This window comes from Streptosporangium sp. NPDC002607, from assembly GCF_053592655.1.
Genome location: NZ_JBSFWD010000069.1, coordinates 1 through 40,685, shown reverse-complemented (window position 1 = coordinate 40,685; position 40,685 = coordinate 1). Strand labels below are relative to the sequence as shown.

32 protein-coding genes are annotated in these 40,685 nt (G+C 67.5%); 14 read left to right on the top strand and 18 right to left on the bottom strand.

The window, feature by feature from the left end:
* Positions 1-113 precede the first annotated feature (113 nt).
* Positions 114-2,009, bottom strand: coding sequence for an ABC transporter ATP-binding protein (locus ACWD3H_RS42350; RefSeq protein WP_451959030.1), 1,896 nt, complete (start codon positions 2,007-2,009; stop codon positions 114-116).
* Positions 2,006-3,718, bottom strand: a complete 1,713-nt coding sequence (locus tag ACWD3H_RS42345; RefSeq protein WP_451959029.1) for an ABC transporter ATP-binding protein — start codon at positions 3,716-3,718, stop codon at positions 2,006-2,008. Before ACWD3H_RS42345 ends, ACWD3H_RS42350 begins: the two co-directional genes overlap by 4 nt.
* Before the next feature lie 593 nt (positions 3,719-4,311).
* On the opposite strand from ACWD3H_RS42345, the gene ACWD3H_RS42340 reads away from it, so the two are divergent.
* The 6 genes from ACWD3H_RS42340 (at position 4,312) to ACWD3H_RS42315 (ending at position 9,767) form a co-directional block, all read left to right on the top strand.
* On the top strand, positions 4,312-4,881 hold the full coding sequence (locus ACWD3H_RS42340; protein WP_451959028.1) for a DUF5987 family protein: 570 nt from the start codon (positions 4,312-4,314) through the stop codon (positions 4,879-4,881).
* Positions 4,878-6,533 carry an FAD-dependent oxidoreductase gene (locus tag ACWD3H_RS42335; protein ID WP_451959027.1) on the top strand — a complete coding sequence of 552 codons (1,656 nt, stop codon included), beginning with the start codon at positions 4,878-4,880 and terminating at the stop codon, positions 6,531-6,533. The genes ACWD3H_RS42340 and ACWD3H_RS42335 overlap by 4 nt, the downstream gene beginning before the upstream one ends.
* A 2-nt stretch (positions 6,534-6,535) precedes the next feature.
* Positions 6,536-6,730 carry a hypothetical protein gene (locus ACWD3H_RS42330; RefSeq protein WP_355559308.1) on the top strand — a complete coding sequence of 65 codons (195 nt, stop codon included), beginning with the start codon at positions 6,536-6,538 and terminating at the stop codon, positions 6,728-6,730.
* A 106-nt stretch (positions 6,731-6,836) separates the two neighbouring features.
* Positions 6,837-7,649, top strand: a complete 813-nt coding sequence (locus ACWD3H_RS42325; RefSeq protein ID WP_451959026.1) for a TIGR03084 family metal-binding protein — start codon at positions 6,837-6,839, stop codon at positions 7,647-7,649.
* Positions 7,650-8,020: 371 nt separating this feature from the next.
* Complete coding sequence (locus ACWD3H_RS42320; RefSeq protein WP_355559313.1) at positions 8,021-8,395, top strand: SgcJ/EcaC family oxidoreductase; 375 nt, start codon at positions 8,021-8,023, stop codon at positions 8,393-8,395.
* An 85-nt stretch (positions 8,396-8,480) separates the two neighbouring features.
* Positions 8,481-9,767, top strand: coding sequence for an acyl-CoA dehydrogenase family protein (locus tag ACWD3H_RS42315; protein WP_451959025.1), 1,287 nt, complete (start codon positions 8,481-8,483; stop codon positions 9,765-9,767).
* Between the two features lie 557 nt (positions 9,768-10,324).
* Here ACWD3H_RS42315 and ACWD3H_RS42310 read toward each other — a convergent pair.
* Positions 10,325-11,089, bottom strand: a complete 765-nt coding sequence (locus tag ACWD3H_RS42310) for a 4'-phosphopantetheinyl transferase family protein (RefSeq protein ID WP_355559321.1) — start codon at positions 11,087-11,089, stop codon at positions 10,325-10,327.
* A 1,115-nt stretch (positions 11,090-12,204) separates the two neighbouring features.
* Between ACWD3H_RS42310 and ACWD3H_RS42305 the strand changes: the two genes are divergently transcribed.
* On the top strand, positions 12,205-12,981 hold the full coding sequence (locus ACWD3H_RS42305) for a helix-turn-helix domain-containing protein (protein ID WP_451959024.1): 777 nt from the start codon (positions 12,205-12,207) through the stop codon (positions 12,979-12,981).
* Between the two features lie 41 nt (positions 12,982-13,022).
* On the opposite strand, the gene ACWD3H_RS42300 is transcribed toward ACWD3H_RS42305, so the two are convergent.
* From ACWD3H_RS42300 to ACWD3H_RS42265, 8 genes are all read right to left on the bottom strand, one after another.
* A complete protein-coding gene (locus ACWD3H_RS42300; protein ID WP_451959023.1) occupies positions 13,023-14,387 on the bottom strand; it encodes a cytochrome P450 in 1,365 nt (454 codons plus the stop codon).
* 214 nt (positions 14,388-14,601) lie between these two features.
* On the bottom strand, positions 14,602-15,030 hold the full coding sequence (locus ACWD3H_RS42295; protein WP_451959022.1) for an acyl-CoA thioesterase: 429 nt from the start codon (positions 15,028-15,030) through the stop codon (positions 14,602-14,604).
* A 3-nt stretch (positions 15,031-15,033) separates the two neighbouring features.
* On the bottom strand, positions 15,034-20,820 hold the full coding sequence (locus tag ACWD3H_RS42290; RefSeq protein WP_451959021.1) for a type I polyketide synthase: 5,787 nt from the start codon (positions 20,818-20,820) through the stop codon (positions 15,034-15,036).
* Positions 20,817-21,788: an enediyne biosynthesis protein gene (locus tag ACWD3H_RS42285; RefSeq protein WP_451959020.1), complete on the bottom strand. Its 972-nt coding sequence runs from the start codon at positions 21,786-21,788 to the stop codon at positions 20,817-20,819. The genes ACWD3H_RS42290 and ACWD3H_RS42285 overlap by 4 nt, the downstream gene beginning before the upstream one ends.
* 1 nt (position 21,789) lies before the next feature.
* Positions 21,790-23,763: a CRTAC1 family protein gene (locus ACWD3H_RS42280; RefSeq protein WP_451959019.1), complete on the bottom strand. Its 1,974-nt coding sequence runs from the start codon at positions 23,761-23,763 to the stop codon at positions 21,790-21,792.
* Positions 23,760-24,719: a DUF1702 family protein gene (locus ACWD3H_RS42275; protein ID WP_451959018.1), complete on the bottom strand. Its 960-nt coding sequence runs from the start codon at positions 24,717-24,719 to the stop codon at positions 23,760-23,762. The genes ACWD3H_RS42280 and ACWD3H_RS42275 overlap by 4 nt, the downstream gene beginning before the upstream one ends.
* Positions 24,720-24,856: 137 nt before the next feature.
* Entirely contained in the window at positions 24,857-25,852 is a 996-nt protein-coding gene (locus tag ACWD3H_RS42270; protein ID WP_451959031.1) for a DUF1702 family protein, read from the bottom strand.
* 139 nt (positions 25,853-25,991) lie between these two features.
* Complete coding sequence (locus ACWD3H_RS42265; protein ID WP_355559345.1) at positions 25,992-26,135, bottom strand: hypothetical protein; 144 nt, start codon at positions 26,133-26,135, stop codon at positions 25,992-25,994.
* A 416-nt stretch (positions 26,136-26,551) separates the two neighbouring features.
* On the opposite strand from ACWD3H_RS42265, the gene ACWD3H_RS42260 reads away from it, so the two are divergent.
* Positions 26,552-27,118, top strand: a complete 567-nt coding sequence (locus ACWD3H_RS42260) for a hypothetical protein (protein WP_355559348.1) — start codon at positions 26,552-26,554, stop codon at positions 27,116-27,118.
* Positions 27,119-27,165: 47 nt separating this feature from the next.
* Positions 27,166-27,588: a hypothetical protein gene (locus ACWD3H_RS42255; RefSeq protein ID WP_451959017.1), complete on the top strand. Its 423-nt coding sequence runs from the start codon at positions 27,166-27,168 to the stop codon at positions 27,586-27,588.
* Between the two features lie 209 nt (positions 27,589-27,797).
* On the opposite strand, the gene ACWD3H_RS42250 is transcribed toward ACWD3H_RS42255, so the two are convergent.
* Positions 27,798-28,508, bottom strand: coding sequence for an alpha/beta fold hydrolase (locus ACWD3H_RS42250; protein ID WP_451959016.1), 711 nt, complete (start codon positions 28,506-28,508; stop codon positions 27,798-27,800).
* 488 nt (positions 28,509-28,996) lie between these two features.
* Between ACWD3H_RS42250 and ACWD3H_RS42245 the strand changes: the two genes are divergently transcribed.
* Complete coding sequence (locus ACWD3H_RS42245) at positions 28,997-29,782, top strand: MFS transporter (protein ID WP_451959015.1); 786 nt, start codon at positions 28,997-28,999, stop codon at positions 29,780-29,782.
* Here the strand turns inward: ACWD3H_RS42245 and ACWD3H_RS42240 are convergent.
* From ACWD3H_RS42240 to ACWD3H_RS42215, 6 genes are all read right to left on the bottom strand, one after another.
* On the bottom strand, positions 29,769-30,731 hold the full coding sequence (locus ACWD3H_RS42240; RefSeq protein ID WP_451959014.1) for an endonuclease/exonuclease/phosphatase family protein: 963 nt from the start codon (positions 30,729-30,731) through the stop codon (positions 29,769-29,771). The genes ACWD3H_RS42245 and ACWD3H_RS42240 overlap by 14 nt on opposite strands.
* 841 nt (positions 30,732-31,572) lie before the next feature.
* Positions 31,573-32,313 carry a FadR/GntR family transcriptional regulator gene (locus tag ACWD3H_RS42235; protein WP_451959013.1) on the bottom strand — a complete coding sequence of 247 codons (741 nt, stop codon included), beginning with the start codon at positions 32,311-32,313 and terminating at the stop codon, positions 31,573-31,575.
* Positions 32,314-32,733: 420 nt separating this feature from the next.
* Positions 32,734-33,537: an amidohydrolase family protein gene (locus tag ACWD3H_RS42230; RefSeq protein WP_451959012.1), complete on the bottom strand. Its 804-nt coding sequence runs from the start codon at positions 33,535-33,537 to the stop codon at positions 32,734-32,736.
* A gap of 10 nt (positions 33,538-33,547) precedes the next feature.
* Positions 33,548-34,297 carry an SDR family NAD(P)-dependent oxidoreductase gene (locus ACWD3H_RS42225; RefSeq protein ID WP_355559369.1) on the bottom strand — a complete coding sequence of 250 codons (750 nt, stop codon included), beginning with the start codon at positions 34,295-34,297 and terminating at the stop codon, positions 33,548-33,550.
* Positions 34,297-35,424 (bottom strand): acyl-CoA dehydrogenase family protein, encoded by a 1,128-nt coding sequence (locus ACWD3H_RS42220; RefSeq protein WP_451959011.1) that lies wholly within the window; start codon positions 35,422-35,424, stop codon positions 34,297-34,299. Before ACWD3H_RS42220 ends, ACWD3H_RS42225 begins: the two co-directional genes overlap by 1 nt.
* Positions 35,425-35,483: 59 nt before the next feature.
* Positions 35,484-36,641 carry an acyl-CoA dehydrogenase family protein gene (locus tag ACWD3H_RS42215; RefSeq protein WP_451959010.1) on the bottom strand — a complete coding sequence of 386 codons (1,158 nt, stop codon included), beginning with the start codon at positions 36,639-36,641 and terminating at the stop codon, positions 35,484-35,486.
* A 131-nt stretch (positions 36,642-36,772) separates the two neighbouring features.
* Here ACWD3H_RS42215 and ACWD3H_RS42210 point away from each other — a divergent pair, with 131 nt between their 5' ends.
* The 4 genes from ACWD3H_RS42210 to ACWD3H_RS42195 all read left to right on the top strand — a co-directional run bounded on the left by ACWD3H_RS42210 (position 36,773) and on the right by ACWD3H_RS42195 (position 40,460).
* Positions 36,773-37,969 carry a thiolase family protein gene (locus ACWD3H_RS42210; protein WP_451959009.1) on the top strand — a complete coding sequence of 399 codons (1,197 nt, stop codon included), beginning with the start codon at positions 36,773-36,775 and terminating at the stop codon, positions 37,967-37,969.
* A 38-nt stretch (positions 37,970-38,007) separates the two neighbouring features.
* Entirely contained in the window at positions 38,008-38,766 is a 759-nt protein-coding gene (locus ACWD3H_RS42205; RefSeq protein ID WP_355559381.1) for an SDR family NAD(P)-dependent oxidoreductase, read from the top strand.
* A gap of 153 nt (positions 38,767-38,919) precedes the next feature.
* The gene (locus ACWD3H_RS42200; protein WP_451959008.1) at positions 38,920-39,708 is read left to right on the top strand and encodes a crotonase/enoyl-CoA hydratase family protein; all 789 of its coding nucleotides are present in this window, start codon (positions 38,920-38,922) and stop codon (positions 39,706-39,708) included.
* Positions 39,709-39,890: 182 nt separating this feature from the next.
* A complete protein-coding gene (locus ACWD3H_RS42195; protein WP_355559390.1) occupies positions 39,891-40,460 on the top strand; it encodes a nuclear transport factor 2 family protein in 570 nt (189 codons plus the stop codon).
* Positions 40,461-40,685: the final 225 nt, after the last annotated feature.

Below are 40,685 nucleotides of genomic sequence, written 5' to 3'. Positions count from 1 at the left end.
GGTACGCCGACGGCATCGGCGTGGTCACGAAGCGGATCGGCCCCCGTGATCCCGGCGGTTTCGAGAGCAGGCCGGTGTCACCCGCCGCGCTCGTCCCGGCGCGGGCGGACGGGTCAGCCGGGAAGGTCCCGGTGGTCGGAGATGCTGTCGAGCCAGGCGCGGTGCAGGCCGGCGTAGCGGCCCGCCCGCCCGGCGAGCTCGCCCGGTGGGCCGTCCTCGACGATCCTGCCGCCGTCCATCACCAGCACCCGGTCGGCGATCTCGACGGTCGACAGGCGGTGCGCGATGATCAGGGCGGTCCGGTCCGCCAGGATCGTCTGCATCGCCCGCTGCACCAGCCGCTCGCCGGCGACGTCCAGACTGGACGTCGCCTCGTCGAGGATCAGCACCGCGGGGTCGGCCAGAAACGCTCTGGCGAACGCCACCAGCTGCCGCTGCCCGGCCGACAGCCGGCCACCCTGCTTGCCGACCTGGGTGTCGTACCCCTCGGGAAGCGCCGAGACGAACGCGTCGGCGCCGATCGACCGGGCCGCGGCCACCACGTCGGTCATGCTCGCGCCCGGCCGGCCGAACCTGATGTTGTCCGCCACCGAACCGCTGAACAGGAAGTTCTCCTGTGTCACCAGGACGATCGCGGCGTGCCGTGACTCCTCGCCGAGGTCGCGCAGGTCGATCCCGTCCAGCAGCACCCGCCCCGCCACCGGGTCGTAGAACCTGGCGACCAGTTTCGCCAGCGTGGTCTTGCCCGCCCCGGTGGTGCCGACCAGGGCCACGGTCTGCCCGGCGGGGACCACCAGGTCCAGCCGGGGCAGTACCGGGGTGCCGTCCAGGTAGGAGAACTCCACGTGCTGGAACTCGACCCGGCCGCGTGGGCGCTCCAGGATCACCGGGTCGCCGGGCTCGGCCACCGAGGGGCGCTCCTGCAGCACGCCGGAGAGCTTCTCCAGCGCCGCCCCCGCCGACTGGAACGTGTTATAGAACTGCGAAATCTCCTGCATGGGCTCGTAGAACTGGCGCAGGTAGAGCAGGAACGCGGCCAGCACGCCCACCGTGACCCCGCCCTGGATCGCCAGCATGCCGCCGTAGAGCAGGACCGCCGCGACCGTCACGTTCCCGATCAGCTTGACGCCCGGAGAGAAGACCGCGATCAGCTGTGAGCCCCGCAGGTTGGCGGCCCGGTAGTCGGCGTTCAGCTGGGCGAAGATCGTCTGGTTGCGAGGCTCCCTGCGGAACGCCTGGACCGCGCGCATGCCGGCCATCGACTCCACGAAATGGACGATCACCAGGGCCACGGCCTCCCGGGTCCTGCGGTAGACGATGCTCGACTGCCGCCGGAACCAATTGGTGAACAGTGCCAGGACCGGCAGCGGCAGCAGCGCGACCACGCCGAGGTGGACGTCCAGGACGAGCAGCAGGACCGCCGTGCCGACCAGCGTCAGCACGGCGGTGACGAGATCGTCGAAGCCCGACTGGAGCATCTCGGAGATGGCGTCGATGTCGGAGGTGAGGCGGGAGACGACCCGGCCCGAGGTGTAGTCGTCGTGAAACGACAGCGACAGCCTCTGGAAGTGGCGGAAGACCCGTCGCCGCAGCTCCAGCAGGATGCTCTGGCCGATGCGTCCGGCCATCCTGAGGAACACCTGCCGGGTCACCAGCTGGATGACCGCCGCGGCCAGGATCGCCGAGACGACGGTCACCAGCGTCCCCGGCCCCGCGCCCGCGACCATCGGCGGGATGCCCGCGTCGATGCCCACCTTGACCAGGTAGGGGATGGCGAGCGAGGCGACGTTGCAGGTCACGATGATCGCGACAAGCAGGACGATCTTCCTGCGGTACGGGCGCAGCAGCTCACCCAGCAGCCGCCTGGACCTGCTGCGCAGCAGGAACGACACCTGTTCCGACAACTCGTCCTGGTTCTCGGCGGCGACCCCGCGCCACTCCCGGGAGCCGTTCCCGGTCTCTGCCGGGATCTTCGCGGAGGTCTCCGCCGGGGGAGTCGTGCCGCTCACAGCCGTGCCTCCTCCGCGTCGGGGTCGGCGGACAGCAGCGCGCGGTATTCGGGCACGCTCGCCATGAGCTCGTGGTGCCGGCCGACGTGCGCGATCGTGCCGTCCAGCAGCAGGGCCACCCGGTCGGCGAGCAGCACCGTGGAGGCCCGGTGGGCGACGACTATGCCGGTCGCCTCGCGCAGTACGTGCCGCAGCGCCTGCTCGACCAAGGCCTCGGTCTCGACGTCCAGGGCCGACAGGGTGTCGTCCAGCACGAGGATCCTGGGACGGCTGAGAACCGCCCTGGCCAGTGCGAGCCGCTGGCGCTGGCCGCCGGACAGGGACATGCCCTGCTCGCCGATCCTGGTCTCCAGGCCCCACGGCAGCTCGTACGCGAATCCGGCCTGGGCGATCCGCAGCGCGGCCGCGATCTCCTCCTCGGTCGCGTCGTGCCGCCCCAGCGTGAGGTTCTCCCTGACGCTCATCGAGAACAGCGTCGGCTCCTCGAAGGCGGTGGCGACCAGCGAGCGCAGCTCGGGCAGCGGCAGGTCGCGGACGTCGACGCCGTCGATCGTGATCCGGCCCGTGCTCACGTCGTACAGTCGCGGTACCAGGGAGGTCAGGGTGGTCTTGCCCGACCCCGTCGCGCCCACGACCGCCAGAGTCTCCCCCGGTCGCACCTCCAGCCAGACATCGTGAAGCACCGGCCCGGCGGCGCCGGGGAAGCGGAACCCCGTGCCCTCGAAACGCAGGTGTCCGCGGGGCCGCTCGATCACGCGGGTGCCCCCGACGATCTCCGGTTCGGTGTCGAGCACCTCCATCACCCGGTCCGCCGCGGTCATCGCCTCCTGGCCCGTGGTCAGAATGAAGCCGAGCGCCGAGATGGGCCAGACCAGTTGCAGCATCAGGGTGGCGAAGGCCACCAGCGTGCCCAGCGTCAGGGTGCCGGAGCCGACCGCCAGGGCGCCGAGCAGCAGCACGAGCGCGAGGGTGATGTTCGGGATCACCTCAAGAAAGGTGAAGAACCTCGCGGACAGGCGGACCTTCTCCATCGAGGTCCCGTAGATCTTCACCGCTCCCTCCTCGAAGATCCCCGAGACATGCCGGCCGCGGCCGAACGCCTTGATCGTCCGGATGCCGGCCGCCGACTCCTCGACGACGGTGGCGAGGTCGCCCTGCTCGTCCTGGACCCGGCGGGAGATGAGGATGTACCTGCGCTCGAAGTGCAGCGAGGTGAGCACGATCGGCACCGCAGAGACGACGACCAGCAGCCCGAGCGGCCAGTACATACGGAGCAGCAGCCCGGTCACCGTCACGATCTGGACGGTGACCAGGACGAGGAAGAGCAGGCCGAAGCCGAGAAAACGCCGGATGGCCGACAGGTCGGTCGTCGCCCGGGACAGCAGCTGGCCCGACTGCCAGGAGGCGTGAAAACCCATCGGCAGCCGCTGCAGGTGGCTGTAGAAATCGTCGCGGATGCTGGTCTCCAGGCCCAGGACCGCGTCGGCCAGCAGCCACCGCCGCAGGAAGACGAGCAGCGCCTCGGTCATGCCCAGCCCCAGGGCGAGCAGTGCGAGGGGGAGCAGTGCCTCGCTGTCACCCCGGGCGACGGGGCCGTCGATGATCTCTCTGCCGATCAGCGGGATGGTGATGCCGATCCCGACCGCGGCGAAGGCCGGCACCCAGACGACGACCAGGCGGGTGGCGTAGGGGCGCAGATAGGACTTCAACCGCCACAGGGAGCGGGCCCCGCGGAGGCGGGGGAGGGGTGGGGACTGTCGGGTTCGGGACTCTGTTTCCGTGTCCGGGATTTCTGTGTCCGAAGTATCAGGAGGCATCAACAGGCGGCACGCTCCTCACGGTGCTCACGCCAGGTGATCGCCGCTCGAGGGCATGGCGAACCGGAGGCCCATCCCCGCTCAACCGTTCTCCCGCACCACCGTTCCAGGTGGACGCCCCGTCGGATCACCCTCACCCGCACGGCGCGGGCGACCATTCAGTTTCCGTGCCCGAGTACGGCGTCAGCAACTGATCTGACGGTCTTCATGATGTAACCCCCAGGTCAGACATCCCATGGCCGTTTGTGTCAAGCGGCTATGGGATGTGATGGCTTCATCACGGTGTCCGGCTCGCGCTCGGCGCGGTGAGACCAGGCGGTTGCCTCGTTTAGATCTCAGCATGACGCGACAACGATTCTCACCCCTTTTGATCTGACCGATGAGCGGTGGGTGCCGATCGAACCGCATATCAGAAGATGCGGTGTGCCCGGTCCGCTCTGGACGATGAGGTGGACCAGAGCCGTTTCAGACGCACGAGGATATGCATGCTGTTGCCCACCCTGGACGAAGAGCAGGCCCGGACGATGACGCTTGAGGCGTTCGCCGATACGATCCTCCCCGGCGAGAAGAGGTCGCCCGACGACCGGGCCGTGGCCGGTGCCACCACCGGCGGTGGTGCCGTGGCGGCCGGAGCCATCAGGCTGCTGGAGTGGGACGCGACCGGGATCACCGCCGGGTTGGATGACTTCGCCCGGGCGATGAACGACCACGCGCGTGCCTACGCGGTCGAGCGAGGTCTGGTCGTCGACGATGAGGTCCCGCCGTTCGTCGCGTTGGACTTCGGCCACCGCACCGCGCTGGTGCAGATCCTGACCGCCCCGGAGCACCCGGAGAAGGAACTCTGGATCAGCCTCGCGTTGTTCAGCTACATGGCTTTCGACTCGGCCGCGCACATGAGCACCTCCGACGCGATCGCCGCGGGGCATCCGGGGCTGATGACACTGGGCCTTGAAAAGCCTGACGCAGACGGTCTGTGGCGGTTCCCCGAGTACTCCTACGGCAGGAAACTGGCCGATCCGCACCCGGACACGACCCCTTCAGGGAGCCCCGCATGACCAGTACGGAACGCACCGACGTCCTGGTGATCGGCAGCGGTTTCGGCGGCGCGATCACGGCCTACCACCTGGCCGCCGGCGGCGCGAAGGTGGTGGTGCTGGAGCGTGGCCCATGGCTGACCGGTAAGGACTTCGACCACGATTTCAAACTCGGCTCGTCCTACACGCGAGCGTTCGATTTCGTGGTGGGGGACGGGATGAGCGTCCTCGGCGGTAACTGCGTGGGTGGCGGCAGCGTCGTCTACTTCGCCGCGATGCCCCGGGCCCCCCGCTTCGTCTTCGAGCGCCACGGCGGCATCGGCCGGCGCATGTGGCCGCAGACCATCAGTCGCGACCTCCTTGACCCCTGGTACGACCGGGTGGCCGAGGCGATCCCCATCGCCAAACCGGACTGGAACGACGTCACCTATGCCGGAGGGCTGTGGGCGGCCGCATGCGACCATGCGGGCCGCACGGCCAATCCCGTCCCGGCCGCCGTCGACATGAGCAAGTGCGTGAACTGCAACTGGATGATGGCCGGCTGCCGTTTCGACGCCAAGCGGTCCCTGTTGCTCAACTATCTGCCCGCGGCCCTGGCCCACGGGGCCGAGATCCGCCCCCTGCACGAGGTCCAGTTCATCGCGCGGACCGACGGAGGCGACTATCGGGTTCACTACAGTGTCATCGACGACGACGACTACCGGGTGGAGACCGGGAACGGAACGATCGACGCGAAGATCGTCGTCCTCGCGGCCGGCGCCGGTGCCACTCCCGTGATCCTCCAGCGCAGCGAGGTCACGCTCGGCAAGATGCCGCATGCCGTTGGCCGCTATTTCTCCGGCAACGGCGAGCGCCTCAACACCGCCGTACTGAACGAGGACCGCGTCCGCGAGGTGCTCGGCCTGAGTCGTGGCGACGGTCTGGCCTACGAGGGCAACCAGATCGGCAAAGGGCCGGTCGTGGCGAACTGGGACCATCTGGATGGTTCTTTGCCCGAATACTCGCGTTTCTCCCTGGAGCAGCTTTACTTCCCGCCGGGCCTGGGCACCATCCTGGCCCAGGTGCCCGACGCGGTCGGCCCGAGCTGGTTCGGCGTGGAGAAGAAGGAACTTCTCAAACGCTGGCGCTCGTGGCTGATCATCTTTCAGATGACCGAGGACGACAACGAGGGCGTGTTCGGCCCGCCCCCCGCGCGAGGCAACGCTGATCGGCTCTCGCAGCAGATGCTCGGTATCGGCCGGCTCAAGTACGACCCGACCCCCAACACGCTGCGTGGTTGGGCCGCTGCGGACGCCGAGGTGAAGGACATCCTGGAACGCGACGGACTGGCCACGGTGACACCGTGGACCAACGATGTGGTCGGCGCCTACACCGTGCACCCACTGGCCTCCTGCCGTATCGGCGACGACCCGCACACCTCCGCCCTGGACGACCGGCATGAGCTACGGGGGCATCCCGGCATCTTCGTCACCGACGGCTCGGCGGTACCGGGGGCGCTGACGGTCAATCCGGCGATGACCATCGCCGCGCTCGCCGAACGCGCGGTTCCCGGCATCGTCGAGGCCGCGCGTTCGCGCGGCGTGGACGTCAGGTACGGTGCGCCGGCGCCGGACGGTGCCAGCGCCGGCAGGCGTGGCGTGGCGCCGCTGCTGCCGCCCCTGTCGCGTGCGTGACGATGGGCGAGACACCCACCCGGATGATGCCGGGCTGGTCGTCGGGCTGGAAGAGTGGAAGCCATGGCGTGGCGATCGCCGGATGGGCGCGGGCGAGCCGGTCGCGGGAGGCGGTGGCGCGTCACTCCGCGAGCCTGGCAGCGGTACGCGAGATGGACGGCTGGGCGCCGGAACAGGCCACTCCCGTGCTCCCCTGATAAGGCGGAAAGGCACGTCCGAAGAAGACAGGGCATCTCCGTCCGAGAATGCTTGGTCCACCGGGAGCGATGAAGAGCTTCGATCCTTGGACGAGAGGACAGGCACATGACCGAGCTGGAAGAAGTACTCAGGGACCTGACTCTGGACGGAGGCGAAATCGACGATCTGGTGGCTGGTCTCGAACCGCATCTGTGGAGCCTGCCCACCCCCGCGCCGGGATGGACGATCGCGAACCAGATCGCCCACCTGGCTTTCATCTTCAGGCTGGCGGGTACGGCGGCCTCCGACCCGGATGCCTTCAAGGTCATGACCGCCAAGGCGGCAGAGGACTTCGATGGCGCCGTGAACGCCGCGCTCGCCGACTACGCTGCCGACTCCCCGGAGGTCCTGCTCGGACGGTGGCGTGCGGAGCGCGAGGCGGTGGTCAAGGCGCTGGCCGCTGTCCCGGCGGGTCAGGTGGTGCCCTGGCTGGTCAATCCGCTGCCGCCGATCGTCCTCGCCTGTGCTGGGATCATGGAGCAGTTCGCCCACGGACAGGACATCGCCGACGCGCTCGGGGTGAGGCCGGAACGGACCGATCGAATCAAGCACCTGGTCGTGTTCGCTGTGTTGACCAAGGATTTCGGATACCTGGCGCGTGGCCTGCCCCCATCGGACGTCCAGTTCAGATTCGAGCTCACCGCACCCTCCGGTGAGCTGTGGGAGTACGGTCCGGCGGACGCGGAGCAGAGGATCACCGGTCCCGCCGTCGATTTCTGCCTGCTCGTGACCAGGCGCCGGCACCGCGACGACCTCGAGCTCGTCGCCGTCGGCGCCGAGGCCGATCACTGGCTGGACATCGCCCAGGCGTACCGCGGGCCGGCCGGGGCCGGACGTGTCCCGGGGCAGTTCGCACCCCGCCCTGCGGCGAGTCACTGAGCGTGGCGTTCCAGAAACCCAGGCCGCTGTCCGGCTCCTGGTCGCGCCTGGGGCGTACGACTCGCGCCGTATCTGACCTGTGCCTCATCCCCGGCCGTGCCGAAGAAAGCAAACCCGGACGAATCCTCGATGCGCCAGGGCCCTGCCCCCTCTGTGCCGGGCCCGGTCGGGGGCCGGGGTGGGAGCGCAATCGGGGAGATGCGTCGCGAAGCTTCGAGAATGAAGATGTCAAGGTGAGAGTCGGCGATTCAGCCGGTGCCGGGACGCCCGTGGCCGACTCCCGGTGATCTCATGTTCTTCCACCCGACAAGAAGGGATGCAGCATGCCCTCCAGTAACTCCTCATCGCCCCTTTCCCCTGACGAGGCTGCCGTGCGTGCGGTCCCGCAGCGCATCATGGCCGCGTGGGCACAGAACGACGCCGACGCCTTCGCCGAGGTCTTCGCCGAGGACGGAACCATGATCCTGCCCGGCGATGTCTTCGTGAAGGGCCGCGAGGGGATCCGCTCGTTCATGGCGGCCGGCTACTCCGGCCCGTACCGGGGAACCCGGGTGTACGGCGAGCCGATCTCGGCCACGTTCCTCGGTGACAGCGCCGGTGTGCTGATCACACAGGGCGGTGTGCTGGCCCCAGGCGAGACGGAGGTCGCGCCCGAGCGTGCGGTCCGGGCCATGTGGGTGCTGTCCAAGCAGGACGGGGAATGGCTCATCGCCGCTTATCAGAACACTCCCATCGGCGTTTCTTGAAGGGTGTTTGAGGGGTTGTCGCAGGGTCCGGTTCTCGAAGGACTCTCGCAAACACCGGATCGCCTTCCTCAACGGCGAGATCAGAATGGATTTCCCGCTGGAGGTGGCACCAAACAATGAGATGTCAAGGTTGGGCTGTGAGAATCGGAAACGGCCGCCGGCTCGACCGCTGTTTTCCAGAAAGGATCTGATGGATACCTCCGCGGCACCGTCAAGGGAAGAACTCGTCTCCCGCGCGTCGAATTTAGTGCCCCTTCTTCAGAAGAACGCTCTCTGGGGGGAGGAGAACAGGCGTCTGCCCGAAGACTCGATTGAGGCGCTGACCGACGCCGGTATTCTGAGGATGAGGGTGCCCGCCCGTCACGGTGGCTACGAGTCCGATATGGGCACCGTGGTCGAGGTGATCTCCGAGCTCGGGCGGGGTGACGGCTCGACGGCGTGGACGGTCGCCGTCTGGGCGATCAACAGCTGGATAGCCGGCCTGTTCCCGGACGAGGTGCAAGAGGAGGTCTTCGCCACCTCCGACGTCCGGGTGAGCGGGATCCTGAGCCCGACCGCCATCGCCGTCCCCACCGAGGGTGGTGTCGTCCTCAACGGGAAGTGGTCGTTCAACACGGGATCCCTGCATAGCCACTGGAACGCGAACGCGGCGCTCCTGGCCCTTCCAGAAGGTGGATACGAGCCGATCGTGACAGCTATCCCGCTGTCCGACCTGGAGGTCGTCGACGACTGGCACACGGCGGGCCTTCGTGGCTCGGGCAGTGTCACCACCGTCGCGAAGGACGTGTTCATTCCCCAGCGGCGTGTCCTGCCGATGGCACCGGCGCTCCAGGGACAACACTCCTCGAAGCTGAACGCGACTTCCCCGATCTACCAGGCGCCGTTCACACCGAACGCCTCCGCGATGGCCGGTGCGGTTGCACTCGGTCTGGCCAAGGCCGCCAAAGACGCCTTCTTCGAGCGTCTGCCAGGGCGGAAGATCACCTACACCGGCTACGAGAACCAGAGCGAGGCACCGCTCACTCATCTTCAGGTCGCGGAAGCGATGATGAAGATCGATGAAGCGGAGTTCCACGCTTATCGCACGGTGAACATGCTGGACACCAGAAGCTCCACCGGGGAGCTGTGGACGATGGAGGAGCGCGCTCGGGTCCGTCTCGACCTAGGAGCCGTGTGCCTGCGCGCGAAGGAGGCGGTGGACATCCTCAATACGGCGAGCGGCGGATCGTCGATTTACAACACCGTGCCGATCCAGCGGATCGAACGCGATATCCAGGCCATCAACCTCCACGCCATCATGCACCCGAACACCAATTTCGAGCTGTACGGGCGAGTTCTCTGCGGTTTGGAACCCAACACCCACTACATCTAGTGCGGTGACCGCCCACGTTCACCGAGGGCCGACGACGAGGGCCTCAGAGACGGCCTCGACTCGGATCACCTGGGAAGCCGGTGAGGATTCCTGGACAGAGCGCACTAGCGGGGCGCCTGTTCGCCGTGGGCCGGGTTCCGATGGAGGCACCGGAACCCGGCTCTGCCGGAAACGTGAGCTGAGGGGCGAGCAGGTGACCGTTGGGATGAAGCCGGCGCGTTGATCCACGTGGGGTGACCGAACGCCTCGCCCTTCGGACACCGATGAGAGGCGGTGGCCGGCGCCTGGCCGTCGGAGGAGGAAGGCTTACCATGCGGACTGAGCTCGGTCAGGTGGTGAGGTCGCCGAGCGACTCGGGCAACGCCTCCAGGTCGAGTGTGGTCGATCCGCCGGCAGGCATTTGTCGCCCCGCGCGTCGGCGATCTTCTGGCCGTTCCTGGACCCCGTCAAGATCTCTCTCCTCAGCGTTGCTCACGTGCCCGGGGCTTGGCCCTGTCGCGCCTGGTGAGAGGGCGCGGGATGAGGCCAGGGGCCGGCACTGGAGACCGACTTGTAGATCACTGGGGCGGCCCCGGCCGCGCGCCGGTGGGGCAGGCGGTGATCTCTGTGATGGTGACCGTCTCGGTAGAGATGATCGCGACGGCGGCGTGATAGCCGGGAACGGGCTTGAGCAGGTGGAGCCGGACATTGCCGGGTGGGGTGTCCCTCAAGGGCCAGCTGACCAGAGCGGGGTTGGTGTGGGGGTAGCTGATATGGACCTGACCAGGAGGAATGCTCAGACCATGGCCGGTTGCCTTGAGCGCGGCCTCCTTGCAGACCCATAAGCGGATGAAGGCGGCGTTCTGGGCGTGGGCGGGAAGGTCCGCCAGGGCCGCCCGCTCGGCAGAGGACAGGGCGCGGCGGGACAGTTCCTCCGGGGGAGTGGTGGGAATGGCCTCCACATCGACCCCGACAGGACCGGCGGTGCTCAGAGCGACGGCGACGCGGTTGCCGGCGTGGGAGACCGATACGTGGAGACCGGTATGGGTGACCTGGGGTTTACCGTGGGGTTTGTTACATCGAGGGCATGAGCGGATGACAGGCACGGCAGCCGGGCTGACACCCAGGTAGGTGGCAGCGGCGGTGCGCAACAACCAGCCGCCGGTGATGAAACGGTGCCTGTCCCCTTCGCGGCGGTAGCGTGCGGCTCGATCCTGTTCGGTGGGGCTCAGGACGCGGGCAATGGTGTCAATGGGGTGGTCGCGTGGGTCGGCCCACCAGACGTGACATTCGGCAGCCTGGAGGAGCGCCGCGTCCGGGGACCGCTGGAAGGGGGCGGTCATGACGAGCCTTCCTGAACAGGGCGGTCAAGGACGGGAGACCGGGTGGGATGTGGCGAACGGTCGAGCTGATCGCGCCGACCGCCGCTCCCGCGACGATCGAGACCTAGCCGACCGCGCAATGTAAGAACATCCCCTTTTTGGGGGATTCGATGTCCATCTGGCGGATGATGACTAATAGGCAAGCGTGCGGTGACCATGTCGTCAGATGCGATGTGGCTCCGTCCCCCAGTGGACGTGTTCGGGTGAAGCGGAAACGCCTTCCAGGACCGCCGACGATGGCATCGGTGAACGCCTTTTGGTCCACGCCTTGTGGCATAATATCAGGTGTTTTGGCTGGGACATCAACTTGACCCGAGGGGAACTCTCGTGACAAAAACCGACCTGATGACTTTCAGGCCCCTTGGCCAGGGTAAACTCTCCGCTCGCCTGATTCGTTATCGCATATTGCGATTTTCCGTATGAACTGGCGGCCCGGTTTGCCTCAGGCATCCAGGTGTCACTCGGTTGCGAGGTTTATGTGGCACCGGAGGGCGCCCCTAGTGAGAATCTCAACTGCCACGACCGAACCGGTCTCCTGCCATACTTGCCGGCTTCGAGGCGGTGCGGAGATCCGCGATGGATGTACGTTCGCCAACAACAGATACCGTTTCTTTGCCGACCTGTCAGCATTGCCCTTCGCGTTGCCCGGCCCCGCTGTCGACTGCGGGTGGCAGTGTTTCACCGGGGGCCGTCCAACGTACCCGGACTGAGTATTTGAATTCATAGCCGTCAGCACCTGAAAACATCATCAGCGATACCGTTCGGAGAGTGGAAGACTCGAGGCGATTCATCGAGCATCCAGATGAAGCCTCAGTGTCAAGGCGTCGCATTGCGATCCGTACAGCGATCAGCCGACAGCCCGGACGAGTGAGAACTATTCTTCGGGCAGGCGAGGGTTAATCCCCATCGACAGACTTGGCCGCCGGGTGCGAGATGGACCACCAACACCTGATGCCTGTCTGGGAGTAGGTCGGACCTTTGGGGGCCGGTTCTCCGAGAAGCCTCTGTTCTTCTTTTCCCCTGCAAGCCACGGCTGCGGTATCGATTCCTAAAACTATCTTAGCTCGGCAGGAATAATGGAAAAAGAGATCGAGCAGGCCGTTCTGCGGGTCGTCCGGAGCATGTACGAGAACTTCAGTGAACAACTCACCATCGACGACCTGGCCAGAACGGCGATGTTCAGCAAGTTCCACTTCTCCCGTGTCTTCCAACGGGTCACCGGGCTTTCCCCTGGGCGATTTCTGTCCGCGGTACGCCTTCAGGAAGCCAAGCGGCTCCTCTCCTCGACCTCGCTGACCGTCACGGACATCAGCCACCGCGTCGGATACTCCAGTGTGGGCACCTTCAGTTCACGGTTCACCAGCAGTGTCGGGATCCCGCCGACCGGCTACCGTCAGGGCGATGGCATCGTACCCGTGCCTTTCTGGGGTGACGGTTCAGACCTGTCTGCCCTTGGGGCGACGACCGTCTGCGGCACCGTCTTATCTCCCCTGGAGGACCAACCCGTCTTCATCGGGTTGTTCCCTGGCCGGATCCTCGAAGGACAGCCGATAAGTCACGTGGTGCTGCGCAGGCCCGGCCCCTACACGCTGTCGAACGTCCCCGCGGGTAACTGGCACCTGATGGGGCAGTCCATCATCGCCGACAGGGCGGACGCCGTTGACCACCCGCCGGGCGGGGACGAGGCGCTCTACATCGGGTACGGCGGCCCCATCATCGTCTCCTCCGACAACGACACGCGATTCGTCGATCTCCGGCTGAGGCCCATGCATCCCTTCGACCCCCCGGTACTTCTCACGTTGCGGGACGTGCCCCTGATGGCCGCCACCTGCTCACCTGCGAAATTCGGATAAGCCGCTATTCGAACGCACAGGCGGCTCAACCACCGTCCGGTTCACAGTTCGTGCACGGTCATCGGCAGTCCACCGCGCACCCGCAGGGACAGCATGGCCTCCGGGACCACGTCATACCCGGGCACGCCGACCAGGTGAAGATCGCGGGTGACCATGGCGATCACGAATGTGGCCTCCACTAGGCCGAGGTGGTTGCCGATGCAGAACCGGGGACCGGCGCCGAACGGGATATAGGCGTATCGCGGCCGGTTCCCCTGGCGGTCGGGATCGAACCGGTCGGGATCGAACCGTCCGGGGTCATTCCAGAAGTCCGGATGCCGGTGCAGCGTGTACGGGCTGATCATGACATCGGCGCCGGCGGGTACGTGATAGCCGCCGATCTCGTCGTCCTGCCGGGCCAGTCGAGGCAGGGCCCACACCGGTGGATAAAGGCGCATGACCTCATGCACGACCATCGTGGTGTACTTCAGTCGGTGAAGATCATCGGCGTCCGGCGGCCGGTTCCCGAGCACTTCCACGGCCTCCTCCCGCAATCGGGCCCGCACCTCCGGGTGCCGGTCAAGGAGGTGGAAGGCCCACGACAACGTGCTCGCCGTCGTCTCATGTCCGGCGAGCAGCAGTGTCACCAGCTCATCGCGCATGCGCTGCCGGCCGACGCGCGCGTCGGCCTCCTGGCGGGTTGAGGCGATCAGACGGGATATGACGTCGTCTCCATCGGCGGAACACGCCAAGCGGTCGGCCACCAGATGGTCGACGACCCGGTACAACTCCTTGCGGGCCCTGCGGAAACGCCACTGCTTGGGGAGCGGCGCCCACGTCGGCACCATGCTCAGCGACACCATGTCGAACATGGCCTGGTCCTGGACGGCCTCAAAGGAGTGCCCGATCGAGTCGAAGGTGTCCAGCTCGGCGTCAAGCAGGGTCCGGCCGAGCACCCCGAGGGTGAGCCCGGTCATCTCCTGGACCACGTCAATCGACTTCCCGCCCGAGTATGCGCGCAACCGGTTCACCAGCTTCGCGGCCTCATCCGCGACGACCTCGGCCTGCTGGGCGATCCGCCGGCTCTGGAACATCGGCTGGATGATCTTTCGTTGCTTGCGCCACAGTTCGCCCTCGCTGGTCAGCAGACCGTCGCCGATGGCCCGCCGTGCTTCGGTGAGGCCGATTCCCTTGCGGTAGTTGGCGCTGTTGTCGGCCAGTACGTGCTTGGCGTGCTCGGGGTGATTGAAGAGGTAGAGGGTTTTGGGGCCGATGACCAGCCGGACCGCGTCGCCGTACTTCGACGCGGCCGACGTGAGCAACGCGAGCCGATCTGTCACCAGCTTCCTGAACAGGCCCGCCGCCGCCGTGCGCGGGGGCCCCGGCGGCACCAGATGCCCTGCCTGCGACAGGCTGGATTCCGTCATTCTTCCGCCTCTTTCCACGTGAAAGCCAGTCGGTGAAATGTGTGCCGGTCTATGGAGGATGCCTTTCCGATGAAGATCGTGTGATCTAGGTGCGTCGTGACCCACCTCCGAAACGGGTGACGGTGCCATCGAGCGGCGGCGCACCGGTGATCGTGCCAGGGCCAACCGACTGGACGTTCACAGTGATCTCCTGACTCACCGTCTGGATCCGCGTCTACGAGGCGTACGGCTTGAGCGCCCTGACCAGCGATTCGGGAACCCTGGCCGGAACCGTGCGGGTGTTGGGCCCGCGCATGCAGGCCACCCGCTGCCGGCCACGGGCGACGAGTGTCTCCGCTCCGCCGGCGTCGAGCAGGACATAGTCGAAGCTGAACTCGACCTGGGTCTGCGCGAGATCGACCAGACGCATCCTGATCGACAACTCGTCGAAGGCTGTGATCTCGGTGAAGAACTCACAGTCGACCTTCAGCGTGAAAAGCTTGAGGTCGTCTCGCAAATCGGTGAGCACCTCAGGTGCCCGTTCCTTCAGGAACATCTCCCGGCAGCGTCCCTGCCAGCGAAGATAATTGACGTAGTAGACGTTGCCGACGATGTTGGTCTCTTCGAAACCCACCGTGTGGGTGTATTCGAAGTACTTGCTCATGACCTATGACCGTCCTTCGGTGAGAACTGCGAGCACGACCGGATCCGGGACGTTCCACACCGCCGTGGCGAGCGTCGCGACCCACACACCGTCCGAGGAGAAGACCACCCACGGACCTTGCCCGGCCGGGGCCGGGGCCAGGGGAACGTTCGGTGCCAAGCCTGCGCTCCGCAGCGACTCGACGGCGGACAACACACGTGCCGCCGCGGTGTCGAACCTCTCCCCCGTCCGAGCAACGACCTGTTGAACGAGTGGCGCGCGCGAGCCGAGCAACTCGTTCCACTCGGCCGCCGGCCGCTCGGTCGCCTGAGCGATGGCTCCGCCCACCGTGGACACCGCCGCGAGACCCATCGTCAGCCCCGCGCCATGAGCCGCCACGACCATCCGGTCACCGTCGATCTTCAAGCGCCCGTCCGGCCCGTGCCGCGGCTCCTCCCGGTGACCGAGTGCCCGTCCCACCGCTACCACCGCCCGGACCAGATGCTCCTCGCCGCCTTCCACGCCGTCCCGGTGGTGCGGCTCCACGGCAACCGCCACCTGGACACCGATCAGATCCTGGAGCGTCCGCTCCAGGTAGGGCCCGAGCAGTGGAATCCGCCAGGGGCCGCAGCCGTCTTTCTTCCGCACCGCCTGCAGGCGCAGGCCCTCCCACCGCTCCACGACCTGACCGAAGACGTTACGCACGGCGATGTCGTAGAGGTAGGTGTCGCCGTCGCGCTCTCGCTCGGCGGCGCTGTAGCGTAACTCGCCCGCTGCGGCCAACGCGGCACCACCGGAGTGGATCCGCTCGATCCCGGTGGGCAGCAACGTGGCGTCGGGCACACATATCTGATTGCCGTGCATGAGGGCGTCCCGCATGCCGGGGTCGCCGAGCAGCAGGTCGGCGGGGAGGAATCTGGCGAACCAGTCCGCCTCCTTCAGCACCGCCACGTCAGCGTCGACATGGCGGGCCGAGGCCCGGTGATAGCGGCGCAGCCGCTGGAAGCGCCGCCCCTGAAACAGCACGTCCCCGTACATCTCATCGGCCGGATCCAGGGGAACCGGCGGAAGCCCTTCACCGACCTGGACGGGGGGGCCATCCGGAACATCCTCGTCGGTGAACTTCAGCCGGGCCCGGAAGTGCTCCACCTCGAAGCCGGTCTCCGCACTACGGATGGCCGCCTCCACGGTGTCGTCGTCGGTGACGACGGCGGCGATCCGGATCGTGCCGCTGCCGTCGGGCGGTACGGTGATCGGCCGCATGAACTCGGCGTCCTCGATCACCGGTACGCTACCTCGGCCGATGGCCGCCGACGCCACCTGCGCCATGGCCTCCATGCCGAACACGGCGGGGAAGAGCAGGTTGCCGTCGAGGAGATGGTCGGCGAGGTACAGGTCGGTTCCGGCGTTCATCTCGACCTCGCTGACGAACTCGACCCCGTGGTAACGGATCAGCGGCTTGCCGACGAACCGCAGCAGTGGCAGCTCCGGCAGGTCGTAGCGGACGGTGTCGATGCCCTCGGTGCGCCCGCTGATCACGACGATGGCGGGCACGTCGGGGTCGGAGACCAACCGCCGCATGATCTGCACGCCCTGCTCCGGAGAGATCGGCGTGATGCCCCTGTGGGCCAGGCTGTCCACGACCGACAGCCGTTCTCCCATGCCGATATCGGACCAGACCGACCACTCCATGCAGATGGTGCGGCATCGCGGGTGCCGCTCGGCCACCTCGCGGGTGAGGTCGGCCAGCCATTCGTTGGCGGTGGCGTAGTGAGCCTCGCCCTGCAGTCCGGCCCGGCCGATGATGCTGCCGAAGGACACCAGCATACGCAGCCCGCCGGGTTCGACGGCGGCCAGCACGTTGCGCAGGCCGTCGACCTTGGTGGCGAACGTACGCCGGAACGCGGCCATGTCGAGGCCGGCCAGTCCCGCGGGCTCGTTGCGGCCGGCTCCGTGGAGCACCGCTGTGACGGGCCCCAGGACCGTCCTTGCCTTGGCGACGGCGCGCCGTACCTGGTCGATGTCGGTAACGTCGGCCCGGGTGTAGTGCACGGTCACCCCGGCATCCGCCATCCGCCGCAGGTTGTCGGCCAGTTCCTGGTCGTCGGCCGGGTCGGAACGGCCCAGCACGGCCAGCTTCGCGCCGCTGTCGACGGCGACGGCCAACGCGCACTCGGCGGTGATGCCCTTGCCGCCGCCGGTGACCAGCAAGACGTCGGTCCCGTCCAAGGGCTGCCGGGTGACGGCGGCGCGTACCGGCAGCGCTCTCATCGTCGGTACCCGCCGTACGCCGTCCGCGTCGTAGTACGCCTCGGAGTGGTCCGCGGTCGCCGCGACCTCGGCCACCGCCCAGCCGACCGCCTCCGGTTCCGGAGGTACGTGCACGATGGTGGTACGGAGGTGCGGGGCCTCCAACCGGAGCGTCTTGGCCAGGCCGGCCGCGCCTCGACCGTGTTGGGCCAGGACGAACCGGCTGCCCGCCGGAGCGTCGACGGCCGCCTTCGCACCCCGGAGCGCCTGCTCCAGATGTTCCACCGTGCAGTCCTGAGGCAGGCAGACCAGCACACCGGCACCGACCTTCTCCCGTTCGAGGGCCTGGCGCAGTGGTTCGGCGAGAGGGGTCTCCTCCGCCGCGTACACCTGCCACCGCCCGTTCTCCTCGGGCGTGGCCCGCGCGGGAAGCGGCAACTCGTCGAGGTCTACGGCGAACGGCCTGACCCAGGGGGCGGATCCCGCCGCCGGTGACACAGCCGCGGCGCCGGCGGAGTCCGGGGCGGTCCCGGCAACCGCGTCGAGCGCCTCGGCCAGCTCGCGCAGGCTCGCGCCGGCCAGGTTCATCGGCGCCTGGGCCGCAGGAACGCCCAGTCGCTGGGCGGCATGGTCGATGATGTGCATCACCGTGACCGAGCTCAAGTGCAGCTCGTCCAGCAGCCTGCTGTCCTCGTGCACCATGTCGAGCGGTAGCTCGGCACGCTCGGCCGCCAGACGGCGCAGCAGATCGATGCTCGACTCTGCGGTTCGCTCCTCCGGTCGTACCGGGATGTCCTCGGGTGCTTTCTCCGCAACCCGTCGTACGGCTCCGCGGATCGCGACCTCCGGAGCCTGTTCGGCGGGGCTGGCGAAGAACGTGAACTCGGCCCCGACCTCCAGCGGCCGGACCAGTCGACCGTGAAAGAGCTCCTCGTGGAGGACGGGGGCACCGACGACGTAAGCGGCGCCCACCACCCGGAGCAGGCTGGTCAGTGACTCGTCGTCGGTGTCCAGTGCCACCGCGGGCACGTCCGTCACATCGGCGGCCAACCCGCTGAGCACCCGACCAGGGCCGACCTCGATGAGCAGATCGACCTCCTTGGCCGCGCGCTCCACCGCTTGCGCGAACAGCACGGAGTCGGTGATCTGCCGGCGCAGCAGGGCCCGGAGGTCGGTGCCCGACGTCAGCACCTCACCGGTGACCGTGGATACGACCCGCCTGAGGAGAGGACCGAAGTCCTCTTCGGCGAGCCGCGCGCCGAAGGCCTCGGCCGCCGGCGCCACAAGCGGGGAGTGAAAGGCGTGGGACACCGGCAGGCGGGTCCACCGGACGCCCGCCTCCGCGGCTCTGCGCTCGACGGCCTCGACCGCGTCGAGCGGACCGGCGACAACGGTCTGAGCCGGCCCGTTGTACCCTGCGATCACCACGGGCAGGCCGCCCACCAGCTCGATCACCACGTCAGGTGTCGCACGAACGCCGGCCATGGCGCCGGTCTCGCTGTGTTCGGTCATGGTCTGGCCGCGCAGGAACGCCAGGCGCAGCAGGGTCTCCTCGCCGATCGCGCCGGCCCACCGCAGGGCCGAAAGCTCGCCCAGGCTGTGCCCCACCGCGATGTCGGCCTCCACCCCGAGGGTGGACAGCGTGCGCAGGCCGGCCAAGGAGCCGGTCACGATGCGCGGCTGCGCGACCGCGGTGGCCACCATATCGCCGGTCGCGGGCAACGCGGCCCTGACATAGATCTCCTCGGCTTCGGCGAAGCGTCGGCGCAGCGCGCCGCCGCCGGTGCCATGGCCCGACCCCTGACCGGGGAAGAGGTAGCCGACACGGCCGGTCCCGGCCACGTGGCCGAGGAACGCCCGGCCGCTCGCGGCGAGCAGCCGTGGCTCGCCCGCGTCGTGCGCGTCCAGCACTTTCCTTAGCTGCCGTTCCGCGTCGTCGGGTGAGGAGACGACCACCGCGGCCCGGTGCGGCGAGTCCCGCAGCTCTCGCTGGAGCGTCACCGCCAAGTCGGCGAGCTGGGCGTAGGACACTCTCGGCACGAAGTCGGCCAGCTCCGCGAGCCGGTCACGCAGCGCCTGCGGCGAAGCCGCGTCGACGAGAAGCAACTCGGCGTCCTGGAGTGATGAGGCCAGCGCCCTGGTGCGGGGGGAAAGCGCGCCGCGCCGCCGCAGGGCCGCGTTCTCCAGCACGATGTGGGTGTTGATACCGCCGAATCCCATGGCCGTGACGCCCGCGCGCACCGGGGCGCCGGCGGGCCAGGCCTCGGCCCTGCGCAGGACACGCAGCGACACCGGTTCCTCGGCCAGCACCGGATGGGGGTCGACACAGCCGATGGTGGGCGGCAGAACCTGCTCGTGCACCGCCATCGCGGCCTTGATCAGGCCGGCCACCCCTGCCGCGGCCTTGGTGTGTCCGATCATCGCCTTGACCGAGCTGATCGCCGCGGGTCTGGTGGGGGGACCGGCCGCGGCTCTGGCGCTCGCCAGTGCTTTGAGCTCGGTCGCGTCGCCAAGCGCCGTGCCGGTGCCGTGGCCCTCGAACAGCTCCACGGTCTCGATGGCGAAGCCCGCCCGGTCATAGGCGCGGCGCAGCGCCAGCTGGTAGCCGGCGGCCTCGGGCCGGGTCATGCCTCCCTTGCCGTCGGAGGAGATGCCCCAGCCGACGACGGTGGCGTAGATCCGCCGTCCGGCGTCGCGGGCGTCCGCCTCGCGCATCAGTACGACGATGCCGCAGCCCTCGCCGGGCCAGAAGCCGTTGGAGTCGCGATCGTAGAGCCGGAACTCGTTCTTGGCCAGGGCGCCGGTCTTGGCGAATCCAATGATCTCGAACGGGTCGATGGACAGGTCGACTCCACCGGCGATCGCGACATCGACCTCACCGTCCGCCAGTGCCCTCGCCGCCGTCGTCACCGAGAGCAGCGATGAGGAACACGCTCCGTCGACCGTGTAGCCGCCGCCGTTGAGATCGAAGTGGTTGCAGATACGGCCGGCGATCGTGTTGGACAGGCCACCGGCGAGGGTGTCCTCGTCGATGGGTGGGAACGGGCTCTTGTAGACGGTCTCGAGGTTGTCGAGAAACCCGGTCAGCCGATCGTCGCCCCAGCCCTCCTCCCTGAGCGCGGCGCCGACCGTGCGGCGCACGTACGGCCAGCGCAGGCGCAGGGTGTTGGCCCGGGTGAACTCGCCGGTGAGGGTGTTGCCCACGATCACCGCGGTGCGCTCGCGGGGAAGGCCCTCGGCCCGGGGAAAGCCCGCGTCGGACAATGCCTGCCCCGCCATATCGAGGGCGAGCCAGTGCGTGAGGTCGGTTGAGCGATAGGTGCTTCCAGCGACCTTGTGAGCGACCCTGTCGAACTCGTACCCGTCGATGACGGCGGCATTACGCGCGTAGAAACGGTCGGGAGCGGCCGGGTCGGCGTCCCAGTAGTCCTCCAGGCGCATACGTACGTCGGGCAGCCGGCGGAAGGCGCGGCGACCGGCGAGGGCGTTCTCCCACAGTTCCTGCGGGGAGGACGCGTCGGGGTAGCGGCATGCCATGCCGACGATCGCGATCCTGGTCATACCTTGGCGACCTCTCCTGGGGGAGAGGCGAGTGCAGGGGGCATCCGGGTCTGGGCCTGGGCCGTTTCCTGCTCGCGGGCCTTGTCGACGACGTACAGGGCCCACAGGAACCCGCCGCGGATCAGACAGGCGGCGGCGGTGGAGAGGAACAGCCCGTACGGGATGTTCATTCCGGTGAGCAGGCCGTATATGGCGGCCGTACCGCCGCCGAAGGCGACCTGCGCGAGGGGCCTGGACGGGGTCGTTCCCGGATCGGTGATCATGTAGTTGGTGAAGAGGACGAAGACGATGCCGGTCATCATCGACAGGTTGCCGGAAATTGGGGTGTCGTCGATGATCAAACCTCGGATGATCCCCTGCAGCGCGAACCCGCCAACCCAGGCGCCGATCAGCCACATGCGGTTGGTGAGCTTGGAGTTGAGCATGGTGCCCAAGATGATGATGACGACGGGGATGATCCAGTCGATGGGGTTGGCGACGTTCTCACTGAAGTGGTACGGCGGCGAGATGCTGGCCCATGGGAAAACGATCAGGATCACCGTGATACCGAAGTTGGACGGGTTCATGAAGTGCCGCAGGCGGCCACGGACCGGCGCCCTGAGCACCCACTTCGCGCCGATCGCAACGACGACGCCGAACATCATGATCAGGATCTGGTCGTTGACGTAGATCAGCATGTTCAGGGCGATGCTGGTGATATGCGCGGGATAGAGAAACTCCACGAGCCCGCGGAAGCCGTTGCCGAGGAACCTCGGCGCGCGCCCCTCGGTCCGGGCCGCGATGGCCTCCAGGGCGATCTCCACAGAGTAACCGGTGGCCAGGGCCACGAACGGCCACGCGTAAGCCTGCTCGAACCCCCACCAGGCATATCCGAGGATGTTCAAGATCGTGATCGAGATCGCGAACCTGTGGAGAGCCTTGATGATCTTCGGGTCGCGATGGGGAGGGGTGTTCGTCTTCTCGGCCATGTCACTTCTCCTTCGCCTGCGAGCCGAGCTTGAGCGAATGCCAGCCCGGGGTGAGCTGGAGATCCTGCTCACGCACCTGGCCGGTCCGGTCGCGCCATGTCAGGTGCACCTTCAGCGGCCCGGTCACCTTCTGCCCGAGACCGATGTGCACCATGTGGCTGCGTTTGCCGGAGTGGCCGCTGCCACCGTCGACATGGCCGATGAACGTACGACCGTGTTGGGTGGTCACCTTCACCTGCGCGCCGACCACGGGCGACCCGGGAGCCGTGAGCGTGCCGGCCGCCGTGCTGTTCGCGTCCGTCGCACTCTCATGGGTCAGCCGGAGTCCGAGGAAGTCACCGGGAGCCGGGCTCTGGTTCTGGTAGAACACCGGCGGGCCGAACTGTCGGGCGACCGCGAAGTCGACCAGCCCGTCCCCGTTCGAGTCACCCGTGGCGATGCCACGGGTGGGGATCGGTACCGCCAGGCCGAGTTCTTCGGCCACGTTGGCGTACTGACCGTCCGCGCCCTTGGCGAAGAAGGCGAGCGTCTGGTTTCCGGCGAGATCCGCGCCCTCCCGGACGACCGGCCATGACGTGAGGTAGCGCAAGACACCGTCGTTGGCGGCCGCCAGTTCCTGCAACTGTGCCCAGCGGTTCACCCAGCCCTTGACGAACCCCGTGGCCTGAGTGATCGCCGGCTCGCCGCTGTTGTTGAAATCCTGGATCTTGACGTCCCAGCCCCAGCCCGACCAGGCGGTGCGCACCTGGGCACTCTGGTCCTCCCACGGGGCCACGCCCTCGCGCAGCCTAGCGCGCAGATCGGCCTGGTCCTTGGCCGTGGAGACGAACTGGAAGTTGCTCTCCTGGATGCCGTACGACGTGGTGATGTTACTGACGAAGAAGTCGTAGATGCCGTCATGGTTGAGGTCAGCGGTATCTGAACCCATCCCCTTGAACGAGTCATGTCCCAGCGTCTTGGACTTGGGGATCCAGGGCGTGCGCTCGCCTTCGACCAGTGAGAACCTGATGTTCCCCGGCGTGGACCTGTTGTGCAGCAGCCGGTCGGGGCCGAAGTCGTTGTTCAGGTACAGCTCGGGCAGCTGGTCGCCGTCGAGATCGAGGGAGGTCGCTCCGAGGTCCCATGCCCGCGAGATGTCCTCCGGCAGAACGTCGTCCAGTCTCTGGAAGGCCGGTGTGCCTTCCGCCGTCCCGGTCCATCGGAAGAAGTAGTCCCGGCCGCCGTTGAAGGCCCGGGACATGGAGTCGCTCATCTCCACTTCTCCGCCGTTCGCGGTGTCGTCCAGAATCTTCGAGCCGTCGGCGAAGTAGTTTCCGATGAAGACATCGAGGTGGGAGTCACCGTCGAAGTCGGCGACGGTGGCCACGTTGGTGTTCCAGATGGGACCGGTGTACTCGCCGCTGCCGGAGCCCTGCACCAGCTCGGCGGGCTGGAACGCGTCGGCGGAGAGCACCGGCGCGCCGGCCCGCTGTAGGTAAAGGATCGGCGAGCGGCCCCAGTAGTAGACCAGCAGGTCCTGGCGGCCGTCCTCGTTGAGGTCGGCGGGGACGCAGCCCATGGGCGCCATGGCCTTGTTCATGGGCAGGGCCCCGGGGGTCAACGCGAACGGCCCGTACCGGTCGGACCGCTCACCCGGTGTAGGTGTGATCACCACCTGGTCTATCCGGGTGTCGACGATGCAGAGATCGTTGTCGAAGCCGTCCCCGTCCAGGTCGTTCATCGCGACCGCGGCGCCGACGGAGGAGATCCAGGCGCTGATCCTCTCGTAGCCCCTGTTCACTTTGCGGATCGTCTGCTGGGGGAATCCGCCGGGCATCGCGACACTCAACGGCGTGAACGCGTACCTGCTCGCCAGGGCCGCTCTCTTGTCCGCGGACGCGAAGTGCGGATTACCCACCACGAACACGGTCGCCATCAGTCCGAGGGCGACGATTCCAGGTAGTTGCCGATACAGCCATTTGGCTTTGGTTGTCACGGGGTGACACCTCCAAGGGATGCGAACTGATCTGCAAGGCGCCGCCGCCATACCTCGTAGGCCGGTAGTTCACCTCGCACCGTCCCGTCGGGACGGGTGTCAAGGCTGATCCACGCGGCGTGTTCCGGCGTGGTGCCACAGAGGACCTGCGTCGCGACCTCGTTCTGCGGCGTCAGCAGGCCCGCTCTGACCCGGGCCTCGGCGGCGAAGGCGCTTCCCTGCGCCAGGTGAGAGCGATAGGTTCCCGCGCGGTCGCACAGCCTCTGCAGTTCCTCCGCAGAGGCGCCGCCCGCATACGTGGCGGCGAGCCCGACGCCGCTCCACAGATCGGGGTTACGCCGCTCCGGGAACTTGTCGATCATCGAGGCGACCCGATCGGTGTCGGCCCCGCCGATGAACCACATCGCCCGCCCGATGCCCTGGTCGATGGCCCGGCCGGCATAGGACCGGGGGCCGCTGGCAGGCCATGGGAAACCGGGATCCTGATACTGCTCGTCGATGTATCGCCGGGTGTGGAAATAGGCCTGATGGAAGCCGAAGCCGTCGTGTACGAGCCACAGCAGCAGTGGGTCGAGGCCGGTGCTCTTGGGCCAGCGGAACCGCGGCAGTCGCGCCATCGCCCAGCCGATACCGATGTAGATCATGTACACGTGGTTCCGCCCCCGTCCGGCGAGGAGGTCGTCGACCTTGCTCCCGCTCCCGAACGGCAATCCGTCGAGGACGGCACAGCCCATCCCCGCACCCTCGTAGGCGAATCCGCGGAACCGCCGGGGGACCTCCTCCAGGCACCCCTCCGCCTCGGTGACGGAACGCGCCTCCATGGCGTGCGCATAGCCTTGGAGGAACGTTTCGCCGATCGTCTCCAGCAGTTCCCGGGACTCGGGACTCTTCACGTGGAAACCGCGGGTTTCCATCTTCGTCTCCGAGACGCCGGGCGTCAGAATATGACGCCGCAACGACCGTAGAGCCTTTTTCAATTTCCTTTCCCCCCAAACCCTTCCGTGAGTTCGCTTATCAATCGAATCCAACTTCTGAGCTAATTAAAGAATGCTCGCCCGGCGCCCTCGGCTCACGTTTTCAACAGGAGCCGGCATCAAGCGGAAACGGGGTCGCCGGAGGCCGGGAAGCGCGCCCGCACCCTTTGCCTCCAAAGCTCGTATTGCGGAACGGGGCCGGAGCCGTGAGGGCTCACCTCGGTGTCGTCGGCGAGAGTGACGGCGTCCTGGAGGGACAGGTCCGCCAGGACGCTCACGGCCATCTCGGTATGCGTCGGGATGAAGCCCGCGTAACTGCGGGCCTTGGCCGCGAAGACCGCGCCCTGAGCCAGTTCCGGCCGGTGTGCGCCGGCCTCCCGGCGCAACACGGAGAGCGCCTCGGCCCCGCAGCCCCCGGCGAATGTCGCGGCCAGCCCCACGCCACTCCACAGATCGGCCTGCCGGTGGCTTGCGAAACGCCGCACGGAGGCGGTGACATCCGGCACCTGGCCGCCGTGGATGAACCACAGCGCCCGGCCGACGCCCTGGTCGGCCGCACGTGCGAAGTAGCCGGGTGAGTTTTCCCACGGATACGGCGAGGGAACGTACTGCCCATCCACCCAGCGCCCGGTGTCGAAGTAGGCGCGGTCGAAGCCGTAGCCGTCGACCGCCAGCCAGCTCATCGTCGGGTAGTACGCCGACCCGGTCAGGTCGGGCATGACCTTCTTCCACAGTGGCCTGGGCAGCCGTGCCATGGCGAAACCGATGCCGATGTAGGTGAGGAAGATGTGCGGCTGTCCTGGGCCGAGCAGCAGGTCCCGGACACGATGACCACGACCGCCGCTCATGGCGTCGAGGATGGTGAGGGCCATCGTCGCACCTTCGTAGGCGAACCCCCGCAGTTCGGGTTCCACCATGCTCAACCGTCGCTCGACCTCCCACTGACCTCGGGCGTCGATTCCCCATTCGAACCCGCAGACGACTGCCTGGGGGATGGCCTCCAGCCGCTGCGTGGCGTCCGTCTGTGTCACAGGGAAACCTCGCCCGGCGAAAGTCACATCGGCTAGGGACGGAGCCAGCAGAAGCCTGCGCAAGGAGCCAGATAAAGTCGACATCATGCCTTCTGAATTCGCCTTCGGACCCGATCGGATAATGGTCGTATGTGAAGTCCCCTATGGCGTTTTGGGGCTGCGTTTCTCTGTCGGTGTTTTCCGGCCGGATACGTTCGTGATCGAGGCCGGACCATGGGGAAGTTCACATCGGATTCAAGGGTGAAGTCATCAGGGGCGTCTGGTCGACGAAACCGGTCGGCTGGACGGTCGTGCGCGGGAAGCCGGCGAGATCGCCGAGCAGGACGACCGGCCCGCGCCCGCGCGGGAGATGGCCGTCGATGAACACCAGGGTGACTCACCACCGGGCACCTCTCCTCGGACTTGGGCAGTGACGCCGTCCCGTGCCATGTACCTCTCCTCGGAGATGGGGATCTCATGCGGTGGCGTTTCATCACCTGAACCGTGCGGCACACCACGCTCCTCCTAGGGTGAGGCTCCGGCCGAAGCGACGCTTTTCTCAAAATGCGCTATCGGCTCGGCGGGCCCGGGCGCCGGTGCGCCGGGCCGCACGGCCAGGCATGGCTCGGAAGGTCCTGCCCGGGGGAAGAGTCGGCCACATGAGAGCGCGCTCGACCGGCCTGCCGCTCGGTGGAGTCAGCACGTCCAGAGATGCCGGAGCCCGTCCGGGTGCTGACACTTGGGCGGACACGATGCCATCGCGTGAGGCACGTCGTCCTGCCCCCTACGACGAAGAGGTCACACATGGCCAACCGGACAACTCCGAGGCAGAATGCCATCGTCCAACCGTCGGCGCTCAACGGCCGATATCACAGGATGGCGCTGGGCGTCTTCCTCGTGATCGTGCTGGCCCACTGGGCGGAGCACCTCGCCCAGGCGGTCCAGATCTATTTCCTCGACTGGCCCCTGCCCGAAGCCCGCGGCGTGCTTGGGGTGCCCTTCCCATGGCTGGTGCAGTCGGAATGGATGCACTACGGCTACGCGCTGATAATGCTCGTCGGGTTCCTGCTGCTTCGCAAGGGTTTCACCGGGCGCTCCCGCACCTGGTGGAACGTCGCCCTGGGTATTCAGGCCTGGCACCACCTGGAGCACTTCCTACTGCTGGCGCAGGTACTGACCGGTAACAACCTGCTGGGCAAGCCGGTGCCCACCAGCATCATCCAGCTCCTGATCCCCAGGGTGGAGCTTCACCTGTTCTACAACGCCATCGTGTTCGCACCCATGGTGGTGGCCATGCTCCTGCACCGGCGTCCCCGTGAATCCGAACGTGCCCGGATGTACTGCGGCTGCGCACTCGCTCCCGCGCGGTGACGACGACGGGCCGACCGGCCGGGCACGGGCACTCGCCGATCTTTACTATGGCGCTGACCCTCATCGGGGCCTTTCTTCTGTACATCGCCGTGCCGAACATCGGTCCAGTCGTGCGTGCGGCCCGTGCGGACGGGACTCCCGGTGTGTTCACCGCGGAGCGTCTCTACTGCGTCCAGCATCCCGGGCACGAGAGTTGCAGTTGGATCGGGAGGTTCCGGTCCGACGACGGTGCGGTGAGTCGGATCGGCGTGACGCTCCACGGCAGCAGTCGCGACTCGCACCACACCGGCAGGGAGACCCAGGCCGTCGACGTCGGGCGGATGAACCGGGTCTACGGCCCGGAAGGCTCGTCGGAATGGGTGTTCACGGTGTTGATGCTCGTCGCTGGGACGGCGATTCTGGCCTATCCGCACGCCCGCTTGTTGCGCCGGCCGATTGCGGGGCCACCGGCTCCAGAGCCGATGGCCTGATCGGCGTTTCGCGACGAGGGAGAGGGGAGGGGGCGGTCGGGGCCGCCTCGCCCGCCCCCGGAGGTTCCCCGTCTCCCGCCCCGCTGTACTCACCGGGCCTGGCCCGGCCCGGTCAGGCGCACCTCTGTGCCCTGCTCCTGGCCGGGCCGGTCGGAGAAGAAGCCGACGGTCATCTCCAACGTCGGCGTGTTCCTCAACGTGTACAGGCGTCAGTGGATCCGGTCGAGGAGTGCGGCCAGTTCGTCCGGCGCGGTGAACATGGGCCAGTGACCGGTGTCGATGGTATGGAAAGTCCAGGTCGGGGCGGTCCGCAGAGCCGCGACATCAGGCGTCAGCTGATCGTCGACATGGTCCTTGGCACAGACCACGTAGGTGGCGCGCTGCTCGGCGAGGGGTCGCTGCAGAACGGCCGGCTCAGTGATCGTGCGACCGGGATGGCCGACGCAGCGGTCGGCCAGCCACTGCGCCTGGTACGGGGTGAGGTCGGTGTCCTCGGAGAGGAGGTCGGCGTCGGGGGCGGGCCAGCAGCCGTGGTTGTCGGCGATGAGGGCGTTCTCGTCAGGCTGCTGATCAGGGGGGAACGCCTGGAGCATCGACCGGCCATGGCGGGGAAGGACCGCCTCGACGTAGACCGTATGAGCGACGCGGTCGGAGGCGCGGTCGGCGACCTGACCGGCGACGATGCCGGAGTAGCTGTGGCTGACCAGGACGACGTCGCATAGGTCTGCGGTGACGAGTACGGCCAGAACATGGTCGACATGGCTGCTCAGGCCGATGTGGGAGACGTCGCCGCAGAGACTGTCCAGGCCTGGCAGGGTCAGAGGGCGAGCCTGGTGGCCCAGGGCGCGCAGGCGGGTGGCGACCGGTTCCCAGGCCCATGCCCCCATCCAGGGGCCGGGGAGTAAGACGAAGATGGTCATGGGGTCTCTCCTTTCTCGGTGGATAGGACGCGAGGCAGGCGGTGCGGTGCCATGGGCCACGATCGGAACGAATGGCGAGTCGGCCGTTGCCTGATCGCGGATCTCCTGAGCTTGATCTAACTCGAAGATCAGACCTTAGCCGGGCAGATGGCAGCGAATCTCAGCCGATGATCGGAGGATGAGGCTGCGAGTGTGAGGAGTGGTCAAGGGCGACCTCCTTACCGGTGAGCCGTTCAAGCTCTTGGGCGGAGATCATCCCGACACCGACGGTCTCGTCCAGACGCTCGGCCGCCGCGGCGAACGGGGTGATCGGCTCTTCGGCCCGGGTGGTCGCGGCCGAACCAGAAAGCAGGAGGCGGGAGGGTAGGGTCGGTGGTATGACCTGGCGACATTGATCCTGAACGATAGGTCGGTCTGGCGCGTGCTGCCGCGGACCTCCGGAGATGCCGAGCATCCCGAGTCCGTACAGTCCCCGCGAGAAGGACCTCATGACCACTTCTTCTCTTCGCGCGCCCGGCGGGCGCGCGAAGCGCTTGGCCGCGACGCTCTACGCCTACACCTTTCTTGATGAGTTCGTCCTGCTCTACCCGTTCTATACGCTGCTCTTCGTCGACACGGGCCTGTCGACCGCCGAAATCTCCTCGCTCCTGGTGGTCTGGTCACTGACCTCCGTCGTTATGGAGGTCCCGTCAGGAGTGTGGGCAGATGCCGTCTCGCGGCGTGGGCTACTCGCCCTCGCGCCGCTACTGGCCGCCGTCGGCTTCGGCCTGTGGGTCGCCGCCCCCTCCTACTGGGTGTTCGCCGCGGGCTTCGGCCTGTGGGGCGCCTCGGGAGCGCTGCAGTCGGGCGCGCTGGAGGCGCTGGTCTACACCGAACTCGACCATCTGGATGCCACCGGTCGCTACGCCGCGGTCATGGGCCGCGCCCGCGCGATCGGCACGGGCGCCGTCATGGCGTCCATGGCCGTGGCCGCCCCGGTGTTCGCCCTGGGCGGCTACCCGCTGGTCGCCGTGGGCAGCGTCCTGGCGTGCGTGCTCGCCACGGCCGTCGCACTGACCTTTCCCGAACATCGCCTACGCGGGCAGCGGGAGGGGACCTCGCCGGGCGGCTACGTCGCGACCCTGCGCGCCGACCGGTCGACGCGCCGGGCGCTGCTGCTGGTGCCGGCGGTGACGGCACTGTGGGGATCGCTGGAGGAGCCGGGTGATCCGAGCCGGGCCCATCACGCTCTGTCCCGGACCGTGATGGGCCCGGCCTGGCTCAGCGGCCCGTGAACCGGGGCAGGCCGAGTTCGGCGAAGACCGGGCGGTGGTCGGTGTCCGGCAGGGGGTGGACGCCGAAGCTGTTGACCGCCATGCGCGAGTCGGCGAGCACATGGTCGATCGTCACACCGGGCAGCGGCTCCCAGCCCTGCTGCGGCCAGGTGGGGATCAGGCCGTTCCCGGTGACGTCGGCCGCGTCGCGGTAGCCGCTGCCGAGCAGGTCGCGTACCAGCCCGTGGTCGAGGGTGGCGTTGAAGTCGCCGGCCAGTACCCGCAGCTGCCCGCCCGCCCTGGGCAGTGCCCGCAGCCCCTCGTCCCAGCACCAGACCTTGTAGTCGTACCTGGGCGCGCAGGGGTGGACCGAGACGACCTCGATCTCGTGGCCGCTCGGATGCCTGATCACCCCCCGTGCCTGCCGGAACCTGCCCAGCGCGATCAGGGGTTTCTCGGTGATGGGATGCCTGGAGTAGATGCCGGAGCCGTGTACCCCGTCGACCGCGCGATCCACCACATGGGGCATGCGCTTGCGCAGGCCGGCCGCCTCCAGGCGCTCGCGTGCGGCGGGGGTGAGCTCCTGGAGGGCCAGCACGTCCGGATCGAGGGAGCGCACGAGATCCATCAGGGCGTCGGTGTCTCCCGCGCCGACGGCCAGGTTCGCGGCGAGCACCCGGAGCCGCTCGTCCGAGGCGGGCTGGTCGCCGTCGGCGAAGTAGCGGGGGAGCACGGCCGTCGCCAGCACCGCGCTGGTGACCAGGGCGAGGGCCGCGGCCGCCCAGCGGCGCAGCCCCAGGGCCAGGAGCAGCGGGATCACCGAGGCCACCGCCGCGTACGGGGTGAAGGCCACCAGGGGGACCCACTGCCACAGCGGGGTCCACCCGCCGGTCCTGAGCACCGCCCACACCGCGAACGGCAGCACCATCGGCCAGACCAGCAGCAGGCCCACCCATCTCGATCTGATCATGAACCGGGAGCGTAACGGTCTTCTGTGCAGATTCGGTGGAGATTGGCAGCTTTTATCCGCGCAAGCCGGTGGCTTCAGGTGAGGTGGTACGCCTGGGCGATTTAGCCGGATTTCCGGGATGAAACTGATCTTGCGGACTTATCTCATTTGAGTCAATATCTGGTCGAGAAATTTGAAAATCCCCATAACGCCGCGGACACGCTTCCTCACCCCCTCGGAGGCCGCCTTGCGTTTCCCCGCCCGTCTCGCCGTCATGGCCACCCTGGTCGCGTCCATGACCGCGGTGATCAAACGACAACAACTGCGAGCAGGGCGCGACCGTCGGGCAGCTGCGCGACTCCTCCCGCAGCCAGCCGCTCAACTACTGCCTGGACAACATCAAGGCGTGGCACGACGCCAACCCCGATCACGAGCTTCTCGTCATCAAGCTGGAGGCGAAGGGCCGCTGACATGCCCACGCGTACCGGGAACCGCGGCCGCTCACCGGCCCTGGGCGCGCACGAACGCGCGAACTCGAGGAGAAGCTCAGGCTTCCTGAAAGCGGCGGCTGTACGCCACGCGCGAAAGACAGGTTCGTCTGAGGTGGGTGAGCCGGTTGGAAACGGTGCCGGGGGAAGGCCGGAGCCCGTCGAGCGCGATCCGCGGTGGCCGCTCGCCCTTCTTCGCGACCGGTACAACGACCGATCATGTCCGAGGACTCGGCCGACCCCATTCTGTTGGGATTTCTCAGAGGATGGGGTCAGGCGTATCCCGGCTACGTCAACCGGAGGGGGACGAGTTCGGAGTGGTCACCGGCGCGACGCAGGCCGGGGCACTCGGGACGGTCGGCGATCGACCGGTCTTACAGCAGGTCCCACGTCACCGGCTGCGCCATCGCCTCGGGGTACTTCTTCTCCACATAGCGCAGGTACTCCTGGATGTGCGCTTCCATCGCGGCCATGGACGAGTCACCGTCATGAGCGCTGAGCGCCTCGAAGATGCGTGTGTGCGCTTTGAGCACGGCGGAACGGCGGTGCAGAGGATAGTTCACCCCCAGCGCGGTGCCGTCGATTATGCCCAGCAGCGCGTCGATGAGAAAACCGAAGAGCGCGTTGCCCGACGACCACGCGATGATGTCGTGGAACGCCTTGTTGGTGTCGAGAAATATCTCGCGATCATTGAGATTCTCCCGCATCCCGTCGACCGACTCGGCCAAACGTTGCAACTGCTCGTCCGTCATCCGCTCGGCCGCGAGTCGGGTCATCATCGGTTCGAGACCCACTCGCGCCTCGACCACGGAACGGAACGGCGCATTCTCGAACTGCAGCAGTAGCACGAGGGCGGTGGCGAGGTTGGACGCGTCGGGCTTTTCCAGCGTGGGACCGCCCCCCGGCCCCGGCTTGAGGGAGATGACCCCCTGCAACTCCAGGAAACGCAACGACTCGCGTAGCGTGCCCCGGCCCACCTGGTAATCCTCCAGCATGAGCCGTTCGGACGGTAGTCGGTCGCCAACGGAGTATCCGTTGCGCCGTACGTCGTCGATGATCCGTCGGGCGATCAGCACCGCGGTCTTCTGCGGGCGTGTCCTTGAACTGTTGTTCATCGCGTCTCCGGAGAGCTAATCGAAGATGAAATGGTGCACCCACATCTGATGCTAATTATCGTATGCATCAATCTCGCCACACGATATCGATCAGGAAGTGATCAAGGATAGTACTGGCTTCCTGCCCGTTGGCATGTGATTCCCGGTGACCGCCGCGCCCCTTCACGGACGCCCCGCGACCGGCGCACCGTATCGACGCATTCCTGCCGGTACGCGAACACGCCTTGCCCGCCGTCCGCTCGGCAAGGCGAGCCGGTTGCTCAGAGCCGCTCCCGGCCGCCTCCGGTGCGGGCCCAATGACGGTGATCACCGATTCCCAGCTTCACGGCTTTGACCTCTATCCCACACGATCGCCCCTGCGGGAGTTCCATGAGAAAGGGCCGGGATGGTCATCCCGGCCCTTTCTCATGGAACACAAGGTTAGCGCGCCCACGGCGAATCGACGCCGAGGACCCGCGCGATCGTCCCGCCCAGCACCGACTTGCTCTCGTCGTCGGTGAGTCCGAGCGCCTCGATGGCGGCGATCTCCGACCCGGGGTCGGTCATCGGCCAGTCGGAGCCGAACACGATCCGCTCCGCGCCGTGGTTCCGGATGAGCCGGCGTACCCGGTCCGGTCGCAGGGTCGCGAGGCTCGGCGGCCAGGATGTCTCCAGCACGACGTCCGCGCCGGAGAGCATCTCCTCGGCATCGTCGAGGATCTTGTAACCGCCGAAGTGACAGGCCATCAGCCGCAGATCCGGGAACTGCCTGGCGATGTCCGCGATCATCTTCGGGCTCGACAGACTGTTGGTGCGCGCGTCGCCGCCCTCGCCGACATGGGTGATCACGGCGATGTCGCCGCCGAAGGCCTCGAGGATCAGCCAGAGCCGTTTGTCGTCGAGCGCGAAGTTCTGGAACAGCGGGTGCAGCTTCACCGCCTTCACACCATGCCGCTGCAGGCTCGCCATGTTCTCCTCGACCGGCAGGTCCACATGCACCGTGCCGAAGCCGATGCGCTTCTCCGACATCAGCCCGGCCACGAACGCGTTGACCTTGTCCACGTGCCGGGCCTCGTTGGCGATCCCGAGGCAGCAGCTGATGTCCACGCCGGTCGACTCCATCTGGCGGGTCAAGCCGCCGACCGTTCCGTCACCGCGGGGCTCAAGACCCGGGACCCGGTTGCTTCCCAGCGCGATCCCGGCGATCTTGTCGGGCCAGACGTGCGTATGAGCGTCAATGATCATGGGGATATCCTCACAACTTGCCGGACTCGCCGCCGTCGACCACGAAGATCGCACCTGTGGTGAACGAGGAGAGGGGCGAAACGAGCAGACAGGCGAGGGGGACGAGTTCGGAGGGGTCCGCCATCCGGCCCGCGGGAATCTTCGCGACCCGCCGCCGGAGCAGTTCGGGGGACTCGAGCACGGCCTTCTGGGCGTCGGTCTGGAACGCGCCGGGAGCGATCGCGTTGACCCGCACGTTCTTCGAGGCCCACTCGGCGGCAAGCGCCTCGGTCATCCGGATCATCGCGCCCTTCGAGGTGGAGTAGCCGACCAGGTACGGCTTGCCGCGCACACCCGTCGTCGAGGCCACGTTGAGAATCCGGCCGTCACCTTGCGCGATCATGTGCCGGCCGGCGGCCTGGGCGAGCAGCATCGGCGCGATGACGTTGACCGTCATCGTGTCCTTCCAGATCTGCGGGTCCTGGTCCACGAACTTCCCGGCGGGCGCGACCCCGGCGTTGTTGATCAGCCCGTCGATCCGGCCGTGCCGCGCGATGACCTCGTCGACGAGGCCGACGACGGAAGCCTCGTCGCGCATGTCCGCCTCGATGATCGAGATGCGGCCCTCACCCCTGGCCGCCAGGTCGCTGAGGCTGTCCTTGGAGCGGGCGGCGGCCACGACGTATGCGCCCTCGGCCGCGAGCTGGATGGAGATCGCCGCTCCGAGCCCCCGGCTGGCACCGGTGACGAGGACGACGCTGTCACGCAGTCCGAGGTCCATCAGGAGACTCCCTTCGACAACCGGCGCGCGAGCGCGTCGAGCAGCACCTCGGTGGCACCCTCGTAGACCCGCAGCGGACGGGCGTTGCGATACAGACGTTCGATCTTCGAACCACGCACCAGGCCGAACCGGCCCATGATCTGCACTGAGCGGTCGACCACGCGGCCGGCCGCCTCGGTGGCGCTGACCTTCGCGATCGACGAGTAGTCGAGGTGGGCGAGCGGGTCGGACTGGGCCAGTGCCGCCGCCCGATAGGTGATCGCCCGGGCCGACTCCACCTCGGTCCAGGACAGGGCCACGCTCTGCGAGACGGCACCAAGGTCGATCAGCGGCCGGCCGAACTGCTCCCGCGTCTTCGCGTGCCGCAGCGCCTCGTCGAGTGCGGCCTGGGCGAGGCCCACCGCGGAACCCGCAACCGTCACCCGGAAGACCGCGAGGGTCTGCAGCATGAGAGAGAACGCCTTGCCCGGTACGCCGAGCCGGTTGCCCTCGGGCACCACGACGTCGTCGAAGTCGAGCTCACCGAGGATGTGAGGCGCGATCAGGTCGTCGCCCCGCGTGATCGTCAGGCCGGGTGTGTCAGCGGGAACGAGGACCATCGAGTAGCCCTCATCCTCCTTTCCGAGCACGCAGTAGAAGTCGGCGGCGCCGCCGTTGGTGATGAACGACTTCCGCCCGTGCACGCGCACTCCGCCGGGAACGGCCTGGATCGTCGTGGTCACCCCCCGCAGGTCCGAGCCGACGTCCGGCTCGGTCAGCGCCAGACCGGCAATCGCGTCGAGCCGGGCCACCTGGGGCAGCCACCGGCTCTTGAGCTCGTCGGAGCCTCCTACGGCGAGCGAGTAGCTGCCCACCCCCTGCATGCCGAACAGCGAGTCCAGGTGAGCCGAGCTGTACATCAGCGCCTCACGGACGACCACGATCGACAGCGGGTCGAGGACCTCGGTCTCGCCGCCGTACGCCGCCGGCACCACCTGCCGGGCGAGGCCGCTTTCACGCAGTGCCCGCAGGACACCCGGGTGCACCTCGACACACTCATCGGCCTCGTTCGCGAACTCGTCGACCTGAGCCGCGACAGCACGCGCGATCTCCTGGATCTTCCGATGACGCGGGCTCAGATCGAACATCTGCCCATCTTCCACGATGCTGTCTCTCCTGTTGAGGTCTCGGCGGAGTACGGCTGGGCTCAGCGACGCTGGTCGAACCTGCGACCGAGCAGTTCGGTGACGATGCGGATGCGCTGCATGGTCGGCGTACCGCCGGCGATGGCCCAGCCGTGGGCGTCACGGTGCAGGCGCTCGATACCGTACTCCTCCGTGTAACCGTTGCCGCCGTGCAGCTGCATGGCCAGGTCGGTGACCCGCTTGGCCATCTCGTTGGCGGTGCACTTGGCGAGCGACACCTGCAGCGGGTCGGGCAGGCCGGTGTCGGCGCCGGCTGCCGCGCGCTGAAGGAGCAACCGGGCGGCCTCGACCTGGAGCACCATGTCAGCGAGGATCACCTGGACGCTCTGGAACTCGATCAGAGGCTTGCCGAACTGCTCGCGCTCCTCGACATATCGCATCGTACGGTTCAGCGCCTCCTGGCCGATCGCCAGGCTCATGGTGGAGTTGCCGAGCCGCTCGATCGAGAAGACACCAAAAAGCTTGCCGAAGTCACCGGCGGGAACGACGACGTTCTCCTTGGGCACCTGCACGTTGTCGAAGATGACATCGGCGGAGGGGATGCCACGGAAACCCATGAGGCGTTCCGGAGCGCCGAAGCTGAGGCCCGGCATGCCCTTCTCGACGAGGACCGCGCCAATGCCCTTGGAGCCGGGGGCGTCGCTGAGCCGGCAGTACACCAGGTACTGGTCGGCCTCGCCGCCGTTGGAGATCCACCGCTTGCCGCCGTTCATGACGTAGCCGCCGTTCATCGGCTTCGCGGTGGTACGCATGTCCGTCGCGGCGGAGCCCGCGTCAGGCTCGGAGATCGCCACGGCCATGGTCCTGTCACCGGAGATGATGGCGGGCAGCCATCGCTCGCGCTGCTCCTCGGTGGCGAGGTGGTTGATCACCTGTGCGGGGCCGGTGTTAGCCTCGAAGATCTGGAACGCGGCCGGACGGCATACCTTGCCGAACTCTTCGATCACGGCCAGGGCCTGCGAGAGCGGAGCTCCCGAGCCTCCGAACCGCTCCGGGTGGGCGATGCCGAGGAAACCGAGGTCGCCCAGCCGCTTGCGCTGTTCCAGTGAGATCGGCGTCCGATCCACGTCGAGCTGTTCCGCCATGGGGGCGTACACCTCTGCGGCAACACGCGCGGCCAGCGCACGGATCTCCTGATGCTCATCGACACTGGCAGACATGGCATCCGTTCTTTCGAATGTAATCATTATTCTAGATTCCTCGCGTGTGGCCGTCAACGGCCGCGGAGGAGGGGGTGGTGACCGGGCGGCCACCATGGACACTATGATGAATATCATGATAAACAATACCCATGGGAGTTGCGCAAGTTCTTGCTGATGTTGTGATCGTCGACGCGGTCCGGACCGCAAGTGGCCGCGGCCGTGGCGGAGGTGCTCTTGCGGACGTCCATCCGGTCGACCTCCTGGCCCAGACCCTGACCGGCCTGCTGGCCCGCAATGACCTGGACCCGGGCATCGTGGACGATGTGCTGATCGGTTGCGTGTCGCAGGTGGGTGAGCAGTCCGCCACCCCCGGCAGGATGGCCTGGCTGGGCGCGGGTCTCCCGCCACACGTGCCCGCCGCCACGATCGACCGCAAGTGCGGATCGGGTCAGCAGGCCGTGCACTTCGCGGCCCAGGCGATCAGGGCGGGCTCGTACGACATCGCGATCGCCGGCGGCATCGAGTCCATGAGCCGCGTCGTCATGGGTTCCGCGCGCATGGACGCCGACCCGTACGGCACGCAGGTCGCGGAGCGTTTCGCGCCCGGACTCGTCTCCCAGGGCGTGGCGGCGGAACTCGTCGCGGCGAAATGGAAGCTCGACCGTACCGCCCTCGACGAGTACTCCGTACGGTCACACCGGCTCGCCGGCGCGGCACAGGACGCCGGGTGGTTCGATCGCGAGATCCTCGCCATCCAGACCCCGAACGGCGTCGTGGACCGAGATGAGACGATCCGCCCCGGCAGCACCGTTGAGAGGCTCGCGACCCTGAAGGCGGTCTTCGAACGCGACGACCTGTCCCGGCGCTTCCCGGAGATCGGCTGGAGCATCACGGCCGGCAACTCCTCACAGATCACCGACGGCGCCGGCGCACTGCTGGTGATGAGTCGCGAGAAGTGTGATGAACTCGGCTTCACCCCGCGTGCGCGCGTCCATTCCATGGCCGTGTGCGGTGACGACCCCCTGCTGATGCTGACCGCTCCGATCCCGGCGACGCACCGGATCCTCGAGCGCTCCGGACTCACGCTCGACGAGATCGACCACATCGAGATCAACGAGGCCTTCGCACCGGTTCCGCTCGCCTGGCTCGCTGAGTTCGACGTCGATCCGGCCAAGGTCAACCCCAGGGGCGGAGCGATCGCGCTCGGTCATCCGCTCGGCGCCTCCGGAGCCCGGATCATGACGTCGATGCTGCACGCGCTTGAGGACAACGGGCAGCGCTACGGTCTTCAGCTCATGTGCGAGGCAGGTGGTATGGCCAACGCCACGATCATCGAGCGCCTGTAGCCATTACCCCATCACCATTTCCGAACAGGAGATTCATCGTGGATGTCAACGGAGCCTCGGTCGTCGTCACCGGTGGCGCCTCCGGCCTGGGAGCCGCCACGGCCGCCCGGCTCGCCCAACGGGGTGCCCACGTGGTCATCCTCGACCTGCCGGAGTCGCAGGGGAAGACAGTGGCGGAGGACCTCAACGGCCGCTTCGCGCCCGCTGACGTGACCGACCCAGACGGGGTGAACGCCGCACTCGATCTCGCCGAGGCCGTGGCTCCGCTGCGGGCGGTCGTCCACTGCGCAGGGCGTGGCGGTGCGGTCCGTCTGGTCGACCGGGACGGCAACCCCGGGTCACTGGAGACATACGAGAACGTCGTCCGGATCAACCTGATCGGCACGTTCAACGTGCTGCGGCTCGCCGCGACCCGGATGGCGAAGAACGACCCGGTCGACGAGGAGCGGGGTGTCTGTGTGCTCACGGCGTCGGTCGCGGCGTACGAGGGCCAGATCGGCCAGATCCCCTACGCCTCCGCCAAGGCCGGGGTGGTCGGCATGACGCTGGTGGCCGCGCGCGACCTGGCCTCGAAGCTGATCCGGGTGACCACGATCGCTCCGGGGCTCTTCGACACCCCGATCCTGGCCCGGCTCCCCGAAGGGGTGCGTGACTCCCTGGGCAAGTCGGTCCCGCATCCCAGCCGCCTGGGCCTCCCAGACGAGTACGCCTCGCTGGCGCTGCAGATCATCGAGAACAAGATGCTCAACGGCGAGACCATCCGCCTCGACGGCGCCATGCGCATGGCTCCCCGCTGACCAGGGGACCCATGGCGGACACCAACGCCGTCGTCGACGGCATCGGACCCCGGGGCGCGAGCCCGCCCACCGGCGCGCGACCGCCGGCCTCAGCGGGGTCATCGGCTCCCGTGGCGCGGACCGGGTCAAGAAGAAGGTCGAGGAAGAGGAAGCATGAGTGAGACAGCCGCGAGCACCGAGTCCCCCGAGCTCCTCGTCCAGGAACGCGGCCGGGTCCTGGTGCTCACCATGAACCGCCCCGAGGTCAGGAACGCCATGTCGATGGCGATGGCCCACCAGATCGCCGACGCCCTTGAGATGCTCGACGAGCGTCCCGACCTCAGCGTCGCGGTCATCACCGGGGCTGGAGGCACGTTCTGCGCGGGCATGGACCTGAAGGGTTTCGCCCGTGGGGAGCGGCCGGTCGTCGAGGGCCGCGGTTTCGCCGGGCTGGTGCGGCGCCCCCCGAACAAGCCGCTGATCGCGGCGGTCGAGGGCTACGCGCTGGCGGGCGGCTTCGAGATCGTGCTCTCCTGCGACCTCGTCGTCGCCTCCAGCGAGGCCAAGTTCGGGCTTCCCGAGGTCAAACGCGGGCTCACCGCCGCGGCCGGCGGACTCCTCCGCCTTCAGCACCGCGTTCCCTACCATCTGGCCATGGAGCTTGTCCTCACCGGGCGTATGTGGCCGGCTCCCGATGCCGCTGAGGTTCATCTGGTCAACCGTCTGGCGGAGCCGGGCGGCGCGCTGCGGGCCGCGCTCGAGCTTGCCGAGGAGATCGCCGCGAACGCGCCGCTGGCGCTCGCGGCCTCCAAGCGGGTCCTGGTGAATTCCACGGACTGGCCGCTCGACGAGAAGTTCGACCGCCAGGAGGAGTACGTCAACCCGATCCGCGAGTCCGCCGACGCCAAGGAGGGGGCCTTGGCCTTCGTGGAGAAGCGCGCTCCTCGCTGGACGGGTCGCTGAACGCACGGCAGTGAGGCGGCCGGGTTGGCTGAGACCTGCCGACTCCGGTGACCAAGCCCCTTGCCCGTTCATCCCGGCGCTCCTGCGCCCGGCATCGCGCCGTGTCACCTGGTCAGCATGATGATTGTAATTATTAATATTCAAGCCGGCCGATGCCGGCGAGTGGAGAGGGAAGGGCCTCAATGTCTGACGAACGATCTCTGGCGGCGCGTCTTGCGAAGCTCGAGGACCGGAACGCCATCCAGGAACTCGGCGTTCTGTACGGCTACGCGATGGACGAGCGCGACGAGGCGATGATCCGCAGGATCTTCTGCGAGGACGCCACACTCCGTTCCCAGGACGGAGTGTTCGCCGCCACCGGCATGGAGGAGATCGTCACCACCTATCTGGGGCGGTTTGCTGTCCTAGGCCCGACAAATCACTTCACTCACGGCCATGTGATCCGATTTGATGAGTCCGACCCGGACGTCGCCTACGGTCTGCTCGCGTCACACGCCGAGGTGGCTCGGAACGGGGTCACCATGCTCGTGGCTCTGCGCTACAAGGACGTCTACCGCCGAGTCGACGGTGCCTGGCGGTTCGCGGCCCGTCTCATGTCCTACATGTACTACCTGCCGGTTACCGAGTATGCCGAGGGCCTGGGGGACAGGAACAGCGTCCGGGCCTACGGCGATCACCGTCCGGCGGACTGGCCGGAGTCCCTGTACTCCGACGGCGCCAAGAACGACTGGCTCTGGGACTTCCTCGACTGAGGGTCCGACGCCCTTCGGCGGTCAACCCCGATACGGAACTCCACCCTGGCCACGAGCACGGTGACGCCCGGCCTGGCCGGACTGCTCGTTGCCGTGGCTGCGAACGCCGACTCGGCCGGGACGGAGTCAGTTCCACTCCCGGGGGTGACCGCCAGAGGTTATGGATGCCCGGTCCTGGTGCCGCCACCGAGCTGATCCCCGGCAACTGCGGTGCCGGGGATCAGC

Bases quoted from the DNA above. Each gene is read 5' to 3' on its own strand.
- ACWD3H_RS42340 (WP_451959028.1), top strand. From the start codon at position 4,312: ATGCTGTTGCCCACCCTGGACGAAGAGCAGGCCCGGACGATGACGCTT.
- ACWD3H_RS42335 (WP_451959027.1), top strand. From the start codon at position 4,878: ATGACCAGTACGGAACGCACCGACGTCCTGGTGATCGGCAGCGGTTTC.
- ACWD3H_RS42330 (WP_355559308.1), top strand. From the start codon at position 6,536: ATGGGCGAGACACCCACCCGGATGATGCCGGGCTGGTCGTCGGGCTGG.
- ACWD3H_RS42325 (WP_451959026.1), top strand. From the start codon at position 6,837: ATGACCGAGCTGGAAGAAGTACTCAGGGACCTGACTCTGGACGGAGGC.
- ACWD3H_RS42315 (WP_451959025.1), top strand. From the start codon at position 8,481: ATGGATTTCCCGCTGGAGGTGGCACCAAACAATGAGATGTCAAGGTTG.
- ACWD3H_RS42310 (WP_355559321.1), bottom strand. From the start codon at position 11,089: ATGACCGCCCCCTTCCAGCGGTCCCCGGACGCGGCGCTCCTCCAGGCT.
- ACWD3H_RS42305 (WP_451959024.1), top strand. From the start codon at position 12,205: ATGGAAAAAGAGATCGAGCAGGCCGTTCTGCGGGTCGTCCGGAGCATG.
- ACWD3H_RS42300 (WP_451959023.1), bottom strand. From the start codon at position 14,387: ATGACGGAATCCAGCCTGTCGCAGGCAGGGCATCTGGTGCCGCCGGGG.
- ACWD3H_RS42295 (WP_451959022.1), bottom strand. From the start codon at position 15,030: ATGAGCAAGTACTTCGAATACACCCACACGGTGGGTTTCGAAGAGACC.
- ACWD3H_RS42290 (WP_451959021.1), bottom strand. From the start codon at position 20,820: ATGACCAGGATCGCGATCGTCGGCATGGCATGCCGCTACCCCGACGCG.
- ACWD3H_RS42285 (WP_451959020.1), bottom strand. From the start codon at position 21,788: ATGGCCGAGAAGACGAACACCCCTCCCCATCGCGACCCGAAGATCATC.
- ACWD3H_RS42270 (WP_451959031.1), bottom strand. From the start codon at position 25,852: ATGTCGACTTTATCTGGCTCCTTGCGCAGGCTTCTGCTGGCTCCGTCC.
- ACWD3H_RS42260 (WP_355559348.1), top strand. From the start codon at position 26,552: ATGGCCAACCGGACAACTCCGAGGCAGAATGCCATCGTCCAACCGTCG.
- ACWD3H_RS42255 (WP_451959017.1), top strand. From the start codon at position 27,166: ATGGCGCTGACCCTCATCGGGGCCTTTCTTCTGTACATCGCCGTGCCG.
- ACWD3H_RS42250 (WP_451959016.1), bottom strand. From the start codon at position 28,508: ATGACCATCTTCGTCTTACTCCCCGGCCCCTGGATGGGGGCATGGGCC.
- ACWD3H_RS42245 (WP_451959015.1), top strand. From the start codon at position 28,997: ATGACCACTTCTTCTCTTCGCGCGCCCGGCGGGCGCGCGAAGCGCTTG.
- ACWD3H_RS42240 (WP_451959014.1), bottom strand. From the start codon at position 30,731: ATGATCAGATCGAGATGGGTGGGCCTGCTGCTGGTCTGGCCGATGGTG.
- ACWD3H_RS42235 (WP_451959013.1), bottom strand. From the start codon at position 32,313: ATGAACAACAGTTCAAGGACACGCCCGCAGAAGACCGCGGTGCTGATC.
- ACWD3H_RS42230 (WP_451959012.1), bottom strand. From the start codon at position 33,537: ATGATCATTGACGCTCATACGCACGTCTGGCCCGACAAGATCGCCGGG.
- ACWD3H_RS42225 (WP_355559369.1), bottom strand. From the start codon at position 34,297: ATGGACCTCGGACTGCGTGACAGCGTCGTCCTCGTCACCGGTGCCAGC.
- ACWD3H_RS42220 (WP_451959011.1), bottom strand. From the start codon at position 35,424: ATGTTCGATCTGAGCCCGCGTCATCGGAAGATCCAGGAGATCGCGCGT.
- ACWD3H_RS42215 (WP_451959010.1), bottom strand. From the start codon at position 36,641: ATGTCTGCCAGTGTCGATGAGCATCAGGAGATCCGTGCGCTGGCCGCG.
- ACWD3H_RS42210 (WP_451959009.1), top strand. From the start codon at position 36,773: ATGGGAGTTGCGCAAGTTCTTGCTGATGTTGTGATCGTCGACGCGGTC.
- ACWD3H_RS42200 (WP_451959008.1), top strand. From the start codon at position 38,920: ATGAGTGAGACAGCCGCGAGCACCGAGTCCCCCGAGCTCCTCGTCCAG.
- ACWD3H_RS42195 (WP_355559390.1), top strand. From the start codon at position 39,891: ATGTCTGACGAACGATCTCTGGCGGCGCGTCTTGCGAAGCTCGAGGAC.